The following is a 50,478-nucleotide window of genomic DNA, read 5'->3' as shown; positions in this document are numbered from 1 at the left end:
TGACAAAGTAATTTATTTTTCTTTTAAATTAACAGAATTTTAAAAAAGTAAATAATAATGGGCAATATATAAATATGATAACTAAAAAAAAAGATATGAAAGGAAAAAGAATGAAAAAAGTAATAATATTTGTTTCATTTCTATTCATTGCATCACTTTGTTTTGGTGACAATATGGTTGATAATCCTGGTTTCGAAAATTGGACTGCTGGCTCACCTGACGATTGGACCACTTCAGGAGGAAGTATAACATTAACTCAAAATACAACAAACGTTCATAGTGGTTCATCAAGTTGTGAAGTAACCTGGACATCAACTTCTAACCAAGACTTACGTTCAAATACTTTTTCGGTAACGGGTGGAGCTGCAATTAATGCTTCTGTTTGGATTTATGATAATGATGCAGGTGGACGAGCTAGATTGAGTATCTGTTATAACGGTCCTTCAGGTGGATATAATTATTATGGTAGTTACAGTGTAGACCAAGATTCTTGGCAGGAAATATCTTACAGCGGTAATGTTGGTCCTGACTATACAACAGCATATATGCAAATTAGATTTTATGATGTATCTCCATTCCCAGGATCTGCAACAGTACTTGTTGACGATGTTTCTTTTGAACCTCAAAGCACTAGTGCCCTCGCAATAAGCAATGTTGGTCGTGAATATACTGTTCCAACAGCTGCCCAGTCTTGTGACATTACATGTGATATCACTGGTGGCACACCTCCTTATAATGCTGTTATAAAATGGTTCTGGGAAGGTGCAGCTCAGTCAGATATATCTATGTCTTCTGCTGGTGATGATTCATATAGTGGTACAATTGTAGCTCAAAACGATGGTGAATGTGTCTCATATTACATCGATGTTACTGATAATGCAAAAGCAAATGTCACAAGTTCTACATATGGCCTATTCTGGGGAACAAGTCCAATTTCTAATGCAGCTGGTGATATTCGTGAAGTTGATGGTAGTGGTGTATTAGTATATAATGATTATTATGCTAGAATTACTGGTATCGCAACAGTTGCTAGTGGTGTTTTTTCTACCTCTAATCTGGATGTTTATCTTCAAGATTCTTATGGCGGTATAAATCTATTTAAGTATGGCATAGAATCAATAACTGCAGGAAACAGTTACACTGCTGTAGGTTATTTAGACCAATATAATGGTAAAGCAGAATTAATCCCTGGTGGCGCTTCAGATATAACTGATAACGGTGCAGGAACAATGCCAGCTCCAGCAATAATTACTATAGCTCAATTCTTAGCAAATCCTGAGTATTATGAAGGAATGCTAATCGGCATACAACATCTTGACAAAGTAGATGGAACATGGGGAGGTAATGAGAACCTTACAATGAATGATGGGGGGATTGATGATCTTACTCTTAGAATCGATGGCGATACGGACATTGATGAAAACCCTGAACCCACATGGCCACAAGATGTAGTTGCAATCGCTTCGCAATATGATTATTCTTCTCCTTATGATTCTGGTTATCAAATCTTCCCACGTGCATTTTCAGATTTCTATCCTGATGGCACACTTCCAGTCGAACTTTCTTCTTTCACTGCTGTTTATGCAAACGACTACGTTACTATCCAGTGGGCAACTGCCTCAGAAACAGACGTTATCGGTTTCAATATTTATCGTTCCTACGATAATAATATCGATAACTCTGAGAGAGTAAATATTTCATTGATTCCAGGACATGGAACGACAACTCAGCCCCATGAATATTCATTCATTGACGAAACAGCTGATGCATTATATACAACATATTACTACTGGCTCGAATCAGTAAATTATGGTGGCACAACCGACGTATACGGTTCAATTCAGTACGATCCGGTTGACGTCGATGGTGACGGACAGCTTAACACCGTTGTTCATTCATTCCTCAATGATGTCTTCCCGAATCCTGTGAGCGTTGGTCAGAATGTGACCTTCGACTTCATGATCGGTGGACTTGAAGGAACACTGCGTCCTGTTTCTCTGAAGATCTATGATATCACGGGTAAGCTGGTACAGGAAGTCATTAATGAAGATATGATGGTTCATGATTATTCCAGAAATTGGCATGTGAACGATCTTGCCAATGGTGTATATTTCTATCAGCTTAAGACCGAAAACTATCAGGAAACAAAGAAACTCGTTATTCAATAAACATAATCGCACAACGAATACAAATCCTGGTGACCGAAATGGTTGCCAGGATTTTTTTTATTAAAGCACTCTAATCAGGCAGATATTCGCTGTTTATTTCACAAAATTATGTTTTAAATATATCATGGTCAATTCTGGGAATTGCCCCAGTCGATCAAATCGTAAGCTGGTTGAATTATCCAATCTTCAATCAATATTCATTATTCCCTATTCACCATGTTCTGAACTCCATCTGCCAAATGGCGATGAAGTCCAGTCCATCAGAAATTAAACAACCGTCAGGGGGTGGTCTCTGACGGTTCTTAATTTTACTTTGGGTATTTTGCGTCTTCTCAGCGATCTCTGCGTGGAAGCATTGTCTTGAGTGCTCTACGTAAAACTATGTTAATGTAGCCACCATCAAAGCTTCGATCGTCCACAATCGATTTTCTGCCTGGTCAAAGACTTTTGAGAACCTGCTTTCGAATACATCGTCTTCGACCTCACAAATATCAGGATATTTTTGTGCAACACCTGTTTTCAGGTTATGAAATGATGGAAGGCAATGCAGGAATATCACATTCTCCTTCTTCGTCATTTTCAACATATTCATGGTTATTTTATAGGGCTTCAGTACATTGATTCGCTCGGGTATCTTATCTTCTTCTCCCATCGAAGCCCAGATATCGGTGTAGATAACATCACACTTTGTTACACCCTTTTCAATTGAGTCCGTGACCGTAATACGAGCACCGCTTGCTTCAGCATATTTTTTACATTCATCCACGAGTTTAGGATCCGGAAAAAGGACTTTTGGTGCAACAATACGAAAATCCATCCCGATCTTTGCAGCGCCGATCATGAGAGAATTTGCAACATTATTCCTGCCATCGCCAACATAGGCAAATGTTATATCTTCAAGAGAACCAAGCTCCTCTTTCACGGTCATGAAATCAGCTAAAATTTGTGTTGGATGGTAAAGATCGGTCAATCCATTCCATACAGGTACACCAGAATATTCTGCAAGTAATTCAACACTTTTCTGTTTGAATCCACGGAATTCGATCGCATCGAACATTCTTCCGAGTACTCTTGCTGTATCCTCGATCGTCTCTTTACCGCCAAGTTGAATATCATTCTTTCCCAAATATTCCGTGTGAGCCCCTTCATTGACCGCAGCGGTTACAAATGCACAGCGTGTTCTTGTGGAGCTTTTCTCAAAAAGAAGTGCTATATTCTTCCCTTCGAGTTTTTTCTTTAATGTGCCATGTGCTTTATGTTCCTTGAGTTCAAGTGCATAATTAATAAGATGAAGGATCTCCTGTTTTGAATAATCCTTCAATGTTAACAGACTTCTTCCTTTCAAATTTACAGTCATGTATCCTCCGCTTTCTAATGTTCTGTTACAATGCCTGCCCGAACAAGATCGTGCATGTGAAGCATAGCGATTGGTTTATGTTCTTCGTCAACCACAGGTATCATGGTTATAGAATAAGTTTCCATAGTCTCAAGAGCTTTGATGCCCGATGTTTCAGGTGTAATCGATTTTGGATTTTTGGTCATGAGAAGCTGAACTTTTTCATGAAACGGGCTTTCAAAGTTCTGAAAGATCCTACGCAGATCACCATCAGTAATAATTCCAGTCAGTTTTCCATACTTATCAATAATACTTACGCAACCCAATCCCTTCGATGTCATAATAAGTATGGCTTCTTTGAGTGTTGCACTTTCTTGAATGACCGGGTTCTCTCCTCCTGTATGCATAAGATCATTTACTGCAAGCAGAAGACGTTTTCCGATCGAACCGCCCGGGTGAAGCAATGCATAATCCTCCTGACAGAATTTCTTCTCCTGCAAAATGATCGTTGCAAGCGCATTTCCCATTGCCAATGCAGTTGTCGTACTTGCCATAGGGACGAGTCCTAGAGGTTCGAATTCCTTTGGCACACCGATATCAATGACCACATCACTCATCTTCGCAGTTGTCGAATGAGTATTGCCCGTTAGTGAGATCACAGGTATATTTTTGTTCTTAAAATAAGGTATGATCTCGACTAGTTCAGACGTTTCACCGCTATTTGAAATGATCATGACAACATCTTTTTCATCAACCATACCAAGATCGCCATGAATTGCTTCTGCCGGATGGAGAAAGATGGATGGTGTTCCGGTACTTGCAAACGTGGCAGAGATCTTTCTTCCAATTATACCTGTTTTACCCATTCCAGTAATGACAATCTTTCCTTTACAATGAAGGATCAGTTCCAGTGCTCTGTCGGCAGTATAATCAACCTTATCAGCTATGACTCTTACTGCCTGAGCTTCTTTATGTAAAATATCTTTAATCTCTTGCTGTTTTTTCATGAGAACCTCTTATTTGTTCAGAGCTATTCCACATGAATTTAAACGTCAAATTTTGCAGCACTTTTCTCTTGACACACATCACGACGGCATACCGATTCAATGCATAATCTATTGGAGTTTATTGATGAAAGAAAAGATTTTCTTTATTTTATTCATTCTTCTTATGATAACATCTTTTTGTTGGTCATTGCATCTCAATGAATTCGAACACATTGTTCAGGATGATGATTCAGAGATTGAAAATTATTATTTAGATAATGGAATATATATGGTCAGGTGTGACAGTCATACATGCGAAGGGAATTCATTGTTCAGAACAGCTTCCGGTTACCTCACAATGATAACTCTTGAGGATAACGTGCCCTCAGTTCTGAGACTCTATAAAAATGATGGCATGCTTCTGTTCAAGGAATCTTATAAGAAAATCATTAATCTAATACTTTCAGAAAATAAGCAGTATTTTGCTTTCTTTGATGGAAAAGATCTTGTTGTTTTTGATGACAATGCTTCCCAGGCTGAACGCTTTGCAGGTTCAGTTGTTTTTGCCATAGACAATGAGGGTAACCCAGCTTATTTTGATGATGCTGATGATTGTTTCAACTACAAAGACATTTCTATACAGATGGATGAGTATCCACTTTCTACACACTTCTTAAATGATAAACCTCTCATTAGAACAAGACATCATATCTACACTATACGTGAAAAATATCTTGTATCAATGTATTCTACGACCAATACGTTGTTTGAAATCCATATACAAGATGGAGAGTTATATTTTGTTGAAAGATCAGAAATTGCAGAAGGATTTCACTTTTCGCTCAAGAGATTCAACGATAATGCGTCGATAGTTACTTTAGATGGCATCGATTTTCCTTTATCCCGAACAAAGAGCCATGAAACGATCATTGCACCACTCAATCATCCAACGATATCATATCCGTTCCCGATCGGCAACAGCTATGGTGAGATCCAGCAGTATGGCGGCTCTCCCTATCTTCATCCCGGGGTTGATTTTTTAGGAAGTGACTATGAAAACGTATATGCAGTAAAATCGGGGTACATTAAAGCAATTTTAACAACAGGTGGTTCAGCATACTGGCGCATAGGTATCTCCAATGAAAATACTGCAGCAGAGTCTGAGGGTTATCTCTATGCACATCTCAACCAGAATTCGATCCCTTATATTGTAGGTGATTCAGTTCAAGCTGGTGATGTTCTTGGTACTCTTTATCCATGGGCTGTCTATGATTTTACTCATATTCACTTTGGGCGCATTACCTGCTCTGGCGCAACGTGGTATGGTAATTGGTGGACCACTGACAATCCTCTCGTTGATATGCCGAATGTCCTCGATACAATTCCTCCTGTTTTTGAAAATGCTTATGGATCAGACCTGTTTGCTTTCCGAACCGAGAGCGGCACCTATCTTGATCCTGACGAACTCATTGGAGAAATAGATATTATCGCAAAATGTCATGACATCATAAATGCAAACTGGCGAGTCGATGTATGGGATATCATGTTCAAACTCCACCCAGCCTCAAATCCAAATGCAACGATCTATGAACGTTTCTCATTTGCTTATGATATGCCTTTGGATACCTATATCAGTGGCATGTATGATAATATGGTCTTATATACGATATATTCCAGAGATCCATATTGCTATTCGATCGGTGATTATACCAACCGGGAGTATTATCATATCATCACAAACTCAAATGGAGATTCGGTGATCACTGAGCAAGACCAGTATGAAAATCTTGATACAAGTCAGTTCCCTGACGGACAGTATATTCTCGAAGTAATTACTCGAGACTGCTCCTTAAACGAAACTTCAGCATATATGAGCATCACAATTGATAATGTTTCTATCGATGACGAAGAACAACATGAGAATCAAAAACTAACAATACATCCCAATCCGTGTCATCTTGCTGCCAATGATGATATATGCATTTCATTTACCAGTAAAAAAATATCTCAATCACAATATGTAATGATCTATAATTCAAAGGGTCAGTATGTAAGAAAAATATCATTTCAAGAAGCACTTGACGGATTCGTAGAAATTTTTTGGAATGGTTATGATGAACAAGGAACACCTGTACAAAGCGGCATATACTTCATTGCAGTTGTTCAAGGCCAGAACATCACAGATTTAAGAAAGGTCATTATTTTACGATAATGATAGTTGTGAGTTTCTTAAATAGGTCACTTTGAATTTTAACAGTCATAAAACTACTCTCCAAAAACAGGAGGTAACATGAAAAAAGATGACTTTTTGCATGATCGTCTTTTCCAGATCCTCTTTCTGGCATTACTGACTCACCGGAAGGTTAAACCTCTGAGTCGTTGGGAAAAGCCGTTGAGTTCTCAAGAAAATGATGTATTGAAAAAGTTCGATCTTAAGACAGAATCCGTTGCCCGGTATTGTGAGAATGGAGATAGGATCAGAGAATTTATTTTCAGCAGAAATTCAAATCGTATTCATGCATATCTGCGCACTTTTGATAACACTTCTTTAAGACTTTCACCAGCACATAGAAAGATTGAAGGATTTCTTTTTGGATATCCTTCGTGCTGTGTTGAAAATTTTATTCATAATGGATACACACCCAATAAGTATATTGATAAAGAGCAAAAGCTCCTTTTCCACTGGATCTGCCCCGATTGTCGCATCTCGCCATCCTTATTCCCGGTTTATAGGTCAATTTTTGACGAATGTCAGGAATTATACAAAACATTATCTGGTGATGCGAACCAGCAAATAATAAGGTCATTCATCAGAAAAGCACTCCCCTACGCTGCCGCAGCATTTTTTTCTCTCGGTTTTCTTTCAACGCTTCATGCAGATAACCATTGGATTCCCGTACCTGAAGATGATGATTTTGATTACATGAAAAACTGCGAAGAGCTGATAACCGGTATTTTTCCGAGTGGTGAGTCAAACACCATAGCGCAACATTACAAAACACTGATTGACGGTCTTCCTATTGGTGTTACTCCAAATTCGTTGTATGTGATCGAACATCCAACATATGGATATTACAATTGTCCTATATGCGGAGAAGCTTATAATATGGGTCATGTGACCGTTCATAACCCGATGCATGATCTGCAGATCGAAATTCCCTATATGGCACTTCATTTTATGGACCATGGTTCTTTTTCATATATCATAGAAGATGATACAACCCGTATCGATATTGCTTTGCTTTCAAAAATCCTTGCTCCCCTCGACATACTTCATCATGCCCTTGCAACACCGAATGACTACGATAATGATGGATTGAACGATACTGCTGAAGCATACTTTGATATGGATTTTGATAATCCTTACACCCACGATATCGGTATTGATGACGGACATCAGATCGCCCAGGCACTTATTGAAAGAATATCTTCGCTTCCCGTCGTTTCATCAGGCTCGAATCCGCCTTCAGATTCGATCTACATCGAGCCGCAACTTGTATGGGGTCAGGAAGATTGCATCATCTGCGGACGTACTCAGAATATGGGTATGGCTGTGATACACAATCCTTTGCAGGGCACTTCGATGACAATACCTTTCATAGCTCTTCATTACATGTCACATGGAAGATTTGTGTATGATGGCACGACCAACCAGGGCGAAATCGAGCCTATCGAACTTTGCGTGCTTCTTGATCTGGATCTTACAGCAATCAATGATCTGCCTGAGATCGCTGCAAAATTCGGTTATACTGTTGTAAACTTCCCCAATCCTTTTGATACAAAGATTATCAGTTCAACACTAATCTCTATCGAGTTTTCTAGAAAAAATTCACATCACATTATTATTCCAGATAACATTGGCATTTACTCAATAAAAGGTGAGTTTATCAAAAACATTGAAACACATGAACCAACTGATTACGGCTTTACTGTGTACTGGGATGGCACAAATAGCACTGGGACGAACATGCCCTCAGGAATTTACATTCTCAAAGCCAATATAAATCAAACAGATGAGGTGTTCAAGAAGATATTATTGATACGTTAATGATGATAGTTGAGGTTCTCTATTCACACGATTGAGCAGAAAAAGGATAAAGCAATCTTAGTAGGATTGCAAACAGAAGACAAATCGTCCTATGATGTGGAAGAATCCCTTCAGGAGCTTGCACATCTCGCGCGTACAGCAAATGTTTCAGTCATATCACAAGAGACACAGATACGCCCGAAACCACATCCTGCTTACTATATCGGATCGGGAAAAGCCACCCAGATAGGAAAACGTGCAAAGCAGGAAGATGCAAACATCATTATTTTTGATGACAACCTTACACCATCACAGGACAGGAATCTCTCAAAAGTAACTAAGAAAAGGATCATCGACCGATCTCAACTCATCCTCGACATCTTTGCTCAACATGCCCAGACCAGGCAGAGTAAGCTGCAAGTTGAACTCGCTCAATTACAATATAATCTTTCTCACCTTAAAGGACAATGGACACACCTATCACGTATTGAAGGTGGCATAGGCTTTCGTGGACCGGGTGAGAAGCAGCTTGAGATAGACCGCAGGCGAATCAATGATAGAATTGCACATCTCAAAGCAAAACTGATCGGAATCGAAAAGATCACTGAGACAAAGAGGAAAAACCGAAAAGATGTGTTCTCAGTAAGTCTGGTTGGCTATACAAATGCCGGTAAAAGTACGGTTTTAAATAGACTTACCTCTTCGCATCTCTATACTGCAGACCAGCTTTTTGCAACTCTGGAAACAACAACCCGGGCAAAAAAACTCCAAACAAATGAACAGGTTGTCATCTCAGACACGATCGGTTTCATAAGAAAGATCCCTCCCTATCTTATTGCTTCATTTCATGCAACGCTTCAGGAAGTAGTCTATGCTGACCTCCTTCTCCACATTATAGACATCTCACATCCAAAATTATATGAATACATGGAAACGGTCTTTCATACACTTAAAGAAATCAATGCAGATCAAAATAATATGATCATAATCTTCAATAAGATCGACCTTCTTCCACAGCAACAATATTTGTTTATTAAAAAGACACTCCGACTCGAATATCCGGATGCGCTCTTCATTTCTGCTCGAACCGGTGAAAATTTCAAAGAAATCGAACAGACTATCTCAAGGGTTCTGGCACATAGCAAGAAAGAAATTGTACTCAAAATTCCAAACACTGATCAAAAATTCATCTCGTTTCTGTTTGATAATGCTGAAATACTGGAAAAACGTTATAATAATGACTCTGTTCGATTGCGTATCAGCATTCCTCATGACATTTACACAAAAAAATTTTCCATGCTTAGAAAATATGTAATTAAGAATAAACGGATGGCGAAGAGGAAATGAGCTCAAAAAAAAGCACCTGAAAAATCAGATGCTTTTGAATTTTGTTTCAAATATTCTTTTATTCGTTCGCTAACCGCAAAGGCATAAGCAGGAAGAGATTCTTCTGGTCTTCAGGATATTCAATATTATAAAAAATGCAGGGATCGAGTGAATTCTCAAATTTGATCTGAACAGTTTTTGTGTCCACGAGTTGAAGGATTTCAATCAAATATTTATAATTAAAGCCAATCTGGAATTTTTCAAAATCGGATCCAATTTCCAGAACTTCTTCAGCCGATCCTTTGTCGATATCTTCAGAATGAATCTTAAGCTGGTTTTTTGTAAAGTTGAACACAACCTTGAAATTATCTTCTGATGCGAGCAAGGATACACGCTGGATGGCTTTTATGAGGGGCTCCACTTCTATTTCGATGATCTTGGAATTATCGTAAGGAATGACTGCTTCATAGTCTGGATAATTCGCTTCGATCAAGCGGGAGTAGATTTTATAGGAATCATATTCGAAGCTGATTGCACTTTCTTCGGGTAATATCTTGATCTTTGGTTGGTCAGCATGGATGATCCGGCGAACAAGATTCACTCCCTTTATGGGCATAATAATATCTATCTTATCCGTATCAAGATTCAATGCTGTTTCAAATTTACCTAACCGTTTACCATCTGTGGCAACCATCTTCTGTTTCTTTGCATCAAGCTCCCAGAGGATACCTGAAAATGCAGGTCTGCCGATGTGCTCGGATACTGCAAAGGATGTCTTTTCTACGAGTCTGGAGAAAAGTCCTGCATCCATGGTAAAACTATTTTCCCATTCTCTGTCCGGGATTTCCGGGAAATCTTCAGGATCTGCAAAGATCAAGCTGAACTCACTATTCTGACACTTAATATTGAGCATTTTATTATCCAGCTCACATTGGATATCATCATCAGGAAGTGCACGTATAATATCTGTAAAATTCTTAGCTGGAATTGCTATCTTACCTGATTCCAATACATTGCATTCAATTTCCGTTACTGCTGACACCTCAAGATCAGTTGATGCAAGACGTATGCTTCCCTTTTCACCATTTGCTTCAAGTAAAATATTGGTAAGTATCTGAAGCGGATTTCTTACAGGTACAATGCTGTTGATGAACTGAACTTTCTGTAAAATTTGATTTCTATGAACATTAAACTTCATGTGTAACCCCGAAAATTGTTTTAGTAAAAAAAAGCAAGGGGCTAGCCCCTTGCTCATATAAAATGGTTCTTATTTGACTGCTTCTTTAAGTTTTTTACCCGCTTTAAATTTGGGAACTTTAGTAGCAGGGATTTGAATCTTTTGACCGGTTGCTGGGTTAAGACCGGTGCGTGCAGCTCTTTTAGCTACACTGAATGTTCCAAATCCGACCATGGTGATCTTGTCACCCTTTTCAAGTCCTAATTTGATGCTATCAAATACAGAATTAACAGCGTCACCTGCTTTCTTCTTAGAAATGTTTGCATCCATAGCAACTTTCTCAATTAACTCTTGTTTTGTCATATGTGCCTCCGCAACATTTTTTGCTATATGCTCGCCATAAGTTACTGTCATTACTTAGTCTGTCAATTTTTTTTACTAAAAATTCCATAAAATTCCTACTTGGCAACTCCCCGTTCAGAATTTTCGACAAATTCAATGAAATGCTTTACCTCAGTGATCATTTCAACTTCTGCTCTGATTTTTTCCAAAGCTTGGGTAGTGTTCAAATTTGAGTTATAGAAAATTTTATACAATTTCTTAAGCGTTGATCTTGTCTCAGCAGAGAAATTATTTCGCATCAGTCCGATAGAATTCAAACCAACTGTTTTGTAAGGGACACTTGCTCCGCGCGTGTATGGAGCAATATCCTGACCTACGCGCGAAAACCCTCCAATAAAGGAATAACAGCCAATATGCACAAATTGATGGATAGGTGTAATACCACCGATCGTTGCATTATGTTCAATAAGAACATGCCCTGCAAGATTAACGCTATTTGCAAGGATCACCCGATCACCAATCTGACAATCATGGGCAACATGGGTATAGGTCATAAGAAGGCAGTTATTCCCAACTTTCGTTGGATGATCAACATTTGTCGATCTGTTCACTGTTGCAAATTCTCGTATTGTTGTGTACTCACCGATCTCTACAGCTGTGTCTTCACCTGCATACTTCAGATCTTGAGGTTCGGTGCCGATGACAGCAGAATGAAAAATTCTGCACCCTTTTCCGATTAAAGTACGACCATCTATTACCACGTTCGATGCTACTTTGACCCCATCATAGAGAATGACTTTGGGGCCGATAATTGAAAAAGGTCCGATCTCAACATCGTTTCCGAGTTGAGCTTTTTTATCAACTATTGCTGTTGGATGTATTATTTGACTCATTGTTCTTGATTAATTTTGCTTTAAGTTCGCCTTCGCATACTAACTGACCATCAACATATGCTTTACCTTCTATAAGATGTACACCAAAACGTGACCGAACAAGTCGCATATGGAATTCCAATCTATCTCCGGGAAGGACGAGTTTCCTAAACTTCACCTTATCGATTGCTAGAAAATATGCCACAAAATCGCGTGGATCGGGACATTCGTTAAGAACGAGAATACCTCCTGTTTGAACCATCGCTTCAACAATGAGCACACCGGGCATAACGGGATGGCCGGGGAAATGTCCCTGGAAAAAGGGTTCATTTGTTGTTACATTCTTTATCCCGACGATTGAATCACCCGGATTGTACTCTACGATCTTATCAACAAGAAGGAATGGATATCGATGAGGAAGAATTCTCTGAATAGCTTCATTGTCAAATACAACACCTTTTACTTCTTTCTTCTGATATTTTGCTTGCAATATCTCATTTTCATATTGCTGCTTTATCTTCTTAATCAGCTCGATGTTCGTTTTGTGCCCTGAACGTGCTGCAAGAATATGACCTTTGACCGATATACCCAGAAGCGCAAGATCACCGATCAGATCGACGACTTTATGCCTCACAAATTCATTATAATAGCGCAAGGGAGTTGCATTAAGCAATTTATACTCATTCAGCTTGATCTCATCTTTCATATTGAACAGCACCTGCAATTCTTCCAGATCTTTCTTTGAAAGACTTTCATCACCGATCACAAGCGCATTGTTCAGACTACCGCCTTTGATGAGTCCGGCTGCACGAAGCTGTTTGATGTCATTTATAAAGCAGAATGTGCGTGCGGATGCAAATCCTTTTTCATATTCATCTTTGAGAGATACCATTGAAGTATATTGAGGTTTCAGGTTCGGATGATCGAAATCTATAAAGAAGGTTATCTTCAAAGACTCGGAGGGAACTACAACGACATCGACATTTCTTTCCGGAACAGAAAAGGATAAGGGTTTTTTAATTTCAAGATATTTACGTTCTGCATTTTGTTCGACGATGCCGCATTTTTTCAATGCTTTGACAAATTCAATCGCACTTCCATCAGCAACGGGTATTTCTTCTCCATCAACCTCAACAATAATATTATCAATTTCAAGACCTTTTATCGCTGAAAGTACATGCTCGATCGTTGCGACAGTCGCCTCTTTGATGCCGATATTCGTTCCTCTGTCCAGGCTTTGGACATGCTGCATATCAGCAGGAATTTCAGGATTTCCGGGAAGATCAGTTCTTCGAAAGATGATCCCTGTATTTTCCGGGGCAGGTTTGAACGTGATCGTGCTGATCGTGCCGGTATGAAGTCCAATGCCCGTATAACTTATTGAACCATTGATCGTCTGTTGATTTTCATGTATATACATTATTTTTCTTCCTTCTTTTTCAATTGATGGAAGTATTTTCGCATATCTGGTAATTCTTTCAGCGAAGCGAGTATCCTCCGTTGCAGTCCAACATCCATAGCAGGATAGCCGAGTACGATCTTATCATCGGGAATGTCATTCGGTACACCGGATTGAGCACCGATTTTTACGTTATTTCCAACATTGACATGATCTGCAATCCCGACTTGTCCGGCAAATATACAGTTATCTCCAACTTTTGAACTGCCTGCGATACCGACTTGAGAGCAAAGTATTGAATAATTTCCAACTTGTACATTATGAGCGATCTGAACAAGATTGTCTATCTTCGATCCCTTTTTGATGACTGTATCACCCAGCGCACCTCTGTCGACAGTTACATTTGCTCCGATCTCGACATCATCTTCAATAACAACTCTTCCTATCTGCGGAATTTTCTGATGCTTTGAACCGTCCCAGATATACCCAAATCCGTCAGATCCAATAACACTTCCAGCATGAATTCTCACATAGCTGCCTATGACAACCTCTTTGTAGATCGTCACACCGGGAAAGAAAGAACATCTATCACCGATTGTTACATCTTCTTTAATGACAACATTCTCTTGTATGGCATTGTATTCGCCCAGCACAACATTCTTCCCGATCACAACATTTGCAGCGACAATAATATTGTCCGGTATTTTGATTGAAGGATCAATATATGCCGAAGGATGAATGTCTCTTCCTTTGATAGGTTTTTGGGTTGAGTGAAGAAAGAATGCGACAATCCTCAAAAAAGAAAAATAGGGTTTTGGGCTGAGTATATAATTCCTGTCTGGCAAATTTTCTCTATCAAGTTCAGCGGGAATAATAAAAACACCTGCTTCTGACGACTGGAATTCTTTCTCAAATTTGGGATCCTGAAAAAAAACAACTGTCTGAGCATCTGCTTCATCAAGCGATGCAACTGCATTGCATAAGCAGTCACTGACCTTTATCAACTTCCCTTGAGCAATTTCAGCAAGCTTTTCAAGAGAAAGTTCTATGGAGAAACGCTTCATTCGTTGGTTAGATTTTCTTCAGGTGCAGGTGTATTGATGTTAAGTTTCTCAATGACCGCAGCCGTGATGTCGATATCCTCGTTCTTTATATAGAGCACAACTTCACCCTGCATCGTATTAAGTACAATATCAAGCCCGTTCTCTTCTGCCACTTCGTTAATTGCTGTTACGATCTTTTCACTGATAGGTGCAAGAAGCTCCATTTGTCGTTCTATCGCCTTGTTACGATATTCGTTTGCAAGATTATAGAAATCTGTTTCTTTCTGGTCTATTTCTTTAAGTTTTTGATCGCGACGTTCTTTTGATACGATTGGGGGAAGATTCTCATATTCATTTTTCAGTCGGGTGATCTCAGCTTCTTTTTCATCGAGATCCTTTTCCCACTGATCTGATTCCTGGTAGAACTGCTGTTCAGCAACATTCTTTTCTTCGAAATCGTTATAAACCTTATCGACGTCGATAACGCCGATCTTTTGAGCTGCCGATGCCAACACAGGCATCAGAATCACAAACATCGCAATGATGATTACTTTGAACTTCATGATATCATCTCCTTGTAATATAAAATTTATTTAGAAAGTTGATCCAAACTGGAAGTGGAACTGCCACTTGTTGTTTGTTTTTCTGTCGAGTCCATAGGCATAGTCAAAACCTAGCAGTCCCATTGGGGACATGATGCGCACGCCCATTCCTATACCCTTTTTTAATTTTTGAACATTTATTTCAGATAGAAAATTATAAGAATTTCCCGCATCCAGGAACATGACACCGATGATCTGGTCGCCTGAGATCGGGAAGGTAATTTCAGTTGAAGTGATGAATTCAGCTTTACCACCATCTTCATCTTCCGGAACAACACTATTATCAGGATAGCCGCGAATACCGTCAGCACCTGTTCCGCCCGGGTAAAAAAGCTCATCAAGAGGTACTTCTTTCGTGTCACCAAATGCTTTGACATATCCCACACGCCAACGTGTGCCAAGAGAAAATTTCCAGAAGAGCTTCAGATACCAATTTGTCTGGATAATCTCTTTAATATAATCTTCGCTTCCCCCAAGGGGACCGCCAGCCAGTCCTGTATATGAGCGGACAAGTGAACCTTCGCTGGGTCTGAACACATTATCCCTGTCATCCCTTTCGAGTGTAAGAAATGCTGTGCTCGTGAGTATTTTTCCTTTATCGACCAGAGCTTGCAATGATGACGACACATCACCATTTTCATCAAGAATGCTGTACTGTTTCTGAGTTATAGAATAACCTGTCGTGATCTTTGAATAATTTACCCAGGGGATTTTTGTTCCAATACGGAAACCTCCGCCGGATTCAACCACTTTATAATTATAACTATCCCAGTTGTTTCTCTGGTGATAGACATCCAAACCAAGAAGCATATTCGTATCATAAAAATATGGATTGGTAAAACTGATGTCGTATTCTTGCTTTTTACCACTGAATTCCCATGTTAATTTTAAACCCCATGCTTTTCCAAAAAGATTATTATGTGAAAATGAGAGAAATCCAGTCAGCTTGTCTTCTTCGTCATAGTTCACACCCATATTGGCTGTACCGGATTCTTTATCTTCAAGCTGAAAGATGAGATCAATATCTCCATCATCATTGATCGGCTGATAGTCCAGCCCGATATTCGGCTCGAAGAAACCGAGGTTATAGATGTTTCTCTGGCTTTGAATAAGGAGTGACTGCCGGAAGTAATCACCTGGAACAATTGCCAGCTGACGCCGGATGATCTTTTCCTTAGTCTTTTTGTTGCCTTCAATATATATCTGCCTGACCTTTGCACGGTTATTTTCCTGTACAAAGATATTGATGTTTACCTCATCAGCTTTAGGATTGATCTGGGGTGAAACCGTTGAATAAATATATCCCTCCTCATAATACATTGACCGGATGGTATTGAGCTTCTCATCAAACTCTTCCCGGTCAAAGATCTGGTTATCATCGAACTTGAGCTGGTCAAGGAGTATCTCTTTGCTGAACAGTGTATTGCCCTCGATTGATATAGCGCCAATACGATATTGGTTACCTTCATAGAGATTTATCGTAAGATAAAGCTGTCCCTTTTCATCGTATCTTGGTTCCCACCCGATGATCGTTGCGTCAATGTATCCTTTAGAATTATAATAGTTAATGACACGGTCGAGATCCTCATCGAATTTCTGCTGATCGAATTCACCTGAACGAAGAAAACCGCTCTTCTTGGTCTTGATGACCCTGCGAAGCTTCTTTGTGGTTACCTGGTCGTTCCCGGTAAAATTGATCTCTCTGATGACGACCTTATACCCTTCATTAATAACGATCGACAGGTCTATCCTGTTTTTTACAGCAGGTTCATCACTGAAATTGACTGCTGCAAGCCGATATCCTTTGGAATAATACAGATCAAGGATCTTATTCCTGATCTCAAGCTCGCGTTCACCTGACCAATAATCACCGCGAACAAGCCGGAACTGCTTTTTGATATCATCAAGCTTGATCTTTTTATTACCGGTAATTTCCCAGTCCTGTACAATGGGATATTCTGAAACCTGTATGATGACCTTAACACCCTTTTCATCCTGGACTTTATCTACATTAATGTCGTCGAAAAGACCAAGTTTGTAGATATTCTTGATAGCTGTTGAAATTTTTTCTGGTGAATAGATCTGCCCTATAGCAAGTCCTGAAGCAGATTTGATGAGTTGAGAGGTTACGTTTATATTTCCAGTTATCTCGATATTAGAAATATAATTATACTCGATTTGAGCAAATGCCGATGCAGTACAAAACGCAAACGAAAAAATCAAAAGAGAGAATATAATTTTTTTCATATTTTTTGAGATTAAAGATAATTTATGGCATATTTCCCGTTAGTAAAATAATTAGTAAAGTTTTTTAGTAGGATGAAGTGATATATAGTAATAATATTATAATATTCCGATATTTTCAATGACATACCTTCTATCTCAACAAAATAAATTGGATGGGTTCTGGTTTATCAAGAACAGCTGTAGCATAAGTGGTGACATATAACAATCTGCCAACTTGTAAAGAAAGATGATGATCTATATAGTATAAAATTCGTTTATTATTTTTCAGTGAAAATCCAGATAAATTCGTAATCTAATCCTAACAGTAGTCTATCAAAGCTAAAAATGCAACACCGTTTCGAGTGAAATTCCCTGGTTATCTTTACCCTGCGCAGGATAGAATTGATATCTGTAAATGAATCTAAAATTGTACGGCAGATCCCATGTAAAGGAGAGCTCATGCTGAACACCAATATATGTTTCATTACGAGAGGACATCTCTTTTTTTATGAGTGCTTCGTAGTTCAGATACCATTGAGGTGTGATGTATTTTCCCAGATCGATCGCCAAGTTCTCGAGGAGAATATCCTTACTCAACTCACCAAGGAGTTCAAGGTCGGAATCATATTCACGATCAACGATAAAATCATCCGACTCAACGATGCCGCTGGTGAGAATAATATTCTTCATAAAACCTGTTTTGAAACGCACAAAATCCAACCCCAGTATCTGCCTGATAACTCCTTCGACCGGACTAATGATAGGACTGAAGATTAAATTGCTTAACTCATCACTTGCAAGGTTGATCGCCTGCTCGGTTCCTAGATCGAAGCGCTCTTCTTCGGAAAGTTCATCAATTTCCTTACCATATTGAATCTTGGAAAGGATGCTCAACATAGTAACATCATTGGGATTATCGCTTTTCAGTATCACTTCGACATCACCATATGTCTCTGTGCCGATGTCATCAGCATTGAGTTTATCTTCAGTCGACCGAACGTACAAATAGATGGTCGATCCGTCCGGAGTTCTTTTTGTAAACGTGGCATCGATGAATACCTTATCATCCTTTCGTGCTTTTCTTACAAATACATCCTCGGCACTGAACAATTCCCCAAAAAGACGCATCTCTCCCTGCCTTGAATGGAGATCGAAAAACAATTCCAGTTCTTCTGTTTCCCGATCAGATCGGAAACTCATATAATCACCCGGATCAATCTTTAAGTTAAACGGATTAGAAACATACCAGGTATTTTTATCAAAAACAAGGTCGAAGTCTGCATAAATGGGAGGTAACCCGGTATCTTCAGCTTCTTCCGGTTCTTCCTCTTCTTCGTAGATTGCATCGCCATTCGACAGAAGTATTCGCCCGGATAATACCCAACCACCATCCTCGTGAAAGATAGAGAAATATTCGCTGTTATAGCCAACTAGCCGGACGTCGACAAGTCCCCTGTCTGGTTGATAGTTAGGAATATGTATCGTTATACCCTTATCATCATTATTGAGGAGAATTGTGCCAATATTAATATCTCCTACATATATATCCATATCAGATTCATTTACTTTGTTCTTTATAAAAAGCTTGCCATCTCCCATGATCAATGAACCATTCAGATTAGTGACTATATTATTTTTCACACCCATATCAAATGAAAGGTTTCTGACTTTTTCAGGTTGTGACTTAATCGAGAACTCGCCATCAGAAATACAGATGCACGCACTATCTATGATCGTGTTGGTATCCTCAGTTTTGATCGAAAACATCAGATCCGTTTTACTCGAAGCGTTTTTTATTAAGGGAGTGTAGCGTGAAAGAATCTTGAGTAAGTCACCGGAAAAGCTGAACCTCATCATATCTGGATGGTCATGAAATTCTTCTTTTAGAAAATTATAGCTGTACGATCCATTGCCAGTGAGATTGAAATCAGGTGCAAGAACCTCCAGCTGTTTGAGGTAGAAAAGCGTACTATCCTGAAAAACCTGTGCTTTGCATGTATTAAATGATGTATCAAAAAATTGGCCATTTTCAACAGAGACATCACACAAAATGCGGGGATCATCCAGATGCCCAGATGCAATAATTGAGTAATCTGCTGAGCCGGAAACGAAGTCATCAAAGAATAACTCTTCTAAGAGGACGCCGTCTTGTTCAGCATTGAGTTCAAACACTCCCTCATCCAAAGATAAGCGAGCATTCCCAAACAGCAGTGTTTGAGAATTCTTTGCCACAATATTATCGAGCGCTATCTCTGATGAAAGAATTTCTAAATCAGAGTCCACATCAACTGGATGAATCGCTTTACTGAATGACAGGTCTTTCACATGGACATGCCCAGTTCCCTGGAGAGAATTCGTTCCTGCAAAATCGAGAAAAGCTGTAATGAAACCATCCATTGTTATTTCTTCTTCATTGGATGAAAATATTTGATTTACTTTTAAAATTTCCAAGGAATCTATGGAAATATTTCCTGCATACCGGATACTATCCTGAGCTATTGTCCCACTCATGTTTGTCGTTACAGTTTTTCCTATATCAAGCTGTGCTGAGAATCGATCATCTTTAAAGATGGATGACTGCAGCACTATCCCAATCGGTTCGTTGTTTACATATAGTGAATCGGTTCCAATATTGAAAAAACCATCATACGCGCTCAGTACAAGTGGTATCTCTCCTGAAAGATTTAAAATTCCGTCGAGTTTTGAATTAAAATCCTTTCCAAGATCGATCAGTCCGTTCACATATACCAGATTATCTTTAACCTTTGCCCGAACCTGTGCACTAATAATTGGATTGAGTTGATCGGTTATTGGATTTGCAGTATTAAGTACGTTTGTAAATGTAAGGTTTTTGGTAACAAAATCGGTTTCAATTATGGGTAATTTCGCTGAAAAATCAGCAAAACCTTTTATGTTTACTGAACCGGTAACATTATCTATCTGGAAATCAATTCTTTTCTTTTTAAATGATGCTTTCAATAATAAATCGGTAAAAGTAAAAGTATTATTTTTTATTAAAAGATTTTTACAAACTACATTACTTTCAGGATCCTTCAAACTTCCACTTATGGTTGCTTCTACATCATAACTAAAATAATAATTATCAAAAATATACGTAAAGTCTTTGCTGGTAATAGATACATTTGCTTTACTATTAAAAAGTTCATTTGTATCGACACTAATATTTCCCGACAATATGACCAAATTTGTATCAGCGATGAATGATCCTTGCAATATGTGCAATTCATTTTGTTTGTAGTTCAGATTTGCTATAAAATCATATATATTAAAATCCTTGTATGACAATTCTTCACTCGATGTTGTAATTGAAATTTCCGGAGAACCGGGACTGTCAGAGATATTTCCGCTTACATCTATTCTTCCTAACATGATCGGATCAACTTCATGTACATGAAAATTATCCAGCACAAATGAAATATCAAGTGATGCATCTTCATTCAAATAATCTCGTACTTCTCCACCAAACATTGCTTCATGATTCCTCCATCTGATTGGAAACTTCTTAATCGTCAGTGTTTCCGGATGTATCGACAAATCTATAGTATCTGTTTGAAAAAGCTCATCACTATATGTGCCAGCTATGTTGCTGATCACAACACTTCCATTAAGAGAATCCGACAGATCGGTCTCAATATCTGCATTAACCATTGCATTGAGAAGTTGTGCATTTTGGGAGGAAATGTGAGGAACGCTGTAATCTGTTATAATGATCGTAAAATCATTTGATTTTCTCGCATACATTCCGTCGATCTGGATAACTCCATTATTGTTTTGCTGGTAAGCAGATAAGGAAATGTGCCATTCATGTTCTGCTTTCTTTTGGAGATTGATATTAAGTTTATCAATATTTTCTGTAAAATGATAGGTGCTGTCTGATTGTAATGACACTTGTCCATTTATGATAGAGATATAATTGAAACGTGTCAGTGTTTTTTCAAGAGCATCGAGATCGATACGCCATGGTTTTCTCTCTTTATTAAAATCCAGAATATATGAGACTTCGGGAGAGAAACATCTGATTTCTTTCAAAGCCTTTTCAATTTTGAAATTATGAAGTATTAGCTGCCAAAAAGAATAATGTATATAAAGCTGAGATGCTCTGAATGTATACTCACCCTCCTTATGTATCTCAAGATCAGAAATCTGTAAAATTTTTGACGTAATGTTCAGATTGGAAAATGAGATGGTTGCTTCGAGTTGTTTCCCAAGTGTATTTGTGAGTTTATTCTTCACATATGTGTTCACATCGAAGAGGTAGGTCATGCCCCAGAATATAAGATTGATCACAATCAGAATTAAGACGACGACCAGCAACCACTTACGTTTTCTCATTCAATAAAAATCTCTTTATCCTTTGCTTAATGTATGGAGTTTACCCTTCTCAAGATTATATACATGATCAGCACATTTTGCAAGTTCCTGATTATGCGTGACCAGCAGGACAGATGTGTCGAATCGTTGATTTAAACTCCAGAGAAGATCAGTCAGTTCCTGGCTATGAATCGAGTCGAGGTTTCCGGTCGGTTCATCTGCGAGAACAATATCCGGATTGTTGATCAGAGCTCGTGCAACAGCTACTCGTTGCTGCTCTCCTCCACTTAGTTGGTGAGGATAATGTGAACTTCTTTCAACAAGATCGAGTGAAGCGAGCAACTCTTCGGATGCTTGGATGCTTTCCTTATAGGATGCACCGCTTATCATCTTAGGCATCGCTACATTTTCAACCGTAGTGAGTTCGGGCAATAGGTGGTGGAACTGGAACACAAAACCAATATTCATATTTCTGAAGTGTGCGAGTTCTCCCTCATTATATGATCGTATATCTACATCATAAAATATGACACTACCGGAATCGGGTTTATCAAGGGTTCCTAATATATGAAGTAGTGTGCTTTTTCCGCTCCCTGAAAGTCCGGTTATCGAAACGATCTCCCCTTGTTTCATCGAGAAATCAAGATTATCCAGAACGGTCAGTCGCTTTTCATGTGTGCCTTCAAAATATGTCTTTGTAATATTTTTTGCCTGTAAAATCATGGAACCTCTCTATTTTTTTGAGACTCGAATAATTGAAACTGCCTGCATCTGTGAAATCTTTCGTAACGGAAAAAAAGATGAAAATACTATGATAAGACCTGCAACAAGTATAATGAAGATATAGTCGATGGGTTGGTTCTTAACAACCAGATGCTCGATCAAGTAGACATCACTCTCTATTGTAATGATATTGGTATGGGTCAATAACAATGAAATGATGAAGCCAAACATTATTCCAAGCAAGATTCCGCTGAAACCAATAATCAGATTCCGAGCAAAAAAGATCTTTCTGAGATCTCTATTCGTAGTACCAAGCGCTTTGAGGATACCGATCTCTTTCCTCTTGTCCAGAATATGCATCGAGAGAACGCTTGTCAAACCGAATCCCGCTACTAGAACGATAAGTGCGATGATGATGAAGATCACCCATTTTTCAAGCTTGAGCAGACTGAAGAGATTTTTATTCAGATCAATCCAATTGCTAACATTAAACGGATAAGATAATTCTTGTTGGATCTGCAAAGCAATACGATCAGCTTCTTCGATATAATCACTTATTAGTTTGATAGAAATTCCAGTATACTGATCTCCAACGGAAAGAAAGCTCTGTGCATTTTCTACCGGCAGTAATACAAGTGAATTATCAAACTCAAACATTCCTGAAGAGAGAATTCCGGAAATCTTAACAATAATTGAGGAAGGCATCATTCCTGCTATAGTGAAATCAGCATTCATCGGTGTTATCAATTTTATAGAATCTCCAACCTGGACGTGCAGTCTCTCAGCAATGTTTTTACCAATAACTGCGTTTTTGCCGTTGTGTTCAAAACTTCCTTCAACAATAAATGAACCAACATCTGACGTTTGCAATTCTTTCTCGAAATCCAAGCCACGTATGATCACACCTGCAATGTCATCATCTTTAATTGCCATACCTTCTGTATATAAAAACGGAGCATAAGCATGAACGGATTCAAGAGTATCCAAAATTGTAGATATGTGCTGATACTCCTCTTCGGAGACTTGCTCATTGCCGAATTTGAGGATATAGATATGTGAGTTCACCCCAAGGATTATTTCTTTCATCGTATCATAATATCCACTGAAAAGTGCAAGTGAGACCGTTAGAGCGATCACTCCGATCATAATTCCTATGATTGAAATGAGCGAATTGAAAGAAAAAAAGTCCCGCTTGCCCTTTACGAGGAAAAATTTCTTGAGGAAAAATTCTTGGAACTTCATGAAGCCTTAAAAAGAGGAAGACCAGGCTTCCTCTTTTATATTTTTACTTTTAAGTTGTTTTATTGAGTAACAGGAATATTTTTATAAGAAATCTTGAAATCTCGATTAAGATCATCCCAGAGTCCGAGATTAAGGAGCGTGATCATACTTACCGGTTTCATAACTTCTTTGAAGATTAACTGAGCTTTTGTCGGCACATCCTGCACAAGGTTGTGAGTCAGATTCCAGTTCCTGTTCTTGTTCGCAAATTCCAAAGTCATCGGGGTATATTCATTACCTTCAGTATCATATGCCTTTGTATTTCCTCGTATGATCGTAAGCTCTCTTTCTGCTATCAGATTGGTAACAATCAGCGTTATCGTAAGCGTTTGCTGGGTATAATCACAAGCTGTTACTTGTATTCTGTAGTCATTGAACTCGATTGTAAATGGATCATCTTCATCTGGTTGAGGGATATCAAGAGTCGCTTGCTGCAAGACGGGTGCAGCATTTTCTTCGACCATTACATAGTTGAAAACCGTATTAGAAGGAGACACGAAGACTGTATCCAGGATTGCGTCATATCCATCTGCAACGAGAAATAATACATACTCATCGGGCATCAGCTTTCCCTGAGGTTGTTCCCATTCCAAACCATTGACCATGATCTGGGCATCTTTTGGCTCGACATTAATGGTAACATCAACATCCTCGTAGGTTGAGAGCCGGACATAATAGGTTGTTCCGATCTTCAATCCACCCTTGGGAGCTTCAACGTTTAATGCAACAAAACGAGGTGCTTGAAATGTTATTTCATCTTCCCCTGAGGAAACATAGAAATAGAACTCATCCTCATCGATATTTTCCTTTTTATATACTTTCTGTTTCAACGAAATATCGATGGGTCGGTCCACCTCGACTTTCAAAACAGAACAATAATTCATATCCATATCAGTAATTGGTTCCATTTCTGCTTTGAAATCAGCGGGTAATTTTCTGAACTCATCAAGCTCGAACCTCAATGCATAGAGAGAGGTCGTTAAGATCAGAGAAAACAAAAAAATCAAAAATAACTTACCGATTTTTTTCATTAAAAACTCCTTTCAAATTTACGTTTTCAAATCACAAGCTTCTGTATATTTTGTCAATAATATATATAAGTTTATATTAATTTCATTTTTCAAACAGCAAGCAAAACAGTTCATCATCGTCAATTTTTTCTTTTATGATAAATCCCACCTCTTCTGCAAATGTAATGATTTTTTCTGCAGATGGAAGATAGTCACCACGAACTGCTTGATGTTTTCTAACATGCATAGCATTAGTTTTTTCTCTGGATTCCGAATGAGCGATCAAAACATAACCGTTCTGATTCAATATTTCAAAAGCTTTATGAAAAAATGACCGTTTATCATCAAAATGTGGAAAGCAAGAATAGCAAATGACCGCATCGAAGCGGTTTTCAAATTCCAGTTCAAAAAAATCGTCAATGATAAAACTAACATTACAGTATTCACTGCCTGGATATTTTTCCTGAGCCTTCCTGATCATGTTTTCTGAATAATCAAGCGCAATAATATTTCCTTTATGAGTTACTCTTTTCATAATATGCGGAATAAGAATACCGGTTCCGGTGCCCACATCAAGCACATTGTCACCGTGCTGAATATCGATAATATTCATGATCTCATCGATTTTTTGTTCGTCATGATTGCATATGTCATCCCAGATATGAGCATGATCTTCAAAGAATGCTTTTCTTTCAAGTTGTTGGATGGTCATTGATTGATAAAGAATCTTCGGTAAAATCCAGATTGAATGAAAAACGGATTTTGATAAAAAACTGATTTTAGTCTTTGTAATTTCTTTAAGAATTGATCTTCTGGTATGTCATAATCAGGGAGATCATCTGATGCCCTCCTGTTATCATAAAAGAGATTTTCTTTAATTTCAAAATTTTGGGGTAGAGCATGCATTGCAAGAGATGTCTGGTAGCAATAGTAATCAGGTGAATCATATCTTTCATCCTGACCGGATCGTACAATAATATTTCCGGTGAGTGATCCTGATTCTGTTTCTTCGTCGGACTTAGTTACAGAAATACCACATGCACCAACATCGTATACAACATTATCTTTTATTATTGCTTTCGGTTTACCCTTTCCCGCATCCCAGAATGCTATTCCCCAGGTAATCATATCTTCTATGATATTATTTTCTATGCGACAATCCGCATCCACGAAGATTCCAATTCCTTTCCAGTATCGGGTAATGTAGTTATATTTGATCGAAGCACTTGCATTCCATGTAACACCGATTGCAACTCCTCTTCCTCCCTTTGGAACACGTCCGGTCGCTTTATCCATTCCATCTATTCTATTGCCAATAATCTCAGCTCGTGCATCTCGGTAAAGAGCGATACCATCCCAGGAATTCCCAATGATCTCATTATTAATAATCTTAATATAGGAATTCTCTCGACCGCAAATCCCCATGACGCCAGATATATGTTTTGCAATCATTAGAGAATCTCCAACATTATCACGAATAATATTATTCCTTATGATCACAATGCTGTTCGATACAACAATCGCCGCATCGGTTGCCATTTGTGACGTATCACGAAGCGTACCTGTGATGGTCAAATTCTCGATTATTCCATTTTTAAGATCCCTGACATATAACCCATATCCTGCGTTCGTATAGATAGTTACTGGATTATTTTTGTGCCCGGAAATCGTGACATTTTCTCCCGAAATTGTTATTCCTTTAGTGGCTGTAACTTGCTGGTTAGCTTCCTGACAATTTCCGCAGGTTGAATCAATGAAATATTCCGGTTCAAGATAATATTCACCAGGTTCAAGTTCTACAAATAAATTCTGTTGGGGGACTGAAAAGAGTTCTTCCAATTCATCACTGCTTGTAATGTTCACTCGCTTCTGCTTGGTCGAGCAACTTATCACAATAAATGAAATGAAAAGGATTAACAAAAAATTTTTCACTATTTTAAACCTTCTAATAACTGTTCCACTTTAAAGTCGGAAAAGGCATATGCTTTCCGTATCTTATTGAAACAATTCTGATTTTTTTCCAACAGGAATTCTCTGTCAATATCTTGCGTAGTGGTAATAAGCCGAATAGTCTGAGTAATTTCAAGAAGGATGAAAAACTCATCAAATGCTTCTTTTCTGAACCACAGAATATTGTCAAACCAATTGAATTCCAGAAGTACCTTAATCTCCTCTATATCAAAAAGCTGTTTAAGAAAATCATAACAAGTTTCAGTTTCAAAATATTTCCACAACTTATGCTCTGATGCAATGATTTTGATTAGTTTTGTATAAAATTTTCCAAGGTCAGATTGGGTATACACATTTATTTTTTCTCTCAGAAAATTCTCCAGATCAAAGTCTTCGATAAAATCTTTTGTAGAATGAGGATATGAACTTTTCTTGTAGGTCATACCAGTTCTTCTCAGCATAAGCCATATAAAAAGTACATAGAACTGGTCATGACTGATCGTAAATCTCTCCTCGAACAGAGAGATCGTTTCCCGGATGTCCTTTTCATATAATTGAATAAGTATATTCAAATCATACAGATCATCATCTTTTGGTTCTATACTTTGCAGGAAAGCGCGCACCTTGAGCATAATGTTCTCCATGAGCGATTCATCCCTCGAAAAATTGAACATCTGTTGAAAAGTCTCATCCGATAACAGTAAATCTAAGGCATCATACATTTCTTTATTTGTAATTTTCTTTCTTTCCTGTTCGATATTTCGAACACCTCTATTTTCTAATGTAGAAGCAATCTTTGAATAGACCCCATCTTCATCATAGTAAATACGAAAGTCAGAAAAGACAGCATACGCGAATGCACTGAGTTCCTGAAAGAGTCCATGATTCAATATATCTTTTGCATGTCTAATATATTCCCAATCCTTTATCACATCCCGAAAAACAACATACGTATTTCCATTATCAGGTATCGAAAAAATATCAGCGATTGATTTTTTTTTCCAAACAGATTCACCATTCTGGTTTCTCTCAGCAAAATAAGACCATTTGATATGACCGGTTGTCTCTTCGTATTTATTATTGAAGATCACCAGTGTTCTAACATTATAATATTCATTTGAATAAACGAATACATTTTCATTGGTCGTACCATTATTGGCTGTAAAATCATATAAATAAAAATTTCTAACATCTGAGAAGAAATGCCGTCTGCGGAGGAGTGGGAATATTTCTTTTTTATGCCTTTCAATCAATCCGATATTCTCCTTTTCACTCCATCTCGGTTTATGAAATTCCATTCCGTAACGTTCTCTAAAACCCTGCACCTGACCATGTGCAAACATTGGAAGACCAGGAAGTGTGCTCATCAAAACACAGGTTCCAAAATACTTATCATCAAATCCAAACTGCTCAACCGCTGTATCTTCGTCCGGATTGCTCATGAAGTTCACAAAGCGTTTGAGTATCTGGGGATCAAATTCCAGTACATTTTTAATAGACTGACGATATTTGCTGTTCTCTTCATTTTTCATCATGTTCATGAATGCACTGTTATAAACCCTATGCATTCCAAGTGTCCGTACAAAATATCCTTCCATGAGCCAGAATGCCTCTGCAAGCAGGAGTGTATCCGGTGCTTCGAACGCTGTTCTATCTACAACTTCTCTCCAAAATTCCTTAGGCATACGTTTATTGAATTCTTCCTTTGACATGCTGAATTCAGACCTGCTTGGAATGTCCCCGCCTGTCCCGGGTTCAGGATACCATAATCTTTGAAAATGTTTCTTTGATAGTGTCATGGCAGCATCAAATCGAATAATTGGAAATTTCTTAGCAATATGAACTATTTCATTGATCACTGCCTCACGTACATGAGGTAAAAGGTAGTTTAATTGAGCTGTATCATTCCATGGAAAGCAGGTTCCATCGTTACCATGATAAATGTATCGTGTTCTTCCATCACGATGATCGACATATTTGAAAACGACTGCAGCATCTTTGTGGTCGTAATAATGATCTTCGATATAGATTTCTACATCAGGATGATCAGATAAATTCTCACCGCTGAAGCTGTATGACGGGAAGGGTGAATTGTCGGTTTGGATGAACCATTCGGGATGGTCATATACCCAATCGGAATCAATTGCCATGTGGTTTGGAACCATGTCACATCCAATCCTTATGCCGTATTTCCAAGCTTTTTCCGTCATCCTCCGCAATGATTCTTCTCCTCCAAGTGAAGCTGATACATTGTATCGTTTCAATGAATAAGCCGAAGCAAGTGCATCGAAATTTCCGGTTAGATGCTTTATTCTTTTAGACGCATTACTTCTTTCCCATATACCGATAAGCCAAAGTCCCGTAAAACCACTTTGCGCAAGGAGTTCGAACTCCTCATCTGGGATTTGATCTAGTGTTTTTATTTCACGTTTATATCGTTCAGTCAGTTGATCAAGCCATACAAAAATGTTCTTTGCCAGAAGTACCAGTGAGGGCATCCAGTCTTTATCCGGTGAAAAATTCTGGGGTTCATTCCATTCTGAAAAAAAAGCTGTTATACCGAATTCTCCTGGACCGGCAAGTCCCCATTTCTCTTCTTCTTTGAGGAGGTCCAGAGCTTTCAATAAAAGCAGTTCTTCATCACCAAGATATTCTTTCCAATTATCATACATATATTCAAGCTGGTTTTTCAGGGAATACGGATTGAGTTTTATGGGTTTGAGTAAAAAATCTATTAACTCGTTATCTTCTTCTTTAAAAAAGTTTTCCCTTAGTCCTAACTCCCCTTCCCGTTTATCGGAGTTACCTGCATCATCAACAAATAAATGAAGGTATTTTTCTAGTGACGGATTTTTTGAGAAGAGGTAATACTTAAATTTCTGTTTAGCAATTTCATGTGTTTTAGAATGCGTATGTTTCCTTCTTTTTACATGATGTTTTTCAAAAATATTCTGATAAATATCTCCAAGCAGAATCATGCTGAATAATTCACCGGTTTTTAAATATTTTTGAGAAGGGGCATCTTTGCTTTTTATGCGATTTTGTTCATAAATAATAGATCGGATTATCGGTAGATCATTCGTTGTCAGACGGTCGATTGATTGTAAATGCGGCATCTCTTTTACAAGACCTCTTATCGATTTACTCAATGATAAACCCTTCATAGAATCTCCAATTTATTTTTTAAGGCTGATGAATCTCAAAATTTTGAATCATTTTTATTTAAGTATTTATGTTGTCAACTGTTATAAGCTTATATGTATTCATTTTTCATGTTTGAGAATACTTGACACCAATTGCACAATATCGGGAAAGAAATATATGAAAAAACTGTGGGGTCTGTTCTTGCTCATATTCATCTTGATGCCTGTTATCTCAAGTGCACAAGAGAATCCCGATACAACAGCAACACAGCTTGATTCACTTGATTATACTGCAAAAAAGATCATATATCATATTGATAAAGAGCAGATCAAACTTATTCAGAAAGCTTATATACGTTATCACAATTCCCATATCAGTTCAGATTCAATGCTTATCGATCTTGATAAGAAGATTGCCCTTTCCTATGGAGAATCAGAGCTCTACGATGGCGAGCAAACCATTTATGGTTCAACGATCTACTACAACATAGACTCCGAACAAGGTCTTCTTTTGGATGGAAGAACTAAATTCGAAGACGGGTATTATGCAGGATCAAAGATGATAAAAGTGGGTGATGATGTTCTCGACGTTGATAACGCAAAATTCACAACATGTGAAGATGAATCTCAGTACTTTATATTCAGTCCGAAATTCAGAATTTTTCTCAACGAGAAGATCGTCGCCAAACCAATTATTTTATATATAAATTATTTTCCAGTTTTCGTTCTTCCTTTTGCAACATTTCCAATCAACCAGGAAAGACGATCTGGATTTCTTATTCCTGAACCAGGTTGGAACAATACAGAAGGAAAATTCCTGAAAGATATCGCATATTTCCTTTCCCTTGGTGACTATGCAGACATGCTCTTCTCACTTGACCTGATGGAATACACTGGGGTTGAGTTTAGATATAGAACACGATATATTAGAAGATATATTTTAGATGGCAGGATCGATTCGCGGTTTCTTTATTATCATGAACAATTGAAGGATGATTACCGGCTGCGCTGGTCGATCGATGCATATCATAAGCATGTTTTATCTCCATATAGTGATCTCCAACTTAAAGCAGATTTTGTAAGTGATGCAGATATTCGAAAAACAAGTGATGATCAGGAAACACGAATGGATCAATCTCTTCATTCCTATATTTTCTATTCATATCGAAAAGACAAAGATAATTTTAACACAACCTTAGATTACAAAAAAGATCTCGTTGATCTCGATCAAACTTATTATTCGAAGGTTTATTATTCGACAAAAGGAACGCAATTCAATCTTTCGGGATACTGCGATTTCAGGGCATATACTTACCCGAAGCAAACTGACCAAATGACGCTTAAATTACCCTCGCTCTCTTTCCGTCTCTACCAAATGAATCTTGCAAAAATATTTGATAAATCTGCCCCTGAATCATCGATCTTGCGCAAGCTGAATTTTTCATATAACAGCACTTTACTTCATTATGCTGAGTTGAACACAAACCATCCTACTATTGCCCAGCTGTTATATAAGGATACCTATGATTCTTTAGGTAACTATATTTCAGAGCATCGTGAGGGAATCAAGCACTCGCTTTCTCTTAGTTATACAGATAATATCTTTAAATATTTCGACTTCACCCAATCACTCAACTACAATGAAATTTTGGAAGATAAGGACAAAAATAACAAAAAACTTGTGAGAGGTTACGATTATAATAGTACAACAAAACTCACTACAGATATTTATGGCGTATTCACTTTTCCAAAAGGAAGATTGAGAGCACTTCGTCATATCATAACACCGAGTATAACATATACAATGCATCCTGATTTTTCTTCTAATGATCGTTTTTACAATTTTTCTTTAATATCGATCTCAACAGCAAAACGATCCGAAAAAATTTCCATTGGTTTAACAAACAAACTTCAAGCTAAAGTTATAGACAAAGAAGGAAAAGAAAAGAAACTTAATGATCTTTTCACCTGGAAAACATCTTTAAGTTACGACTTTCAAAAAAAGCCCAAGGGATTTAGTACATTATCCCATACAATTACTACGATGCCCTTTAATATGATCTTCGGTCCAACGACTTTGAATATATCGAATAGTTTCAAAGGAGTTCAAGATTTCTACACATTGATAGTGACAAATTACTCACTTTCTGCTACATTATCTTTGAAAGGAAATTTAGATTATTTGAATTATTATCCTGTGAAGCCGACGTTTAATATAAAAGGCATTAGTTCTGATGAAGAGTGCTGTAATGGTTCTCGGAAGAGTGAAACCAAGCCATGGGATATCTCTTCATCGTTTTCATACAGCAAGAATACAGAAACAGGTTATTACAGCTCCAGCTTACACAATAATCTTCATGTTAACCTGACAAAGAATTGGAGCATCGGCTACTCAAATTATTATAACTTCAAGGAAAAAGAGCTGATAAGTCAAAGCATTAACATCTATAGAAATCTTCATTGCTGGCAATTGAAATTCAGCTGGGATAAGTCTGGAGATTACTGGTCATACCGGCTTGAAATTCAGGCAAAGAAACTACCCGATCTGCGTTTCCTTCAAACAGACAGTAAATCATATTATTAGGAATTGTTATGAAAAATATTTTTGTTATTTCTATTGTTTCACTCCTTATTGTTATAGGATGTGGAGAAAATAATACCTATCATCCCACGCCTGAAGATCCCTCAGTTGACAGTGTATCATATGGAACAGACGGCACTTTTGATATCATGACATGGAACATTGAAAATTATCCTAAGTCAGGACATACGACAAATTCTCTGATTGTTGATATCATTACATCACTTAAGGTTGACCTGATAGCTCTCCAGGAAATTGAATCAAACAGCTATTTCCAGCTTTTGTTGGATAGCCTTCTCGGATGGAATGGGCTGCGTTCAACGACTGCACATGGAGCTGAAGACCTACTTGTCGCCTACATATATAATATGTCAACAGTATCAGTTCAGAACAGTTATGAAATTTTCGAAAATGATTCTTATGCTTTTCCACGAGCACCCTTCATTATTGAGTGTACGTGGAATGGACATTCTGTGGTTGTAATAAATAACCATTTGAAATGCTGTGGCAATGGGATCTTTGATGGAGACGAATGGGATGAAGAAAAGAGGCGACAAGCAGCCAGTGAAAGTTTACAGGTATTTATCGAAGGAACTTATCCCAATGATGCCGTTATTGTACTCGGAGATCTGAACGATAAAATCAACGATCCGCAAAGCCAGAATGTTTTTTGGAATTTTATCGAAGATGATCTTGAGTATGAATTTATAGATATGGGAATTGCAGTTGGTTCGAACTATTGGTGGTCATGGGGAGATGGGTATAGCCATATTGATCATATTCTTGTAACAAGTGAATTATTTTCACATATCCAGGATGTAAGTTCATTGCGGTTGCAAGATGCTTTTGATGGTGGGTGGAATGAATATGAGGGATACATTTCGGACCATATTCCTGTAGCTACCAGAATTGACTTTTCACAATAAAAAAAAGGGAAGAAACATGAGATTCTTCCCTTTGCGTTATTTAACTAATAACTTTATTCTTCAGGTAAAGGCACCTCTTCTTCGGTTGGTGTATCTTCAATAGGTGCTTCTTCTTTTTTCTGAGGTTTGACTGCAGCTTCTTCTCTTTTTTTCCTGCGATCTTTAATCTTCTCTAAATGATCTTGCACAAAGGTATTTACTTCTTCTTCATCTCTTCCAAAGAAATATGTTTTTACGCTGAAGATCAATCTTCTATTCTCTTTATCAGCCTCAATGACCTTTACAGGAATGATTTCATTATGATCGAAAGCAAGTTCAGGTTCTTCCAATCCCGGTATACCGAGATGAGAAGTAGGAATGAATCCCTCGATTTCTGATTCCTTATCAGCTAATACCAACGCACCTTTGGGGATGATCTTAATAACTTCTATCTCATGCTCTGAGTTTATTGGAAATTTCTCTTCGATGTTCTCCCAGGGATCATCTTGAAGCTGCTTCAATCCAAGAGCAATCCTTTGCATCACTTTGTCAATGGAAAGAACTACTGCGGTAACTTCCTGACCTTTTTTAAGAACTTCACTCGGATGCATGATTCGTTTGGTCCATGAGAGGTCAGATATGTGGATAAGCCCATCGATATCTTTTTCAACTTCCATAAAAGCACCGAAATTAGTAATATTCTTAATTTTTCCGGTAACTGTTGAACCTACTGGATGTGTAACGCCGATCGTGAGCCACGGATTCGGTTCAACCTGCTTTAGACCAAGAGAAATTCGATGCTCATCTTTATCGACATTAAGGACGATTGCATTGACCGCATCTTCAACCTTTAACATTTGCTTGGGGTGTGTAATCTGCTTTGTCCATGACATTTCAGACACATGGATAAGTCCTTCGACACCTTTCTCAAGTTCAACGAATGCGCCATAATTTGTAATATTCGTAACCTTGCCTTCGACCTTGGATCCTTCGGGATACTTGATCTCAATATTCTTCCAGGGATGAGGTACAAGCTGTTTCAGACCAAGAGATACTTTTTCGTTATCCTTGTTGAAATCAAGGACTTTAACTTTTATTTTGTCGCCAATATTCAGCATTTCAGAAGGATGAGTAATATGACCCCAGGACATGTCGGAAATATGAAGGAGACCGTCAATACCACCAAGATCTACAAAAACACCATATTCCATAATATTCTTAACAACACCATCAATTTCAGCATCAACCTGGAGTTTTTCCATCAGGTCTTCTTTTTTCTTCTCCACCTCTTCTTCGATCACGATCTTGCGGGAGATGACAATATTTTCTTTATCGCGGTTATAATTAATGATCCTGAAATCCAGCTCTTTTCCAACAAAATGGTCTAAATTGGGGAGGGTTTTCGTGGAAACTTGTGATGCGGGAAGAAATGTATTGATACCACTCACATCAACGATGAGACCACCCTTGACTCGCTTCAAAACCGTTCCTTGGACAACATCATTACTCGAGGATTTCTCTTCTAGCTCTGCCCAGGTTTTTTGGATGTCAGCCCTTTTCTTTGAAAGGAACGGACGTCCGTTCTTACCTTCTCTATTGACGATGTAAACTGATACTTTATCACCAACATTGATTTCCTCGTCTGGTTCAAATTCTGTAAGCGGAACCACACCTTCGGCTTTAAAGCCAATGTCAACAAGAACCTCGGTCTGATCAACTCGAATAATATTTCCTTCAACAATATTGCCCGAGCGGACTGTTTCCATGGTTTCCTCATACATCTTGATTTGATTCTCAAGTGAGGTCATCTCCTCATTTTTATCTTCCTTTTCCTTTTTGGCTTTTGTAGCCCTTTTCTTTGGAGCTTCAGGTTTTGGAGTTTCCGTTTTTTCTTTAACTTGTTCTTCTTTGTCTTCCTCAACTGTATCTTCAACCTTTTCTTCTAGTTCAGGTTCAGGTTCTGCTTCAACTTCTTCCTCTTTTTCTTCAAGTACTTCTTTCTCTTCTTCATCCTTTTCTTCGACAGGTTCCGGGACTTCTTCTTCAGTTTCATCTTTGACTTCATCCAGAACTTCTTTGTTTGAATCGTCTTCGGATGGTTTCTCTTCCTGTTGAACTTCTTCCTGAGGTTCCTCTTCTTCTACAACAATTTCCTCTTTTTCTTCTTCAACTACTTCTTCTGGAGTTTCAAGAACCTCTTCATCTTTTCCTTTAACAATTTCCTTTTTTATTTCCTCAATATTATCTTCCTTCACTTCTTCAACCCCAACAACCTCTTCCACTGCCTTTGTTTTAACTTCTTCTTTTTTTTCTACCTTAGAAATTTCTTTTTCTTTGTTTCTAGCTTGTACGTTATCAGCCATTGTTCCTCCACGATGAGGAAGCCTAATTTGTAAGTTCTCAACAAATAGACCTCTTATTTCGTTTCATTCATTTCTTTTATTTTTTCTTTCACACTATGTATTATCCAGTTTGGAGTTGAAGCACCAGCAGTAATCCCAACAGTTTCAACATCCTCGAACCACTCGTCTTTTAGCTCTTCCTGGGTCTCGATATGATAGGTCTTACAACCCTCAGCACGAGCTATTTCAGCAAGACGTGTCGTATTTGCGCTATTTTTTCCGCCTATGACGATCATGATGTCAACTTTTTGAGATAAATTTCTTGTTGCTTCCTGCCGAAGTATGGTTGCATTGCAGATAGTTTTTACGATTTGGAGTTCTTCACAATACGATAAAAGCCTTGAAGCAAGGCGTTCAAATTTATCTTCACTTTGTGTTGTTTGTGCAATGAGCGCCACCCTACCTTTTCTTGGTTTGGGAAACTCGATATCGGGATTAGATACAACGACAGCAGTGTCATCAATATAGCTGAGCAAGGCTTCAACCTCAGGATGATTTTTTTCTCCTAAGATATATAATTGATAACCATCCTCTATTAATTTTTGCGCAAATTCCTGTGCTTTTTTCACGAAGGGACAGGTGGCATCAACAATCTTCTTGTCTTGCTCTTTTAATTTCTTGTAATTATCCGCCGTAATGCCATGAGAACGTATTATGATAGTCTCATCTTGGATATCATTAATGTCATCAATCGAGTGAAGACCCTTCTTCTGAAGATATTCGACCATCTGAGGATTGTGAATGATCGGACCCAACGTAACCGTTTTTTCATGGCTTTGTGCTGTTTCTGTAGCTATCTGAATTGCCCTTTTGACACCAAAACAAAATCCTGAATGTTTAGCTGTTTCTATGTTCATTTTCAATTCCGTTAATCCTATCCAGAATCATTGTAGCAAGTTTTTTATATTCGCTTTCTGCAACCAATGCTTTATATTCTTTTGCATAGAATGGTTCTCTAAAAATAAAGCGCAGCTGTTTTTTTCTAAAGAAACAAGCCCACAGGTCATCAACATTTTCAATCTTAACTGGATAAATGGGAGCATCCGTCTCCCAGGCAATCTTTGCAATACCCGGTTTTGCAGAAAAAGATTTTCTACTTCCTTCGGGAAAGATCATGATATTTTTCTTATTGTTCAATAATGAAACAAATTTTTGGATCGTTCCACGGGTAAAACCCATTCGATGAACAGGAATTGCATTGAAATATGCAATAAGCGCACCAAATGCTTTATTTTTAAATAACTCAGCTTTTGCCATGAAATAACACTCAAACGGAAGAATTGAGCCGAGAAAAGGCGGATCAAACGCACTTTGATGATTTGCGCAGACAATGCATCCACTTTTAAAATGAATATCATTCATTCCGATGATCCGCATATTCCACACAAAATGCATCAGGGTTTTGATAAATGTGATACTTGCTCGATAAAGAAATTTCATTTTTTTATGATGTTATAGATCAGATCAACCTGATCTTGAATTGATAGGTTTGTTGTATCTATTTCGATTGCATCATCTGCTTTTCTCAGAGGAGCGATTTCTCTTGTGCTATCGGTTTTATCACGAAATGCAAGTTCATTCTTTATTTGCTCAAAAGATTTACGTTCATGCCCCCTTGCTTTATCTTCTAACCATCGACGTTTAGCTCTTTTATCAAGTGAAGCATTCAAAAAAAACTTATAATCAGCATCTGGAAATACAACGGTGCCGATATCTCTACCATCCATAACAATCGATCGTGTTTCAGCCATTTTTCGTTGAAGTTCAACCATTCTTTTCCTGATAATTCCATCTGTTGCAAAGGTCGATGAATATTTGGTGATCTTCGGTTCTCGGATTTTCTTGGAAACATCTTCTCCATTGAGTATAATTATGTTTTCATCGGAACTGTGACCAGGTTTGATTTCAATGTTTATTTGATGAACGATTTTCTTAAGATTCTCTTTATTATCAAAGTTAATATTATGATTGAGTAAGTAGAGAGCTACAGCGCGATACATTGCCCCCGAATCAACATATATACAGTGTAGCTTTTTTGCAAGCAATTTTGCTGTTGTACTCTTGCCCGAGCTTGCTGGTCCATCGATTGCTACGATTATTTTTTTCTTCATATTAAGTTTGGCATAAAATTAAAAAAAGGACTATTTCGTCAATTTTTATAGAGGATCGGGTTCAAAATAATTGACATAAAATCAGTAGGGGCTGGTAAATCAAAACAATTAATTTTTTATTATATATTATGAATCATTTTATTATATTTGCTATATCCTTTGGAGTGGTCTTCTTGCTTACTTTCCTTGTTCGGAAGGTAGCGATAGAACTGAATTTTATTGATAAACCGGAGGAACGAAAATTTCATAAAAATCCTACTGCTCTTATGGGAGGTTTGGGAATTCTTCTCGGAATGATATTTACTTTCTTCCTTAGTTTCTTTATCTGTATAAAACTAGTTCCCTTACTTACAAGCTCGCTTTTTTATTTTATCGGACTTATTCTTGTTTGTTTCCTGGGCTTATTCGACGATCGGTATGGTATGAGCCCCCAAATTAAATTTTCTATTCAGTTCATAATTGCTCTCATATTCATTGTTGGAGGTAGATACATTAACGTAATTGGACCATGGTTTGTTACCGTTCCTATACTCCTTTTCTGGATGGCTGGTCTCATGAATGCGCTGAATTTTCTCGATAACATGGACGGTATTACCACTGGTCTGGCATCAATACTTGGATTGGGTTTTTTTGCACTTGGAATTCTTACCGGCAATCACTTCATCTCTCTTATTTCAGCGATCTTCATTGGTGCTACTTTTGGATTTCTCCCTCACAATTTTCATCCTGCAAAGATCTTTCTTGGAGATGCTGGAAGTATGCTTATTGGCTATACCCTATCAGTCCTCGGTATCGTACTCCTGACAGAACTACCAAAAAACTTTGCACTTCTTCTACCTGTGTTATTGCTCTCTTATGCTATATTTGATATATCTTTAGTCAGTATTACACGAAGAAGAGACGGACGCCGTGTTCTGCAGGGAGGTAAAGACCATTCGACTCATAGGATCGGCACTGCTACAGGTTCTGTTAAGATGACAGCTGTAATGGTTTATCTCATCAATATACTCATGGTCCTAATAACAGTTATTGTTTATGAAACTTTTAGTCAATGGGTCGTACTTATTACAACGATCCTTTTCGCATTTGTGTTTATCTTCTTTGGAGGAAAACTGGACGAAATTCCAATTTTGATCTCTCGTAATCAACTGAAAACCAATACTTCACATGATACTACACGCTAAATTGTTTCTCCTATCCGCACTTGTAGGATTTCTTATGATATCCTGCACAAACGTATCATATAAGAAATCAGTTAAAGTTCTCAAGGAAGGTAATTACACGCAGGCTATTAAAGAATTGGATGAATATATCCTAACAACGAAACATCCTGCTTTCAAAGAAAAGGCAAAGCACCTTCGGTCACAAGCTTATTATCAGCTTGGGCTGCAGGAATATGAAAAGAACAACTATCTCGAAGCAGCTGAATATTTTTTCCTATCTAATTCTGATAGAGCAGATTCCCTACTTGATAATTGTTATTTCAAAGTCGCACAAAAAGCGATTGATGGTCAGGATTTTTTAAGAGCTTCAGATTACCTCTCATTTATTATATATCATCTCCAAAATTCTGATAAGATGTCGAAAGTTCTCTATGATGAGATCATTATTCAAACAGATTTTTCCGGAGATATACATGCTGCTTATGAAACATATCAAATGCTGCAGGATCGGTTTCCTCAATCTGAGGCTTTCAACCAAGCTACAACAATAGTAAATGTATTTATGCCTACACTGATCGATGAAGCCAGAATGCTTTGGGATGATCAATACTATTCAGAGGTGTTAGACCTTCTTTTTATCTACATCGATTATCCTGCTGATTTCATAAATGAGATCAAAGACATGATTGGGAATGTATATTATACATGGGCTGTTTCACTCCTGCAAAGCATGGATCTTGATAACGTTCAATCATATCTTCTGCAAGCTGAGAACTACAATTCTTCATTATTAGAAAAAGTGAATGATCGCCTTGAAGAATTAGCGTTGATCTATATCGATCGTGGAGATGATCTTCTGGAAGACAGGCAGACCGTTGAGGCTATTTCAGTATATCGAAAAAGCCTTGATATTATTGATGGATACCAGATAGCACTAAACCGTATTGCACGCGCAGAAGAATTCGCAAGAAAAATAGCACAGGCAGCACAACTTGTCGAACAGGGCAATACTCAATTTGAGAACGAAGAATATACTGCTGCTTATGACTCGTACTCAGAAGCCTATAAACTAGACAGTATTTCTGAAATTTATGAACTGATAAACCAAGCTTATGTCTGGACAAGGATTTCTACTGACCCTGAAAATTATGCTATTGAGATTGTTAAACAATATCAAGATGGAATGATTGTTGATAAAATTTCACAGATCGAAAGTAATGCACAAAAAAACTATTCCCGACAGGATGTCCGGGTAACACCATGGCAGGTATTCAGGACTGCAACTCGAAACAGTTATGAAGTTCGATATACAATTGTTATTCCAGAAAAAAATTACTTTTTACGATGGCTTGTGCGATTGGAAACCGGAAAGGTCGTTCCTCTCAATGATGTATCGGAAGAATTGTTATCATCATGAAAAAAATATTGATCTTCGTTGGACTTTGCATGATCTTAGTACCTCTTCTTGCTGAAGAAGAGAACGGATTCTCTATCGATTCAATCCTGCAAAAGAATATAAAGTACGGATGGAATAGTGCATCTAACTGGAAAGATTTCAGGGATGAACTCAAGGAGAACATGGTTGTATATGATCAGTGGAATCATAAGAAGCAATCACATCTGGTAAATTGTCTGAAGTCTATGATCGCACCAGGATGGGGACACTTTTCTACACATAACTATCTGAAAGGTGAAATTTTACTCGGTGTTCAAATTCTCCTTGCTGGAAGTGCATATTATTACTACGATCAATCCCAGGACTATTATGAAAAATACAGAAATGCGCATCAAATAGACGAGATCAATCAATATTATATCGATGCGAATTCTTCATATAGAACTTCGGGTATTCTTATGGGATTATGGATCATCGCCTGGGGTTATACAGTCCTCGATACGATACAGGCTACTGAAAATTATAATCGAGACCTCTGGTACTCATTATATGACGAATATATGAACCAAAAAATTACCGTCACTGCACAGGGCATACAAATCAGGTTTTAATGATGAAGAGACATATATTCTTTTTTGTTTTAGTTACAATTACTGGAATCCTTATTATTTCATGCTCTCTGAGTCGGAACAATCCACTCGATCCTCTAGGAAACCCTGATGTTTTTGCCCCACCAATTGTTCACATTGATACATTAAACGTAAATCCCAATTTGGTAAAATGGTTCATTGCTAGAACCGAAGAAGATAGTCTCTCAGATGGATACAATATATATGCAGCTTTTCAGGAGAATTATTTTGGCACGTTTGATCGGGTGGGAAGAAACATCAGCCCAAATGACACTACGTTTAACAAGAATGATGTAAGTCATGAATATGTATGGTTCAAGATAACATCTTACAATGTTTTTGAAAACGATACCCTGGAAGGGAAATTTTCGCAAATTACTCAATAAGTAACCATATGTCATCAACAATACTCGATATGCTTAATGATAAGCAACGCGAAGCTGTTATATCTACTGAAGGACCGGTTCTGATCCTGGCTGGTGCTGGAAGCGGAAAAACACGCTGTATTGTACATAGGATCGCATATCTTATCTCTGAAAAGAAGGTGAGTCCATACAACATTCTTGCGGTAACATTTACAAATAAAGCTGCTAATGAAATGAAAGAACGTCTTGAGAATCAGTTTGGCATTCATATTCGATCATTATGGGTAGGCACATTTCATTCTATGTGTGCACGAATCCTCCGAAGTGAATCACAGTACTTACCCGTTACACAGAATTTTACTATATATGATGAAATTGATCAGCAGCGTATTATGAAAAATGTGTTAAAAGAAATCAACCTCGCTGAAGCTAATTTCCCGGTAAAGAAAATCCTTAATATCATATCAAACCAAAAAAATAATCTCATTGAATATGATGAATTCTCTATGGACGATTCCTATTATGGAAAATACCTGGCTGAAATTTATGAAGCATATCAAAAGTATATTATAAAAAATAATGGCGTGGATTTTGATGACCTTCTTCTATATATAGTTAAGTTATTCGAAAATCATAAAGAAGTGCTTGCTCGTTACCAGGATCGATTCAAATATGTTATGATCGATGAATACCAGGACACCAACTTTGCACAATATAGATTTGCATACTTGCTCGCAAAAAAACATAAGAACCTATGTGTTGTCGGTGATGATGATCAATCGATTTATAGTTGGCGCGGTGCGAATGTTGGGAATATTCTTTCATTTGAAGATGACTATGACAAACCACACATCATTCGCATGACACAGAATTACAGATCTACCAAACGTGTGCTTTCTGCATCAAATGAGTTAATTTCGCATAATCAGTCCAGACACGAAAAGGAACTGTGGACAGATAAAGAAGAAGGCAAACAGATTTCCTTATATAATGTTCAAAATGAGAGGCAAGAAGCAGCTACTGTTTCCCAAAAGATCCAGGAACTACAAAATACCCGCAATGTCTCATTAAAAGATATTGCAGTATTTTATCGGTCAAACGCACAGTCAAGAGTTTTTGAAACTCAGTTCATAAAAGATCATATAGATTATAGGATCGTTGGCGGGGTGAACTTTTTTCAGCGCAAAGAGATAAAAGATATCGTTGCCTATCTTCGACTAATTGCCAATACTAAAGATAATGAGAGTTTCATGAGAATTGTGAATTTCCCAAAACGTGGAATCGGACAGACAACCGTTTCTCACCTTCTGGATTTCGCCGTTGAAAGACAACAATCATTACTTGAAGTAATAGATAATATTGAAGGCTGTGAAAGTCTTACAACTCCTGCAAAAGAGCATCTTGTATTATTCAAAAAGATGATCGATGATTTTGTCGATTTGTCTCAAAATGAACCAATCAATAATCTGGTGAAGAAAGTTGTTGATGTGACTGAGATTTTGGATTTTTATACACATCAGGACACGATTGAAAGTGAAAGTAAAGCAGATAACATCAGAGAATTTGTTGCATCAACTGATGAATTTGCCGAAAATTTTATTACTATTCATGATAAAGAACCCTCTTTGCAGGAGTACATGCAGAACCTTTCACTGGTTTCTGACATCGATTATTCAGATACTGATAGAGATGTTGTATCACTGATGACTATGCATAATGCCAAAGGACTTGAATTCCCCTATGTTTTTATCGTAGGAGCTGAAGATGGGTTGATTCCACACAGGAACTCAATGGAATCCTCAGGTGATATTGAAGAAGAGAGACGGTTGTTTTATGTGGCAATGACCCGTACTATTAAGGAATTATCTATCTCCTATGCCCAATCACGAAGATATTATGATTCGACTATGTCTTCATTCCCTTCCAGATTTTTAAATGAAATGAATACTCTTCATTTTCAAATGTATGATTTAACTCATTTTCAGATAGATGCAAGCTCCGTGTCCAATCATCGAAAACAAAAAAAGACCTTTGATTTAGGAACAAAAGATGATACGTTCAGGGTAGGACAGAGAGTCGAACACACCAGCTTCGGCAAGGGAAGAATTCTATCAATCAGGAAAGATGGTGAGTTAATTAAGTTGACAATATCTTTCGATTCTGGTGAATTAAAAAAAATAATATCGGATTATATTAAAGTATTATGAAAAAAATTATTCTACTAATGAGCATGCTTGTCATTGCATGTAATCTAATTGCGGATAAGTATGCGGGTGAATTTTTGAATATAGGTGTTGGTGTTAAATCTCGTGCTATAGGAAACGCATTTGTCGCAGTAGCTGACGATCCAACTGCAACATATTGGAATTCAGCAGGTATCTACTGGTGCAATAATCTCTCTTTTAATGTTATGCATTCGGAAGAATATTCCGGCAATTTAAAGTATGATGCTCTTAGTGCAGTCTATCCTGTTGATAACACAAAAAAAATTGGCTTTCTTCTCACACGAACAGGTATATCAGGTATTCCCTTAACCGAATTGGATGATCCGAATGATACCATTTCTGTGCATAATCCTCCACATGTTTACAAATATGTAAGTGATGCAGACTACACAGGATATCTTGCATTTTCATCGAAGCTCTATCATAATCTATCTTTTGGAATAACATCCAAATTTATTTATCGAACAATAGGCGATATTAAAGCTACTGGCTTAGGATTAGATGTTGGAATTCTGTATAAATTCAGCGAAGCAATTCAAGCTGGTATTAATATCCGAGATGCGATCGGCACGACAATCTGGTGGAAAAATGGTGAGACAGAGACAGTCACTCCGAATATTTATGCTGGGGCAAGTGCCGGCTTTATATTCCCAATTATTGGTGTTCCATCCCGGCTTTCCTGTCAAACTGACATTTATTTTGAAGGTAGAAAAGAAGCTGCACAACTCTCTGTGGGAAAGGTTAGTTTTGATCTACATGCTGGACTTTTATTCGATATTGCCCCATTCCTATCAATTGCATGCGGATTAGATAGAGAATATCTTACTGCTGGTGCATTTATCACATATAGAAACTACACACTCCAATATGCTTTTGAGAACAATCCAGACCTGAACAATATTCACCGTCTCTCGATAGGGGTTGCTTTTTTTAAGTAAATATATAAAAAATTTGACAAATATTTGATTTGTCACAAATTGGCTAATTAAAGAGAATTCATTTATTCAGAAATTAGAGAAAATCATCATAAGACATGGGATTATGATTATTCAATCATTCTCTATGTATAAAAATGAAAGGAGAAATGAATGAAAAAAATTGCAGTGTTTGTTGTTTTGATGTTTATGCTTACTTCAGCACTGATTTCAAGCGAAGTAAGTTTCTTCTATACGAGTCAAGCCCACCAACGTATGTGGCATTACACTGACAATGGTATTCGGTTCGACTGGTATGGAAAAAATTATGGTATCGACCTGAACTTGACACCACTTCTTGTTCAGCAAGCTATGCAGATCAATGAAGGCTGGATTAAATTCGGCGGAAAATCTTTTGGCATAAAAGCTGGTATGATGTGGTATCCATTTGGCAACGTTGAAACTCTTCCTTCAAAGAATGTAAGTGTTTTCCAACCCATGAATTTTGATTCTGCGGTTATGCTTAACTTCTGTGGTATGTTTGGAGAACTTAAATGGCAGGCATATTGGGCTGATGCTGGATTTGTTAATTGGAATAGGCACTATGATGCTCCATCTTATATTGGTACCCGTTTGAGCTACACTATGGATGACCTGAAAGTAGGTGCTTCTTTCCGTGGGAAGAACCTTTTGTCAGGTATTAATCCAAGTGGTGATACGGACTATCCCAATGTTGGTAAGATCTACGAGTATGGTGCTGATGTATGTTGGCTTATATCTAAAATGGTTAAAATTAACGTACAGGCATTCAAAATCCAGTTTGATCCCACTAAAAAGGATACAAGAATACACTTCTTTGGAATCCTTTCATATGAAAAAGGATTTGATCTTCCAGTTGTTAAACAGACTATACCTTATTCAGGTTACTTCTCAAAAGAAGGTTATAAAGAATATAACTTTGTGGCTGGTTTAAATATGAAACCTATGAAAAACGTATTTATGAAACTAGAATACAACCACGACTCAATAGATGGAGTAGGTGATAAACTTACCCTTCAAGCAGGATATGTGTTTTAGTTATGATTACTGATAATCCAATCTTCATAATATATGAAAGATGAGGAGACATTTATGAAAAAATTTATCGTGATTCTTATCACTCTCCTTGTAGTAGGTTCATATTTGATGGCGCATGAAGTAAGTTTTTATTATACTTCACAAGCCCACCAGCGTTATTGGCACTTCAATGATATGAGACTATGCTGGAAGGGTGATAATTATGTTACTTCTTTTGGTTTAAAAAATCTTACTGATCCCAATCCTCAACTTGTTATCAACCAAGCCTGGGCATCGATCGATCTCTTTGAAACTTTTTATTCCTACTTCCAAAAATATCCCTGGATCATTGGAAAAATTTCATTTGGTAAGATGTATTATGATTTCGGAGCATTCCCCAAAACTCCATCAAAACAAATCAGTATACATACCCCATACCAATATTTTCAGGATAAGTTTGCAAGCGATCTGATGGTCAAGCTGTCAGTTGATTGGTGTTCAGCGCATTATTTCAGCTTCTATTGGGCTGATATGGGTATTAATAATGGAACTGCTGATTGGCCTTCCACAGTAGGATTTCGAGCAATGACAACCTATGTTGAAAACCTGCGACTTGGTGCATCTATTCGAGTTAGAGAAGCTTTTGGTAATAAATGGAAATCTTGGAAGGATAAAAACTACAAGTGGGACTATGGTTTAGATGTATGTTATTTGTTGGATAATATGGTAAAATTTGATATTCAAGCATATACTCTTGATGACAATGACAAATTTACTGACGACATCTACCTTTGGAGTATTGTAACCTATGAAAAAGGTTTCATGGCTCCATATGTGAAGCTTATCAAACCATATATTGGTTACTTCTCTAAGAACGAGATGAAAGACTTCAATGTTATTGCCGGTCTCAATATGAAACCAATGGAGAGTGCATTTGTAAAATTAGAATATAATTATGATTCTTTGGGTGATAAAAAGACAGATCCAAATTATGATTTCCCGTTCGGAAACGCTATTACCCTGGAGTTCGGATTCATATTCTAAATAAATTCACTACCAATATTTTACCCCGCCAAAGTGCGGGGTTTTTTTATTGACCACTTCAATCTCATCTTAAAATTGTGGAAAAATTTTCAATGGAGGCTGCATGCCTAATTGCCGTATTCTGGTTGTTAATCCTGGTTCTACATCAACCAAAATAGCAGTATTTGACAATGAAAATGAAGTCTTCAAAAAGACCCTGAACCATACACCTGAAGAACTCTCACCTTTCCCAAGCCTAATCGATCAGTTCGAGTTCAGAAAAAATATTGTTGAAAAAGCTTTGGAAGAAAACAAAATACAACTCGATACTCTTGGTGCAGTTGTGGGACGAGGAGGTCTTTTAAAACCTGTCTCGAGCGGAGTATATAAGATAAACGATAATATGTTGAATGACCTGAAAGATCCATCAATATGGGGAAGGGTCCATGCATCAAATCTTGGGGCATTCATTGCAAGATCATTAGCTGATGAGCTTCTTATTCCATCAATGATCGCTGACCCCATAACTGTTGATGAAATGGAAGATATTGCTCGGATCTCAGGAGTGCCATCAATTACCCGTCAAAGTTTGTTCCACGCACTGAATATTAAATCTATTGCGCGAAAGACAGCAAAAAGACTCCGGAAACCTCTTGAGAAGTGCAACTTGATCGGTGTTCATATGGGAGGAGGTGTGAGTGTTGCAGCAATAAAAAAAGGAAAAGTCGTTGATGTAAATAACGCTCTTCTCGGTATGGGACCATTCTCCCCGCAACGTGCTGGTGCACTTCCACTTGGAGGAATTGTTGACATGTGTTTTTCCGGTAAATATACAAAAGGTGAAGTTGAAAAGATACTCACAAAACGAAGTGGTTTGATCGGCTATCTTGGAACAGATAATGGTATTGAAATTGAAAAAGAAATCGAAAAGGGAAATACAAAATTTAGAGAAATCGTAGAAGCAATGGCATACCAGATTGCCAAAGAGATCGGGGCATGCGCAACGGTCCTGAAAGGAAAAGTAGATACAATTTTTATCACTGGCGGTCTTGCTTATGATAAATTCCTTCCAAAATGGATAGAAGAGCGCGTCAGCTTTATCGCTCCCATCTATTTATTCCCAGGGGAAGGAGAAATGGAAGCACTCGCTGAAGCTGGTCTCCGTGTTTTAAATGGACACGAAGAACTTAAAAATTATTAGTCATTGTAAGAGTACTCATGATTAAAGTTATAACATACGGCACCTATGACCTTTTCCATTATGGTCATTTCAGGTTATTGAAACGAGCAAAAGAATTTGGTGACTATCTTATCGTTGGTGTTTCCACTGATGAATTCAATCTTATTAAGGGCAAAAAATGCGTACAGCCCTATGAGCATAGAGCAGAAATCCTTCGCGCTATTAGATACGTCGATGAAGTAATACCGGAAAATAACTGGGAGCAGAAAATCGACGATATTATCAAACACAATGTTAATATCTTTGTGATGGGAAGTGATTGGAAAGGGAAATTCGATTTTCTTAAAGAATATTGCACAGTAATGTATTTGGATAGAACTGCTGATATATCAACAACTGCCCTTAAAATGCATATGAAAACAATGCAAAATAAAAATATCAAATAATGCATCTATTTACCATCATAATATTTTGTATGATTTAGGAACCAATATGAAAATTAGCGGCTTCTCTTTTGTTCGTAATGGCATCAAACTTTACTATCCAATTGTTGAATCAATACAATCCATTCTTCCGATTGTCGATGAGTTTGTGATTGCAGTTGGCAAAGGTGATGAAGACGATACAACGAGAAAAGAGATAGAAGCAATTGGTTCACAAAAGGTAAAAATTATCGACACAAAATGGGATATTGAGAAATATCCACGCGGAATGGAACATGCACATCAGACGGATATTGCAAAGAATGCCTGCAAGGGAGATTGGCTTTTCTATCTGCAAGGTGATGAAGTTATTCATGAAAAAGATTTACCTACAATTCAAAAACGGTGTGAAGATATGATAAATAATCAAAAAGTAGAAGGCTTGCTCTTTAAATATTATCATTTCTGGGGTGACTATGATCATTATCATAAAAGCCACGGCTGGTACCCGTATGAGATTCGTATAATAAGAAACGATCCAGACATTCATTCATGGGAATCTGCTCAGTCATTCCGAAGAATTCCACATTTTGATGGTCTGCACTATCGCCAGCAAGAGGGAACGCACAAACTTCATGTAGCATTAATCGATGCACATATATATCATTATGGCTGGGTGCGACCTCCTCATCTCATGCAAAATAAAAGAAGATACTTCCACACAAATCACTGGGGCACAAAAAGGGCAAAAGAACACTACGACAAGCTAGAAAACTATTTTGATTATGGACCGTTGAATAAATTAGCAAGATTCCCTGGAACTCATCCACCAGTAATGGAGAAAAAATTATCTGAATTCGACTGGCGGGATAAACTTCAGTACACAGGTAAGCCAAATCCTTTGCGAAAAAAATACAAACATGAAAAAACGAAGAATAAAATCCTTACCTGGTTTGAGAATAATTTAAATAGAGGTAAGCAGGTAGCAACATTCAAAAATTATATTTTACTCGATGAATAGGCTGCATTTTGATAATATGATTCTAACATGAAGAACGTTCGAACGCTACATATCGATACTTCATTTTCCTGGAGGGGAGGACAGAACCAGGTCTATCTTTTGCAGAAAGGTTTGAAACAACTCAATATTTTCTCCATCCTAATCTGTCAGCTCAATTCTGAGCTGCAAAAGAAATGCAAAGAACAAGAGCTGAACTGTATTCCAATTGTTATGAAAAATGAAATGGACATTTTTGCAGTGTATAAATTGGTCAGACTGGCACGAAAACTGCAAATCAACATTCTTCATACACATACAGCTCATGCACTGTCACTTGGTCTTTTAATGAAATTATTCAATCCAAACTTGATCCTTATTTTTACGAAGAGAGTTCCATTTCCGATCAAGAAGAATCTTTTTAGTATTTTAAAGTACAGGAACAGAATCATCGATCTGATCTTATGCAATTCAGAGTATATTAAGGAATCATTGCACGCTGATGGAGTAAGTGTAAGTATATTGAAAACGATTCCGAGCAGTATAAGATTACACATAAATGATGGAGAAAATATTCAGTTAAGAGATGAACTGCATATACCTGAAAATTCATTTGTCGTCATAACAGCTGCTGCACTTGAACCCGGCAAAGGGTATGAGACAATTATTAAAGCTGCTCATCTTTTAAAAGATAAACACCCGGATATCTTCTTTGTTTGTTTAGGAAAAGGAAAATACAAAGAATACTTTGAAAGAAAGATTAAAGATCTAGACTTAACTTCACATATCTTTTTTTTAGGATTCAAACCAAATGTAAGATCCTATTTACGATCTTCTAACGTATTTATTCTCGTTTCTCAGAAAGAAGGATTCGGCGGATCAATATTAGAGGCATATGCTGAAGGATTACCAGTCATTGCATCTAAGACAGGGGGACTTCCTGAGCTTGTTAAGGATGGTAAAACTGGTTTATTGGTATCAGTTGATGATCCCAAAATGCTTGCTGAGAAGATAGTATATCTCAAAAATAATCCTGATATACAAGAAAAATTCTCCTATGCATCATTAAACTTAGTTAAGCAATATTCAAGCCAACAAATAATTAAAAGGATCGCAGCACATTATAAAAAACTTATCGCGATGAATAATTAAATATAGTCATGAAG

38 protein-coding genes are annotated in these 50,478 nt (G+C 37.6%); 18 read left to right on the top strand and 20 right to left on the bottom strand.

What is annotated here, in order from left to right; all coding sequences use genetic code 11:
• Positions 1-110 precede the first annotated feature (110 nt).
• The gene (locus JW794_10460; GenBank protein ID MBN2018534.1) at positions 111-2,168 is read left to right on the top strand and encodes a T9SS type A sorting domain-containing protein; all 2,058 of its coding nucleotides are present in this window, start codon (positions 111-113) and stop codon (positions 2,166-2,168) included.
• Positions 2,169-2,547: 379 nt separating this feature from the next.
• Here JW794_10460 and argF read toward each other — a convergent pair whose 3' ends face one another.
• Both argF and JW794_10450 read right to left on the bottom strand, forming a co-directional pair.
• Positions 2,548-3,525, bottom strand: a complete 978-nt coding sequence (argF, locus tag JW794_10455; protein ID MBN2018533.1) for an ornithine carbamoyltransferase — start codon at positions 3,523-3,525, stop codon at positions 2,548-2,550.
• 14 nt (positions 3,526-3,539) lie between these two features.
• Positions 3,540-4,511 carry a KpsF/GutQ family sugar-phosphate isomerase gene (locus tag JW794_10450; GenBank protein MBN2018532.1) on the bottom strand — a complete coding sequence of 324 codons (972 nt, stop codon included), beginning with the start codon at positions 4,509-4,511 and terminating at the stop codon, positions 3,540-3,542.
• 124 nt (positions 4,512-4,635) lie between these two features.
• Here JW794_10450 and JW794_10445 point away from each other — a divergent pair, with 124 nt between their 5' ends.
• From JW794_10445 to hflX, 3 genes are all read left to right on the top strand, one after another.
• Complete coding sequence (locus JW794_10445) at positions 4,636-6,702, top strand: hypothetical protein (GenBank protein MBN2018531.1); 2,067 nt, start codon at positions 4,636-4,638, stop codon at positions 6,700-6,702.
• Between the two features lie 78 nt (positions 6,703-6,780).
• Positions 6,781-8,538 carry a hypothetical protein gene (locus JW794_10440; protein ID MBN2018530.1) on the top strand — a complete coding sequence of 586 codons (1,758 nt, stop codon included), beginning with the start codon at positions 6,781-6,783 and terminating at the stop codon, positions 8,536-8,538.
• A gap of 9 nt (positions 8,539-8,547) precedes the next feature.
• Complete coding sequence (gene hflX / locus JW794_10435; protein ID MBN2018529.1) at positions 8,548-9,864, top strand: GTPase HflX; 1,317 nt, start codon at positions 8,548-8,550, stop codon at positions 9,862-9,864.
• 58 nt (positions 9,865-9,922) lie between these two features.
• Here the strand turns inward: hflX and dnaN are convergent, their stop codons facing one another.
• The 14 genes from dnaN to JW794_10365 form a co-directional block, all read right to left on the bottom strand.
• Positions 9,923-11,041 carry a DNA polymerase III subunit beta gene (gene dnaN, locus JW794_10430; GenBank protein ID MBN2018528.1) on the bottom strand — a complete coding sequence of 373 codons (1,119 nt, stop codon included), beginning with the start codon at positions 11,039-11,041 and terminating at the stop codon, positions 9,923-9,925.
• 69 nt (positions 11,042-11,110) lie between these two features.
• Positions 11,111-11,434: an HU family DNA-binding protein gene (locus tag JW794_10425; GenBank protein ID MBN2018527.1), complete on the bottom strand. Its 324-nt coding sequence runs from the start codon at positions 11,432-11,434 to the stop codon at positions 11,111-11,113.
• Between the two features lie 44 nt (positions 11,435-11,478).
• Positions 11,479-12,255 (bottom strand): acyl-ACP--UDP-N-acetylglucosamine O-acyltransferase, encoded by a 777-nt coding sequence (gene lpxA, locus JW794_10420; GenBank protein MBN2018526.1) that lies wholly within the window; start codon positions 12,253-12,255, stop codon positions 11,479-11,481.
• On the bottom strand, positions 12,221-13,654 hold the full coding sequence (locus JW794_10415) for a bifunctional UDP-3-O-[3-hydroxymyristoyl] N-acetylglucosamine deacetylase/3-hydroxyacyl-ACP dehydratase (GenBank protein MBN2018525.1): 1,434 nt from the start codon (positions 13,652-13,654) through the stop codon (positions 12,221-12,223). Before JW794_10415 ends, lpxA begins: the two co-directional genes overlap by 35 nt.
• Entirely contained in the window at positions 13,654-14,697 is a 1,044-nt protein-coding gene (gene lpxD, locus JW794_10410; protein MBN2018524.1) for a UDP-3-O-(3-hydroxymyristoyl)glucosamine N-acyltransferase, read from the bottom strand. Before lpxD ends, JW794_10415 begins: the two co-directional genes overlap by 1 nt.
• A complete protein-coding gene (locus JW794_10405) occupies positions 14,694-15,239 on the bottom strand; it encodes an OmpH family outer membrane protein (protein ID MBN2018523.1) in 546 nt (181 codons plus the stop codon). The genes lpxD and JW794_10405 overlap by 4 nt, the downstream gene beginning before the upstream one ends.
• A 30-nt stretch (positions 15,240-15,269) precedes the next feature.
• Positions 15,270-17,525, bottom strand: a complete 2,256-nt coding sequence (gene bamA / locus JW794_10400) for an outer membrane protein assembly factor BamA (protein ID MBN2018522.1) — start codon at positions 17,523-17,525, stop codon at positions 15,270-15,272.
• 318 nt (positions 17,526-17,843) lie between these two features.
• On the bottom strand, positions 17,844-21,857 hold the full coding sequence (locus JW794_10395) for a hypothetical protein (GenBank protein MBN2018521.1): 4,014 nt from the start codon (positions 21,855-21,857) through the stop codon (positions 17,844-17,846).
• Positions 21,858-21,872: 15 nt separating this feature from the next.
• On the bottom strand, positions 21,873-22,559 hold the full coding sequence (locus JW794_10390) for an ABC transporter ATP-binding protein (protein ID MBN2018520.1): 687 nt from the start codon (positions 22,557-22,559) through the stop codon (positions 21,873-21,875).
• 9 nt (positions 22,560-22,568) lie between these two features.
• Positions 22,569-23,801 (bottom strand): ABC transporter permease, encoded by a 1,233-nt coding sequence (locus JW794_10385; protein MBN2018519.1) that lies wholly within the window; start codon positions 23,799-23,801, stop codon positions 22,569-22,571.
• A 59-nt stretch (positions 23,802-23,860) separates the two neighbouring features.
• A complete protein-coding gene (locus JW794_10380) occupies positions 23,861-24,871 on the bottom strand; it encodes a hypothetical protein (GenBank protein MBN2018518.1) in 1,011 nt (336 codons plus the stop codon).
• Between the two features lie 82 nt (positions 24,872-24,953).
• Positions 24,954-25,562: a class I SAM-dependent methyltransferase gene (locus tag JW794_10375; protein ID MBN2018517.1), complete on the bottom strand. Its 609-nt coding sequence runs from the start codon at positions 25,560-25,562 to the stop codon at positions 24,954-24,956.
• Positions 25,559-26,782: a right-handed parallel beta-helix repeat-containing protein gene (locus JW794_10370; protein ID MBN2018516.1), complete on the bottom strand. Its 1,224-nt coding sequence runs from the start codon at positions 26,780-26,782 to the stop codon at positions 25,559-25,561. Before JW794_10370 ends, JW794_10375 begins: the two co-directional genes overlap by 4 nt.
• The gene (locus JW794_10365; protein MBN2018515.1) at positions 26,782-29,964 is read right to left on the bottom strand and encodes a hypothetical protein; all 3,183 of its coding nucleotides are present in this window, start codon (positions 29,962-29,964) and stop codon (positions 26,782-26,784) included. The genes JW794_10370 and JW794_10365 overlap by 1 nt, the downstream gene beginning before the upstream one ends.
• A gap of 157 nt (positions 29,965-30,121) precedes the next feature.
• On the opposite strand from JW794_10365, the gene JW794_10360 reads away from it, so the two are divergent.
• Positions 30,122-32,527 carry an LPS-assembly protein LptD gene (locus JW794_10360; protein MBN2018514.1) on the top strand — a complete coding sequence of 802 codons (2,406 nt, stop codon included), beginning with the start codon at positions 30,122-30,124 and terminating at the stop codon, positions 32,525-32,527.
• 8 nt (positions 32,528-32,535) lie between these two features.
• On the top strand, positions 32,536-33,450 hold the full coding sequence (locus JW794_10355) for an endonuclease/exonuclease/phosphatase family protein (protein ID MBN2018513.1): 915 nt from the start codon (positions 32,536-32,538) through the stop codon (positions 33,448-33,450).
• 53 nt (positions 33,451-33,503) lie between these two features.
• Here the strand turns inward: JW794_10355 and JW794_10350 are convergent, their stop codons facing one another.
• Genes JW794_10350 through JW794_10335 form a run of 4 tightly spaced genes read right to left on the bottom strand, consistent with a single transcriptional unit; the run spans position 33,504 to position 37,942 of the window.
• Positions 33,504-35,792: a 30S ribosomal protein S1 gene (locus JW794_10350; GenBank protein MBN2018512.1), complete on the bottom strand. Its 2,289-nt coding sequence runs from the start codon at positions 35,790-35,792 to the stop codon at positions 33,504-33,506.
• Positions 35,793-35,845: 53 nt separating this feature from the next.
• On the bottom strand, positions 35,846-36,688 hold the full coding sequence (gene ispH, locus JW794_10345; protein ID MBN2018511.1) for a 4-hydroxy-3-methylbut-2-enyl diphosphate reductase: 843 nt from the start codon (positions 36,686-36,688) through the stop codon (positions 35,846-35,848).
• Positions 36,669-37,271: a 1-acyl-sn-glycerol-3-phosphate acyltransferase gene (locus tag JW794_10340; GenBank protein MBN2018510.1), complete on the bottom strand. Its 603-nt coding sequence runs from the start codon at positions 37,269-37,271 to the stop codon at positions 36,669-36,671. Before JW794_10340 ends, ispH begins: the two co-directional genes overlap by 20 nt.
• Complete coding sequence (locus tag JW794_10335) at positions 37,268-37,942, bottom strand: (d)CMP kinase (protein MBN2018509.1); 675 nt, start codon at positions 37,940-37,942, stop codon at positions 37,268-37,270. The genes JW794_10340 and JW794_10335 overlap by 4 nt, the downstream gene beginning before the upstream one ends.
• 128 nt (positions 37,943-38,070) lie before the next feature.
• On the opposite strand from JW794_10335, the gene JW794_10330 reads away from it, so the two are divergent.
• From JW794_10330 to JW794_10275, 12 genes are all read left to right on the top strand, one after another.
• The gene (locus JW794_10330; GenBank protein MBN2018508.1) at positions 38,071-39,126 is read left to right on the top strand and encodes an undecaprenyl/decaprenyl-phosphate alpha-N-acetylglucosaminyl 1-phosphate transferase; all 1,056 of its coding nucleotides are present in this window, start codon (positions 38,071-38,073) and stop codon (positions 39,124-39,126) included.
• On the top strand, positions 39,110-40,522 hold the full coding sequence (locus tag JW794_10325; protein MBN2018507.1) for a hypothetical protein: 1,413 nt from the start codon (positions 39,110-39,112) through the stop codon (positions 40,520-40,522). Before JW794_10330 ends, JW794_10325 begins: the two co-directional genes overlap by 17 nt.
• On the top strand, positions 40,519-41,112 hold the full coding sequence (locus tag JW794_10320) for a hypothetical protein (GenBank protein ID MBN2018506.1): 594 nt from the start codon (positions 40,519-40,521) through the stop codon (positions 41,110-41,112). Before JW794_10325 ends, JW794_10320 begins: the two co-directional genes overlap by 4 nt.
• Before the next feature lie 2 nt (positions 41,113-41,114).
• Complete coding sequence (locus JW794_10315) at positions 41,115-41,516, top strand: hypothetical protein (protein ID MBN2018505.1); 402 nt, start codon at positions 41,115-41,117, stop codon at positions 41,514-41,516.
• Between the two features lie 8 nt (positions 41,517-41,524).
• On the top strand, positions 41,525-43,702 hold the full coding sequence (locus JW794_10310; GenBank protein MBN2018504.1) for a UvrD-helicase domain-containing protein: 2,178 nt from the start codon (positions 41,525-41,527) through the stop codon (positions 43,700-43,702).
• Positions 43,699-44,658: a hypothetical protein gene (locus JW794_10305; GenBank protein ID MBN2018503.1), complete on the top strand. Its 960-nt coding sequence runs from the start codon at positions 43,699-43,701 to the stop codon at positions 44,656-44,658. The genes JW794_10310 and JW794_10305 overlap by 4 nt, the downstream gene beginning before the upstream one ends.
• Positions 44,659-44,808: 150 nt before the next feature.
• Positions 44,809-45,711, top strand: a complete 903-nt coding sequence (locus tag JW794_10300) for a hypothetical protein (protein MBN2018502.1) — start codon at positions 44,809-44,811, stop codon at positions 45,709-45,711.
• Between the two features lie 54 nt (positions 45,712-45,765).
• Positions 45,766-46,734, top strand: a complete 969-nt coding sequence (locus JW794_10295; GenBank protein ID MBN2018501.1) for a hypothetical protein — start codon at positions 45,766-45,768, stop codon at positions 46,732-46,734.
• 103 nt (positions 46,735-46,837) lie between these two features.
• The gene (gene buk / locus JW794_10290; GenBank protein ID MBN2018500.1) at positions 46,838-47,914 is read left to right on the top strand and encodes a butyrate kinase; all 1,077 of its coding nucleotides are present in this window, start codon (positions 46,838-46,840) and stop codon (positions 47,912-47,914) included.
• A 17-nt stretch (positions 47,915-47,931) separates the two neighbouring features.
• Positions 47,932-48,339: a glycerol-3-phosphate cytidylyltransferase gene (gene tagD, locus JW794_10285; GenBank protein ID MBN2018499.1), complete on the top strand. Its 408-nt coding sequence runs from the start codon at positions 47,932-47,934 to the stop codon at positions 48,337-48,339.
• Positions 48,340-48,385: 46 nt separating this feature from the next.
• Positions 48,386-49,336, top strand: a complete 951-nt coding sequence (locus JW794_10280) for a hypothetical protein (GenBank protein MBN2018498.1) — start codon at positions 48,386-48,388, stop codon at positions 49,334-49,336.
• 27 nt (positions 49,337-49,363) lie between these two features.
• Complete coding sequence (locus JW794_10275; protein ID MBN2018497.1) at positions 49,364-50,464, top strand: glycosyltransferase; 1,101 nt, start codon at positions 49,364-49,366, stop codon at positions 50,462-50,464.
• Positions 50,465-50,478: the final 14 nt, after the last annotated feature.

The organism is Candidatus Cloacimonadota bacterium (assembly GCA_016932035.1).
In the GTDB taxonomy this organism is placed as follows: Bacteria; Cloacimonadota; Cloacimonadia; order JGIOTU-2; family JGIOTU-2; genus Celaenobacter.
The sequence above is the reverse complement of the archived record's forward strand: the minus strand, read 5'-3'. Positions and strand labels throughout refer to the sequence as shown.

Coding starts and splice junctions, on each gene's coding strand:
- JW794_10460 (MBN2018534.1), top strand. CDS start 111: ATGAAAAAAGTAATAATATTTGTTTCATTTCTATTCATTGCATCACTT.
- argF (MBN2018533.1), bottom strand. CDS start 3,525: ATGACTGTAAATTTGAAAGGAAGAAGTCTGTTAACATTGAAGGATTAT.
- JW794_10450 (MBN2018532.1), bottom strand. CDS start 4,511: ATGAAAAAACAGCAAGAGATTAAAGATATTTTACATAAAGAAGCTCAG.
- JW794_10445 (MBN2018531.1), top strand. CDS start 4,636: ATGAAAGAAAAGATTTTCTTTATTTTATTCATTCTTCTTATGATAACA.
- JW794_10440 (MBN2018530.1), top strand. CDS start 6,781: ATGAAAAAAGATGACTTTTTGCATGATCGTCTTTTCCAGATCCTCTTT.
- dnaN (MBN2018528.1), bottom strand. CDS start 11,041: ATGAAGTTTAATGTTCATAGAAATCAAATTTTACAGAAAGTTCAGTTC.
- JW794_10425 (MBN2018527.1), bottom strand. CDS start 11,434: ATGACAGTAACTTATGGCGAGCATATAGCAAAAAATGTTGCGGAGGCA.
- lpxA (MBN2018526.1), bottom strand. CDS start 12,255: ATGAGTCAAATAATACATCCAACAGCAATAGTTGATAAAAAAGCTCAA.
- JW794_10415 (MBN2018525.1), bottom strand. CDS start 13,654: ATGTATATACATGAAAATCAACAGACGATCAATGGTTCAATAAGTTAT.
- lpxD (MBN2018524.1), bottom strand. CDS start 14,697: ATGAAGCGTTTCTCCATAGAACTTTCTCTTGAAAAGCTTGCTGAAATT.
- JW794_10405 (MBN2018523.1), bottom strand. CDS start 15,239: ATGAAGTTCAAAGTAATCATCATTGCGATGTTTGTGATTCTGATGCCT.
- bamA (MBN2018522.1), bottom strand. CDS start 17,525: ATGAAAAAAATTATATTCTCTCTTTTGATTTTTTCGTTTGCGTTTTGT.
- JW794_10395 (MBN2018521.1), bottom strand. CDS start 21,857: ATGAGAAAACGTAAGTGGTTGCTGGTCGTCGTCTTAATTCTGATTGTG.
- JW794_10390 (MBN2018520.1), bottom strand. CDS start 22,559: ATGATTTTACAGGCAAAAAATATTACAAAGACATATTTTGAAGGCACA.
- JW794_10385 (MBN2018519.1), bottom strand. CDS start 23,801: ATGAAGTTCCAAGAATTTTTCCTCAAGAAATTTTTCCTCGTAAAGGGC.
- JW794_10380 (MBN2018518.1), bottom strand. CDS start 24,871: ATGAAAAAAATCGGTAAGTTATTTTTGATTTTTTTGTTTTCTCTGATC.
- JW794_10375 (MBN2018517.1), bottom strand. CDS start 25,562: ATGACCATCCAACAACTTGAAAGAAAAGCATTCTTTGAAGATCATGCT.
- JW794_10365 (MBN2018515.1), bottom strand. CDS start 29,964: ATGAAGGGTTTATCATTGAGTAAATCGATAAGAGGTCTTGTAAAAGAG.
- JW794_10360 (MBN2018514.1), top strand. CDS start 30,122: ATGAAAAAACTGTGGGGTCTGTTCTTGCTCATATTCATCTTGATGCCT.
- JW794_10355 (MBN2018513.1), top strand. CDS start 32,536: ATGAAAAATATTTTTGTTATTTCTATTGTTTCACTCCTTATTGTTATA.
- JW794_10350 (MBN2018512.1), bottom strand. CDS start 35,792: ATGGCTGATAACGTACAAGCTAGAAACAAAGAAAAAGAAATTTCTAAG.
- ispH (MBN2018511.1), bottom strand. CDS start 36,688: ATGAACATAGAAACAGCTAAACATTCAGGATTTTGTTTTGGTGTCAAA.
- JW794_10340 (MBN2018510.1), bottom strand. CDS start 37,271: ATGAAATTTCTTTATCGAGCAAGTATCACATTTATCAAAACCCTGATG.
- JW794_10335 (MBN2018509.1), bottom strand. CDS start 37,942: ATGAAGAAAAAAATAATCGTAGCAATCGATGGACCAGCAAGCTCGGGC.
- JW794_10330 (MBN2018508.1), top strand. CDS start 38,071: ATGAATCATTTTATTATATTTGCTATATCCTTTGGAGTGGTCTTCTTG.
- JW794_10325 (MBN2018507.1), top strand. CDS start 39,110: ATGATACTACACGCTAAATTGTTTCTCCTATCCGCACTTGTAGGATTT.
- JW794_10320 (MBN2018506.1), top strand. CDS start 40,519: ATGAAAAAAATATTGATCTTCGTTGGACTTTGCATGATCTTAGTACCT.
- JW794_10315 (MBN2018505.1), top strand. CDS start 41,115: ATGAAGAGACATATATTCTTTTTTGTTTTAGTTACAATTACTGGAATC.
- JW794_10310 (MBN2018504.1), top strand. CDS start 41,525: ATGTCATCAACAATACTCGATATGCTTAATGATAAGCAACGCGAAGCT.
- JW794_10305 (MBN2018503.1), top strand. CDS start 43,699: ATGAAAAAAATTATTCTACTAATGAGCATGCTTGTCATTGCATGTAAT.
- JW794_10300 (MBN2018502.1), top strand. CDS start 44,809: ATGAAAAAAATTGCAGTGTTTGTTGTTTTGATGTTTATGCTTACTTCA.
- JW794_10295 (MBN2018501.1), top strand. CDS start 45,766: ATGAAAAAATTTATCGTGATTCTTATCACTCTCCTTGTAGTAGGTTCA.
- buk (MBN2018500.1), top strand. CDS start 46,838: ATGCCTAATTGCCGTATTCTGGTTGTTAATCCTGGTTCTACATCAACC.
- tagD (MBN2018499.1), top strand. CDS start 47,932: ATGATTAAAGTTATAACATACGGCACCTATGACCTTTTCCATTATGGT.
- JW794_10280 (MBN2018498.1), top strand. CDS start 48,386: ATGAAAATTAGCGGCTTCTCTTTTGTTCGTAATGGCATCAAACTTTAC.
- JW794_10275 (MBN2018497.1), top strand. CDS start 49,364: ATGAAGAACGTTCGAACGCTACATATCGATACTTCATTTTCCTGGAGG.